The organism is Azotosporobacter soli, from assembly GCF_030542965.1.
Taxonomy (GTDB): Bacteria; Bacillota; Negativicutes; order SG130; family SG130; genus Azotosporobacter; species Azotosporobacter soli.
Genome location: NZ_JAUAOA010000004.1, coordinates 57,672 through 115,342, shown reverse-complemented (window position 1 = coordinate 115,342; position 57,671 = coordinate 57,672). Strand labels below are relative to the sequence as shown.

The window sequence follows — 57,671 nt, the reverse complement described above, 5'->3', positions numbered from 1 at the left end:
CCACTCGCCGGCATTGCCCGGCGATGTGCGCAGTTCGCCCATCCGCCGCGTCAGGTTGTTGTTTACGGCCCGCCAGAGCATCAGATTGCTGGTCGCGGTATGCAACCCGCTGTATACGGTCTGGCTCGCGCCTTCGCTGCCTGCGCTTGGCAGCGTAAAACCGGTTATGCTCCAGGTCGTCCCGCTTTGACTGAGCGTCGGCGTATAACGGTAGGCGCCGTAATCGGTTGGCAACGCCTGAAATGTCGCGCTGCCGGAGGCTACGGTTGCAAATACGGCCGAACCGGTTATGCTCCTGCCCGTCAGAAAAGACGGATCATAGTTGACCTTCAGTTTATTTTGCGCATTCACCGCGTTCGTGATCGCGATCCGGTCGGATCGGCCGTGCGCCAGGTCGGTATTGATGATAAACGTCGTCGTGCCTTGCAGCGTCCCGATGCTAAGGTTATTGCCGACATTCCGGTTGTTAAAGAGACTGACTGCGCCGTTGTTGGCCGCCAGGTTCGTGATGCTATAGGCAGCCGAGGCATCGCTTAGCTGGATCAAGCCCTGCTCCAGTTGCGTATTTCCTGACAAAGCCGCTCCGGCCTTCAATTGTATCGCACCGCCGCTGTTGACGTTCGTAGTTCCATCCACGCAAGCGCTGGCGTTGACGGTCAGCACACCGCCGTTGTTGACGTTCGTAATCCAATGCAAATTGTTCAGATAGCCGCCGGCGTTGATGTTCAGTTTGCCGCCGCTGTTGACGTTCGTAGTACCATACAAATAACCGTAGGCGTTGACGTTTACTGTGCCGCTGTTGACATTCGTAATCCCATTCACACCAGCGAGTGCGTTGACGTTTAACGTGCCGCCGTTGACGTTCGTAATCCCCGTTATATAGCCACTGTCGTTGACATTCAGCACGCCACCGCTGTTGACGTTCGTAGTGCCCATTATATCACTATGCGTGCTGTTCAGCGTGCCGCCGCTGTTTACATTCGTAATCCCACCCAGGCTAGCTCTGCCAAGGAGATTCAGAGTGCCGCCGCTGTTAACATTTGCACCATCTATATAGTTCCAGTAAACATCCATCGTACTGTTGTCGATCTCGATCACCGCCGCGTGCGCGACGGGCAGCAGATCGCTTGGCGCCGCCGGGGTCAGTCCCAGTCCGGCCAGACAGCCGATCATACGGATCAACAGCACTTTTTTTCGGTTAAGCCTTGCTTTCTTCCTCATTGCAGCGTACCTTCCTTGGTTCAAAAATCATACTTATTTATCTTCCGCACTCCTGTCCAGCGCAGCTCGAAATCCATCCGTCTCCTATTTTTTCTTGACGGACGCTCTCACGTTTTCATAACTATAACCGATTTCCGCTCATTATTGCAGGACAATCCTGCTGTGATACTATGACAATTCAGCTCTCTTCTTCGGCCTTAGTAACAAAAATTCAAAAACGAAGCGATAGGAACTTCACAGCTTCGTTCCTATCGCTTCGTTTTTCGCTATTCACTTATACGTCAGCGTTCATCGCTTAGCATAAAAATCAGGAGCTAATCTTACCGGAAATGCCGGCTTTGAATATATTGGAATTAAGACCTGCAACCGGCCCGATCATCCAGCCCAAAAAGGAGTCATCCGCCGAGCGCGTGAAAAACAGTTGTTCAATCCCCGCGACAAGTGCAAATCCATCTCCATATGTATTGACGTGTGTTCCTCCGTCATCAATAATCAGCCACTTCGGATCATGGTTGAAAAATCCCCACATAGGGCCTGTGGCAGCGCCTGCACTTAATCCTAGCGTAGTTGATGTCCAGGAGCCTCTCGTTTCCTTGCCCTCTTTTTCCAGAATCAGAGGTGTAAGCGTTTGGGCTCCCACTATAAAAGAGGCTGAGGTCATCCAGCCAAATGCATTCGTGCTAAATCCTTGCGATGCAGCCTCCTGATTGACCTTTACCATGCCAGGGTTTGTAGCGGAAATCTTGAAAAAACTATCGGGATTACTCAAACTTTCAATGCCGTGTTCATCAATCGCAGTTTTGAAGGCTTTGGCTTGTGCGGTAAGGAGATCTTGGTATTGGTTGAAAAAAGAATTTACATTAGACATTATCATCCCTCTTTTCTGTTTTTTTAATTACCTGTTATCAATTATAAATGTTGTATGTTTTTTTCTCATGGGCCAATCGCGCTATGGTACTATGACAATTCTGCTGTATTCGTTATTTTTACCGCCTTGCTCTTATAATATTCTCTAACACTTGACGACGCGGATTTTTCAAGAGCGCTTCTTTGCAAATTAAAGACCGGAAACTATCCGTATAGTTTCCGGTCTCTTAAAAGCCTTCTCTCTTTATCATTGTAAAAACGCTTTGCCGTTCATTTGATAAACCAATATTCGATTTCACCGCTTGCCTTGTTGCAAAAGTCCTCTAAGAAATTTTTCAATTGTTCTTTTGTATCTTCCGCATGCTCGTCTGCGCCGATTCGGATGACGGCATAGCTCGTCCCCGCTTGTTTTCCGGTTGCCGCCGCTTCGCTTTCGTTCAAACTTTTATTCTGGTTCAGGCAGTGCAGCAGATCGGTTTTGGAGCCGATGTTTTTCAGCGTGATCGGCGTCATGCACACTTTATATTCGTCATCGTCATCAGCCAGGTTGACTAACGCTTCGAGCTTCTGCTTGGCCTTATCGTGAGACACGGGCTTTACTTTCACTTCTTTTCCGATTTGGTTTTGATAGTTCCGGCGATACGCGGAGGGCTTGATCTGGAACCATTTTTTAAAGGTCTGATTTAAGTATTTTATATCGGAAAAACCGCAGCGTTCGGATATTGCAGCAAGCGGGTAATCGCTTTCCAGCAGCAGTCGCTCCGCTTTATAGACGCGGATATAACCCAGAATCTCCTGAAAACTGGCGGCGCCAACCTCTTTGAACAGGTGCGAGATATACGACTTTGAATAAAACGATTCGCGCGCGATGTCTTCGAGGATCGTTTTGGCTGTATAGTTCTCATAGATATATTGAACGATCTTGTAATAGATCGCCAGTTTCTCGTCACTGATGTCGCTCTGCCGGTTGTAATAGCGCTCCAGGGAATATTCTCTGACCAGCGTATCCATGATTCCGTCTGTGATCTCCTTTGTCGCCTCTTCTTCACCGCCTTTGATCGTATTATCGATCAGGCTGAGCAAACATTGGCGCAGTTTTGTCGTATGCCCTTTGTATTTTGCAAGATCAAAGGATTCACAGGCAAAGAGAACGTAATCAATGTGCGGAAAAGCGCTGCGGTATTGTAGCAGGCTGATCTGGAAAACGGCGACCATATTGTCCCGCTTGTCGTGCCGCCATATCTTATGCGAGTCTTCTTTGTTCACGACCACATAATCGCCTTCGCTCAACGTGAAGTATTCAAAACTCACCTTCACTTTCACCGTGCCTTTAAGCACGAAGATGATTTCGATCGCGTCTTCATGGCAATGCAACGGATATTCGTCGATCTTATAAAGTTGGATGCGCAGCGGATCGTTATCCTCAAAAGGAATTTTCTCTGTATACATTTTTATAACCTCGCAATCCTTTTCTAAGCCGTAAGCACTTCCTAGCGCGCTGCCGGAATCATTTCTTGCGCTTCCGCTAGCGCACTATTCCAACGTAAGATCCGGCGGCAATTTTCTAAAGAAATCGGTGCTGAGCGCCGTGTAGAGAATGCCCAATCCGAGCCACGCAAAGCCCAGCACTTTTGCCTGATAGGCAAGGCTTAAAAGAAAATACAAACAAAGTCCCGCGCCAGTCAGCGGAAAAAGCAGGTATTGGATGGTGTCGACCGGCGATCGCCGTTTCCCGCGCAGATAAAAATGAGAAATCACGGCGATATTGACCATTATGAAGCCTAGTAAAGCGCCAAAACTGATGAGCGACACCGCGTTCATGACGCTGTCGGAAAAAAAGACCGCACTCAGTGATATGGTCGATACGAGCGCGATATTATAAACCGGCGTCTTATAACGGGGACTGACGTAGGCAAAGAACCGTTTCGGCAAGGCGCCGTCCCGCCCCATGCCGAAAAGAATGCGCGCTATCGTAGCCTGCGCTGAGACGACGCAGGTCAGGCTGGCCAGGTTGCCGATCCAGAAATACAAGGACTGCATGTAATCCGCCTGCAGGTGCAGCGACACTTCCAGGAATCCCGTGTTGGGATCGACAATCTCTTTCCAGGCTGACGGCCAGGCGATTTGGCAAAAATAAGAGATCAGGAGAAAGAAGCTTCCGGCAATCAGGCAAACAAACAGCAACGCTCTTCCGACTGTTTTTTCGGGCTGATGCGTCTCTTCCGCCAGCGTGGTCACCGCATCAAAGCCGAGAAAAGCAATGGTCAAAACGCCCACTGACATTAAAAAATCATCCGTGTTGAATTCCGGCGCGTTATAGATAGCCGGCCAGGAGTAGAACGTTCCCGCTCCGCCCCCCTCCATGACGAGCTTGGCAACTACGAAGAGAAAAAGCAGCGAGAAAGCCGCCTGGGCGATTACCGTCCCCGTATTGACTCTTACCGTCGGCTCTATGCCCAAAACATTGATCACGCCAACGATAAGAACGCTGAGAATAATCCACGCCCATATCGGCACAAGCGGACAGTAATTATTCATGAACAAACCTAAAAACAGGATGCAGACCATAGGCAGCAGGATGTAGTCGAGCAACATCACCCAGCCGGTAATAAAGCCCAGGTGCGGGTTGACGGAACGTTGCACGTAGGTGTAGGCCGAACCGGCGACCGGATAAACGGATACCATTTTCGAATAACTGGCGACAGTGAACAAAATCGCCAGCGTGGCCACCAAATATGCCAGCGTCATCATGCCATGCGTCATGCCGGACATAAGACCGAATTGCGTAAACACCTCAATGGGGCTTAAATACGAAAGGCCAAACCAAACAAGGCTGCTTACGCCGAGAACCCGTTTGAACGCCGGTTCATAGCCCAGACTGCGCAGTTTGCTTTCCGCGACATTGTCGTTCGATTCCATGTTAGAAACCTCCGTCTTTCTTTATAAAAGGACATTGCCTGCTGCGCGTCAGCGTCGCCATTCGGGTGAGCGGTAGACCGTTTTCCCCCGGCAGATGGTTTCCAAGACAGCGGCTGCGTGAATCTCGTTTGCCGCAATCGTTAGGATATTTTCAGCCAAGACCACCATGTCGGCCCGCTTGCCTGCTTCCAAAGAGCCGGTGACGCCTTCAAGACCAAGTGCCCGCGCTCCATTGAGTGTACACATTGCAATGGCCTGCTGACGTGAGATCCGCTCTGCCGGATTGTGCTGCCGCTTGCGATCTTTTGCCCCAGGCTTATTCCGGGTAACGGCGATCTCAATTCCCCAGAGCGGCGTCGGCTTTTCGCTGACGGTACCATCGCTGGCCAGACAAGTCAAGACGCCTGCAGCGAAGAAACGTTTTGCAGGAAAAGCAGTTGCGGCTCGCTCAGGCCCCAAAATGGGCGCAAAGATCTCTTCATAATAGAGAGGTTCTTTATAATGCCAAAACGAGTTGAGCGACGCCGTCACTTTCAAGATTGCCATTCGCCGGACATCTTCGGGCCGGATCAAAAGCAAGTGCGTGATCGTATGGCCGAGTTCTTTCCTGCCGTATTTTTCCTGAGCTTCTTCGATTGCGTCGAGACACTCTTTGACCGCCCTGTCTCCCATGGCATGGATATGCAGCGGTATGTTTTCGCGGTGTAGGGTTTGGATGAACATTCTGATTTTTTCCCGGGAAATATTGTTATAGAAACCGCCTATATTCGCCGGATTCTCCACTTCATCCGCGTAAGGCTGCATCACATACATATTTTTTTGAATGCCGTCGGCAAATAATTTAACGGAAAAGAATTTGAAATCCTCCGTGCCGGAATAACGGCGCTGCGTTGTACGAAATTCACGCACCGTCCGTTCCGGATCATTCACATCGCCCAGCAAGGAGACACGCCACAGCATTTTTTCTTGTCCGCTCTTGATCGATTCGTACACAGCGTCCAGATGGGTATTATCCTGCAACGGCGCAAGCAATACATCCTGCAGCAGCGTCACTCCGTAGGAGTGCATCTCCCGCAGGAAGCCCTGCATCCCGGCTCCGGCCAGTTCTTTCTTCCTCCATATGGGCTGTTGCGGCAGATGCGCATCCAGACGTTGAATGGCGGCTTCTTTATAGACGCCCCAGGCTTGCCCCCGGTATGCGGAAAAATCCGTACCATGATACGTTCCGCTAAAGTCCTGCGGCACTTTGCTTTCATGCTCTTCCGCCTTCGCCTCAAAACCGTTCGCTTTGGCAACTTCAATAGCCACACTGTTATACCAGGCGCAATGAAGATCGCTCGAATACAGCTTGACCGGCACATTTTCCAGAAAGGTGCCGCGCAAGGCTTCATCCAACAAGAATCGGCTCGGGCCAAGATTACTCTCCGGTGAAAGACCATACATATTAAGGTTGTACGCCTGGAAGACCGCCTGTTCCCAATTGCTCCCGCTCACGAATTCCGCTTCACGCTGCGCGCTATCCGCAGCAAAAGCCCGAATGATTTTCAGATATTCCGGCACCGTTTTCGCCGCTCCCAGGTAGATCCCAGTAAATTTTTCCGCAAATAGGCCTGCGTGGGTATGATTATCGGAAAAACCCGGCAAGACAAATTTTCCTTCTAAATCTGTCACACGGGTATCGGCTGTGCAAAACGCTTCAGCCGCCGCATTGTCGCCGACAAAGAGGATATTTCCATCCTGGCCGACAGCAATCGCTTCGGCCACCGTCTGCTTGGAATCAACCGTATATATATAGCCGTTCTTGAATAACCGTTTCGCCGTCATCACTATAAACGCTCCGTCTTGCATCATTTCCCCTTCAAACCGATCCTTAGTCAGGCAACGATTTCGCATAGCCTTCATTATAGTGCACTTTCCCTATTTCGAGAAGCGGAGAATCGGTTTCTTTCTTCATTCATAAGCAAAGCTTCCTTGAAAAAAAATTCCGCCGCCTTCTCTCCATGAGAATAGCGGCGAAAAAAAGGCCAAACCGGATAAAAAGGAACGGATTATACTAAACTGACGAGCGTGCCTGCAACTAGACTCTACACCGTTTCCAACGGCAGTTCAATTAAAAAGCGAACGCCCTGTCCGAGCTGACTCTCGCACGTCACGCTGCCCTGCAATTGCTGCGTCACGATATTGTAGAGGATATGCATCCCAAGGCCGCTGCAGCCTTTACCGCGCCCCGTGGTAAAGAAGGGATCGAATATTCTCGACAGTACATCGGCTGGGATGCCTTTTCCGTCATCGGCATAGCAAAGCAGAAGACGGTCTTCACGGCGTTCCGCCGTGAAGCGCATTTGACCGCGCGTCTGCGGCTCATAGGCATGAATAAGCGAATTCATTAGCAGATTGCTTGCAATCTGCACGAAAGCGCCGGGATAGCTGTCGAGCGTCAAATCGTCCGGACACTCGATCATCACCGTATGTCCGCTTTTTTTCAAGACGGACTGCAAACTCTGCACCACGCCTTCGAGATACTCTTTCAACTGGAAGCATTGCTTTTCTTCCTGCGCCTGATCGACCGAGACCAGTTTAAAGCTGCGGATCAGATCCGCAGTCCGCCTTGCGTTTTGCAGGATCATCTGTCCCAATTCTTCGGCACTATCCATGAATTCGCTGAAGCTTGTACGCGTCGGTTTGTTTGTGACGCTGTATGCGCGGTAATCCTGAATCGTCTTCAGTAAATGCGATGCGGCGGTCACGCCGACGCCGACCGGCGTATTGACTTCATGCGCGATGCCTGTCACCAGACTGCTCAAGGCGGACATTTTCTCGGCCTCGATCAACTGCTGCTGCATTTCCTTTACTAAGTTCAAAGAATCTACCAATTCTTCATTCGCCTGTTGCAGTTCCAAATTGGCCGTGGTCAGTTCCTGTGTCCTGCGCTTGACCTCTGCCTCCAATCGTTCATTCGCTTTGCGCAGAACCTCTTCCGCCTGCTTTTGCTCGGTAATGTCGTGCCAGACGAACACACTATATTTCTTGCCTTCAATCTCAATTACTTCCGCCGAAAAAAGACCGCTACGCCTAGCGCCGTCGGCTGTCTTCCAAACCACTTCCTCATTCTGGCATGTCTGCCCGGCCCGCATCATTTCATAAACGCGGCTTCGCTGCTCCGGCGTATTCCATAAGTCAAATTCGCTGGAGACATGGCCGATGACCTGCGCACGTTCATAGCCCAAATTGTGAAAAAAGGCTTCGCTGACCTCAACAAAACGCTTATCCTCCAGCGAAACCAGGCCGACGGCATCTCCGGCATGGCGGAAGGCTTTGGTAAACTTTTCTTTGGAGAAAATAAGTGCGGCCTGAATTTGCCTTCGCTCTGCGATTTCCTGCGTCAAAATCCGGTTTTTCTCCGCCGACTCTTCGATCAGTCCGCGTAAGTCACGCCGCATGTTCACGAGCGCATCCGCTAATTGTCCCAACTCATCGCGCGATTGAAAACTACGCGGCGTTTCTTCCAACTTTCCGGCGGCGATTTTTTTGACGCTCGCCAGCATCTGCGAGAGCGGCAGGCAAATCGACCTTGCCAGCACGACGCCAAGCCCTGCGGAGAGCAAGAGCGCCAACAGCGTAACCACAACGATAATGACGCGGGTATTGGCGGCGACTGCGCTGCTTTCAATATATAAATTATGCGCTTGTCTGACATTGTATTCTGCAATAACGTTGCGCGGCGTCAAGACATCGGCAACGATAGCTTTACTGCTTCGATACAGCGCGAAGGCTTCCGCCGTCTTATTTTCCTGTACCAGTGCAATGATCTCTGTGCGAACCTGACGATATTCACCGAGTTTCTTTTGTAGTTCACTCCAGTTTTGCCGTTCCACATCATCGAGTTCGGTCGCTTCGTATTTGTCCTGCAGACGGTCAATCTCTTTCGTGTTTTTCTCGATGGCGTTAATCAGCGTCTGGCGGTTCTCGGGCTCCGGCGTTTCGATCAATTCCAGCAAGGCTGTTTGCGTATCTTTGCTGAGCAGACGAACTTCATCCAGTATTTGTATCGGCTGCAAGCGCTCGCCGTACATTTTTTCCGCCATTTGCGCAATATTGGTGGCGGCAAAAAAACCGACAATGCCGACCGTCAGCGTAAACACAAGCATAACGCTTAAGATCACGGTAATCTTGACCGCTACTTTTTGATTATGAAGGATAGTCATCGTAAATCCTCCCTCTGCACTGCATCCCCTAACGCAAATACCTTTCCTGTTTATTTATTAGCCTAGTAAGCAAAGAACTCCTGCAAGTTTTTTGCTTAAAACAGCAGCGAACATTTGTTCGTATTTTTATTGAAAATACTGCCAGTTTATTTTATACTGTATAGTAGTATGATCTTCTTTAGCGCATCGCCATTATAAAATTTTAAGGAATAGGTGTTGATCATTTTGTCCGAGATAAAAATCGTAAGCCGCCCGGAAGTAAAAGCGTTGGCAATCAGCAGCAACGTCTCTATGTGGAAGATGCCTACGACGATGAAAAACAATTTTTTAAACCTTGCCGCCTGCCTGAAAGCAAATAACGCAGACATTTGCGAGCCGCCGTTCGCACGCTATTCGGCCATCGAATGGCAATCATTGCTAAGCGAATCCAAACTGGTCATGTTTTTCAAATCCTTCACTAAAAAATGGCTCTTTCAAACCGGCTTTCCGGTACAATCCGCTTTGTCTCCGACAAACGCCAATATGGAAATGATAACATTGCCGGCCGGAAAATACGTTACCGCGCTGCACAAAGGTTCCTATATGAAAGTCGGCGACACTTATAAGAAAATGGTCTTATGGGCCAACGCGCAAAACATTGCACTGGCGCCCGAATCGATCGAAGTCTACACCAGCGATCCGCGCATAACGGCGAAGGAAAGCCTCGAAACGCAGCTCTTTATTCCGCTAGCTTAAAATTCTCCAAATGATCCAATATGAAAAACAGGCATTGCACCTTAACAAAGGAGCAATGCCTGTTTTTCATTTCACCCTGACTACAGTATTTTTATCGCATCAGCCTTTCTGCACTGAAATGCTGATGCCATCCTGTTGATAGCGCGCATAAATCCGCTTGATGAATTCGTGGCGAATCAGCTGCTGATCCGTCACGTTATTGACCCGCAAGATCACCTGGAACTGGATGCCCGCTTCTCCAAAACTACTGTAGCGTACAAATGGCGCAAAACTTTTAACGCCGCCTTCTATTTCCTGCAAAACCTCTTTGGCAATGGCGCTGGTGATTTCTTCCACCTGAGCCAGATCGCTGCCGTAAGCGACGCCAAGCGGGATCGCGATCGAGCATTCGGCAAACGGCTGCGCATAGTTGGTAACGATCGACGAGGCAATCTTCTGATTCGGTACGACCGCCATATTTTCGGTCGGCGTCTTTATCGTCGTATTGCGCCAGTTCATATCGACAATATGTCCTTCTTCGCCGCTCGATAACTTGACAAAGTCCCCCATCTTGACCTGTTTGGAGAGCAGGATATTGATGCCGGAGAACAAATTGGCCAACGTATCCTGCAGCGCCAGTGCGGTAGCCAAGCCGCCCACGCCTAGCGCCGTAATCAGCGGCGAGATCGATACGCCGAAAGATTCCAGCAGGATCAAAGCGCCAATCGCGTAGACGATCAGGTCGATGGCGGTAACCAAAATCGAGGTGGATGCTAGGTTTTCCGAGCGCTTTCCGAGCCGATGCTTAAGATAGCCGGAACCCAGATGCGCGACCAGCAGCGTGACCGATAAGATCAGAACCGCATGAAACAGGTTTTTCAAAAAAAGCAACGGACGCGGCGGAATGACTAATAGCTCCGTTACCGCATAAAGGCCGATCAAAATGCCGAGCAGCGTCGGGATGCCGCGAAACGTTTGTTGCAGCAGCGTATAGGGAATTTTTGTTTTTTCCGCAATGATTTTGAAGAGCTTGTCAAATGTCCAGCGCAGCAATACGATGCCAAGCGCCAAACTGGCAATGTACGCCGCCAAATGTATTTTGAAGCCGCCGTTTACGATTCGGCTTCCAAGCTCCATAAAAAAGTCCAACATGTTTTTTCCTCCGCAAACAAAATGAATCTCCATCACTGACACGTTCTATTTTATTCGCCCTGCCATTCTCTAAAGAAACATGCCAGAAAATATTTCATCGTCTCATGACGCGCCTGCGCTTTTCTCTTTCCGGTTTCCGTATTCATCCTGTCCTTTAAGAGCAGAAGTTTTTCATAAAAATGCGCGATCGTATCCTCGCCCTCAGTTTGCTCGGCCGCCTCTTTGGGATTATACATCAGCCGCTGCACATGCCCGCCATAAGTAAACGCCCTGCCGATTCCGATCGCGCCCATCGCATCCAAACGATCTGCATCCTGCACGATTTTACCTTCCGGAGTCTGCATGACATGCGTATTTTTGCCGCCTTTAAACGAAATGAAGTTCGCGATATACGTCACCTGATCAATAACCGTTTGCTCAACCGCCAGCGGCGCAAGAAATTCGCCGATGATCCTTTCTCTGTCCGCATCCGTATAGCCGAATTTATGATCCGCGATATCATGCAGCAATGCGCCTAATTCAACAATAAACCGATCCGCGTCTTTTTCATGCCGGGCAATCTCCAGCGCATTGTTATAGACGCGCACAATATGCCACCAATCATGTCCCGAACCTTCCCCGTCCATTTTGGCCTTAACAAATTTCTTCGTTTCTTCAACAATCGCTTCCTTATTCATCAGCAAACCTCCTTGCGCCAATTCGAACATTTCATTGGAAAACTCATCTTCTTCAGCGACTTCCGCAGTTTTCATCGCTATTTTTTCGTATATTATAATCACTGTATATACTATGTTTACTTTAATCACTCTTTTTTGTAACTTCATTATACTGAGCGCATCGTTCTTTATTCTATCACGTCCTCTTTCCCGCAGATATTTTTTATTTCTTACATTTTCACACCGCTATAAAAAAATAGACGCATGCTGTTTAGAGCATGCGTCTGCCAGAGTGTAGACAATTGAAAAAACAGAATGCGATAACAAGAACAAATAGAAGGCTTAAAGAAAACGCTAACACGAAGAAGCGAAGCGGGCCGATCGTATCGGCCCGTTGGGAAGAAAGAAAGAAAAATTTAAAATTCCTTCCGCTCTTCCCTTCTTCAACTCTTCGTGTAAAAACCGTCCCACTTGCTTTCGTTTTATCGATAGTCTCACAGGCGCATGCTACTTTTACAGGATGCGCCTGCAAAACTATTCTATACTATGCTAACTACACTACTTTTTTCTTTCGCCACTGTTCAATTTTCTGCGTCGCTTTTTCCACGACTACGAAGAGTACCGGTATCAGAAAAATACCGAGCGCGGTAGCCGCCAGCATGCCGCCGACAACCGCGGTCCCCATCGAGGTTCGCGCGCCAGCTCCCGCGCCGCTCGCGATCGCCAATGGAATACATCCGATGATGAACGCGAACGAAGTCATCAGGATCGGGCGCAGGCGAATTTTCGCCGCTTCAATCGCCGCCTGAACCGGCTCCATGCCGTTGTCGACTCTGACTTTGGCAAATTCGACGATCAGGATGGCATTTTTCGCCGCCAAGCCGATCAGCATGATCAAACCAATCTGCATGTAGACGCTGTTTTCCAGATTGCGCATGTATTGCAAGAGGAAAGCACCGAAAATCCCGAGCGGTACGCCGAGAAGTACCGCAAACGGCACGCTCCAGCTTTCATAGAGCGCTGCCAGACAGAGGAAGACGAAGACGATCGCCAGGCCGAACAGCAACGCTACGCGCCCGCCGGCTTCCTTTTCTTCGCGGCTCTGCCCCGACCACTCGTAGGCATAACCGGCAGGCAGCGTTTGTTTCGCAACCTCCGCCAGCGTGTCGAGCGCCTGACCCGAACTGTAGCCGCTCGCCGGATTGCCGTTAATCTGAACCGCTTTAACACCGTTGAAACGGCTGATAATCGTCGGCGCTTTCACCTTCTTTGCCTTCACCAGCGTATTGAGCGGCACCATCGTATCGCTTGCGCTTTTCACGTAGAGATAACGCAGCGCTTCCGCATCGCCGCGATACTGCGCTTCGGCCTGAAGGACGACTTTGTAAGTGCGACCGAATTTATTGATGTCATTGACCTGGTTCCCGCCGAGGAACACCTGCAGCGCAGAAAATACTTCGTTGACCGATACGCCCATCTTTTCCGCCTTTTCGCGGTCAACTTCAAACTCATAGCCCGGCGTACCCGACCTGAAATTAGCCGAGATCGAACCGATTTCCGGCCGTTGCCGCGCGGCGTCAACGAATGCTTGTCCCGTTTTATCAAGCAAATCGAGCGATCCGCCTCCGCGGTCTTCCAGCATCAGCGAAAAGCCGCCAACCATACCGAGTCCAGGCAATGAAGGCATCGCAAACGCAACTACCGTGCCTTCCTGCAATTGCGCGCCGCGCATAAACGTCTGCCCGATGATCGCATCAAGTTGTACGTTTGGCGCTTTGCGCGCCGACCAGGAATCCAGTCCGATGAACATCGTCCCCGCGTTCGGTTTCGCACCGCCGCCCATGATGTCGAGGCCCGCCAGCGCCAAGACATCGGTGACGCCAGGCTGCTGCCGCACCACATCGGAAAACTTATGCAGCGTCAGACTTGTCCGGTTAAGACTCGACGCCTCCGGCAGCGAAAGGGATGCGATGTAAAAACCTTCATCTTCATTCGGTACGAAGGTCGCCGGAACGAGGCGATATAAGCCGCCGATCATAATCATCACAACGGCGAGAAAGAGCAGGCAGCGACGCGATTTGCCGATCAGGCTGCCCAATGTGCCGCCGTAGCTTTCCGTCTTTCGCTCAAACCACTGATTGAACCATTCAAAGAAACGACCGATTCTGCCGCTGTGCGCGTCTGGATCGTGCGGCTTCAAAAGCAGCGTGCAAAGCGCTGGAGTAAGCGACAGCGCGACCACTGCCGAGAGCGCCATCGACACGGCAATCGTCAGTGCAAACTGCCGGTATAAAATTCCGACCATCCCGCCGGAAAATGCGACCGGAATAAATACGGAAGCCAGCACAAATGCAATCGCAACGACCGGTCCGGACACTTCGCTCATCGCCCGCCGTGTCGCGTCGAGCGGACTCATTGCCGCATAGCGCATATGATGCTCAACCGCTTCGATTACGACGATGGCGTCATCGACGACCAGCCCGATCGACAGCACCATCGCAAACAACGTCAGCGTATTGATCGAAAAGCCCATCAGGCTGAACGCCGCGAACGTCCCGATCAGCGATACCGGCACCGCCAAAAGCGGAATCAGCGTCGCGCGCCAACTTTGCAAAAAGATGAACACGACCAGCACCACCAGTAGTAACGCTTCGGCAAACGTCTTAACCACTTCCAGAATCGATTCCTGAATAAACTTCGTCGTATCGACGACAAATTGATAATGCATCCCTTCCGGAAAATCCTTGCCGTCTTCTTCGATAACCTTCTTCACATTGCCGATCGTCTCCAGCGCATTCGCATCGCTGGTCAGTTTCACCGCCATCATCGTCGCTTGCCGTCCATTGGCAAAACTCTCATAGGTGTAGTCCTTGCTGCCGAATTCTACGCGAGCCAGATCTTTTAGGCGGATAAACGAACCGTCGGTCTTAGCCGCGACAATAACCTGTTCAAACTCTTTCGCATCGCTTAAACGCCCCTTGACGCGCGCCGTATATTGAAACTCCTGTTCCGCGACCGCAGGCATCTTACCGATTCCGCCGGCCGGAGCCTGCAGATTCTGCTTTTCGATTGCCGCGGTCACATCCGTAACCGCAACGCCGAGCTGCGCCATTTTTTCCGGCTGCAGCCAAATCCGCATGCTGTAGTCTGAACCAAATTCCATGACCTCGCCGACGCCTTTCACTCGTTTGATATCGTCAACCAGATAAATCGTACCATAGTTTTTCAAAAAGTTCCGGCTGTAAGTGTCCTGATCCGACCAAAGACAAAGGATCAGCGACATATCCTGCGACGACTTGCGCGTCGACACGCCGGACGTCTGAACCGAGGTCGGCAGGGATGAAGTCGCCTCCGCTGCGCGGTTTTGCGTCTGCACCGCGGCAATATCCGCATCGCGTCCGGCTTCAAACTGCACCGTCAGCGAATAGGAACCCGAGTCTGTACTGGTGGAGGACATCGAAACCATCCCGTCCACGCCGTTGACCTGCTGCTCGATCTGTTGCGCGACCGACTGCTCCACGACTTCGGCATTAGCGCCTTGATAATTTGTACTGATCGAGACCGTCGGCGGAGAAATCTGCGGATATTGCGCAATCGGCAGCTGAAATGCCGCAATCGCGCCAAGCAGCGTGATAATAATCGACAGTACAATCGCAAATATCGGCCGGTTAATGAAAAAATTAGCCATAGCTCAATCCCCTTATTTCATTAAGTCTTCCAGCGCCATCAACGTAATTTTCAGCGGCGTCCCCTGCTTCACTTTGTCGATGCCTTCGACGACCACGCTTTCATTCGGCGTCAGACCGCTTTCGACGATCCAGAGATTGCCGACCCGGTCGCCCATCTTCACTTTTCTGCTCTCAGCTTTGCCTTCCGACGTAACAACCATGACAAACGTTTCATCAAGCAATTCCTTGACCGCCCGCTGCGGAATCAAAATCGCGCCGCTTCGTATGCCGCCCTGCGCTGTGATCTTCGCGAACATACCGGGCACCAGGAAACGCTGCGGATTGTCAAAAGATGCCTTGACCGTCATCGTCCCGGTGGCGTCGCCGATTCCGTTGTCAATCTGTTCGATTTTTCCCGGCACCGGATATTGCGAACCATCGCTGAGCATCAATTTCACTCCGTCGCTAAAATAGCCGGACAACGTGCCCTGTCCCAAACGAGCCAGCTTAATATATTCGTTTTCACTGATGCTGAACTGCACCCAGATCGGATCGAGCGCCGACACCGTTGCCAATGTCGTTGAACCGGCCGTCACAAACTGCCCGACGCCCAAGTCTTTGATATCGATGCGTCCGTCAACCGGCGAAACAATCAGCGTGTCCTGCTCATCTTCGATTGCCCGCTGCAGACTAGCCCGATTTTCTTCCACCGTTGCCGCCTGCTCTTCGGCCTGCGCCACATACGAATCCAATGTTTGCCGCGCTACGCCATCCACAGCGGCCAAAGCCCGATAGCGCTCCACATCGCGCTCTGTGTTGCGCAGCGTAGCCTGCGATTTAACGAGTGTGGAACGAGCCGCATTGATGGAAGACAGGTATTGCTTGTTGTCAATCCTAAAGAGCGGCTGTCCCTTGCTTACCGCATCGCCGCCGTTAACCATCTTAGCCACGATATTACCAGCGACCTTCGACATGATCTTCACTTCATTCTTCGACGTCACCTTGCCGGTAAATTCATAAAGCAACGGCGTATCGCGCTGCACCACCTGCATCACCTTTACTTCGACCCCCATGCCCGATCCGGGGCCAACCGGCGTTTTCCCAACGCCAAAGCGCATAAATGCCCACGCGCCCAGTAAAAACAAGACAATAAGACCAAGCATCACTTTTGGCGAAACTTTCATGCTCATCTTCTCCCCCCACCCCATTCAACGACAAATTTTCTTATAAGTAAAATAAAGTCAATCGCTTTCCCCTTCCTCATTACTTTCGTTACCGCATTGCCACTTCCTCCCATATTATTCAAGTTATTTCCTTTTTATAATGCTGCGGATTTTCTCACTTTTGCAGCTGCTCTCGCTTACCCTTTCTTCTTTGCAAAATTGAGCCTTGCATTTTTCTTCTTCTCCCTCTACAATACGATTACTATTATGATCTTTCTCAATAGTTCATGCGTCCCAACTGACAAAAATATTAAAGAATGACGAAGGAGATACGAAATGAAACGAGTCGCTTTTATTTGCGTCCACAATTCCTGCCGCTCCCAAATGGCTGAAGCTTTTGGAAAAATCATTGGCCTCAACGTATTCGAAAGTTTCTCTGCCGGCACGGAAACCAAAGACCAGATCAACCAGGATGCCGTGCGAATCATGAAAGAAGTCGGCATCGACATGGAACTGCTACAGAAACCAAAATTGTTAGGTACTATACCTACGGTAGATATAGTCATTACAATGGGTTGCAATGTCAGCTGTCCTTTTCTGCCTTGCACGCATCGTGAAGATTGGGGCCTCGACGATCCCAGCGGAAAAGACGATGCCGAATTTCGCCTGGTACGCAACACGATCAAAGCCAAGATTGAGGAGCTTGCAGAGCGGATTAAATCCGGCGCGCTTTAATTCAACACAAAGAAAAAGAAGCAGGATGTTCTACCGCTCGGGTAGAACATCCTGCTTCTTTTTCCTTCATTTCTTTTTCGTACCCTATCCAGATAATTTTCACTTGCCGATAATTCCCCTAAAGCTCCGCCCGTCAATTTTCGCTTTGAAGGGTTCTTCGCGCCGTATCAGTCTGACATATTTCGTTTGCTGCAGGACAGGCTGACTTAGCAGCCAATCCCAATCGAGCATTCCAGCCGACGGATTTTCATATTGGATATGGAAATAGCCCATATGCGTGGCGGTCAGATTATGAAAGAAGTGACTGCCAAGCGACGGTTCGGGACGGAGGTTCTTGCGGTCGACTTCCACGATGATTCGCGCCTGCGACATTTGTTCCCACGCGAGCGGGATGCCAAGCCAGCGGTCGGATGTTCCCATGCGCCCGAAACCAATCAGAATGCAGCGACGTCCTTCCTGGTAGAGGCGCTGATTTAACTCGGCGATCTCACTGGCAATCTGAACGCTCTCCTGCAGGTTGAACGTGTCGGGATCGACGACGATGATGTCCTGCATGTCGCGATAGACGCCGTTGCCGATCGTGCGTTCGCTGAAGCACCAGGACGTTTCCGGTTCATCCATCTTGATTTCGAACGCTTCTCTGCCTACCACCATCGGCCTAATTTGCAGGAAATTGAATTCTTTCGGCTTGCTTTTATCCTTCGGGATATTGACCGCGAATTCGATTTCCACATCGGTGCCGAACGATTCTTTGCCGAGCCGCAGCAAATCCTTAACGATTGGGCCAAGCGGCAGACGGTTGTATTTGAGGATCGGCGCAAACGTCACCAGCTTCGGCCCCGCTTGGTGCACGTTGTCGTAGATGCAGTCGTTCTCCGCCGAATAGGTGCTGCCGATATACTCGAGCGCGTCTTCTTTATGCGCCTGCGCAATCGGCAGTTTTTTGTAGATATGATCTTCGTCGGCGCGCATCGTGACATCGGCGCAGGATTGAACATCGATTGCATAAAACGCATGCTGCGACTTTTTCAGGTATTCCTCCGGACTCGAAACGAGTGGATTCAACTTAGGATGCGTCGGAGAAAAGCGGTGTACCTGTTCCCCTTCGGCGATCGCTTTGCCCAGCCCCAGCGCCAGGCTTACCGTTCCGTCTTCCGGTTTGAGCGGATCGTACGGATAGAAGTTATACGACTGCGCCACGCCGGAAATCGCCGGGTAATAATGCTCGCCGTAGCATTCGCCGACCAGTTCCTGAATCAGCACCGCCATTTTTTCTTCTTCAATGCGGATGTCCGCGTTCCGCGCATATTGCACCGGTGCGGCATAAAATACCGACGCATAGACCAGCTTCACGGCGTCTTCCAATTGTTTCAGCCGGATTTCAAGATCCGCGTGGCAGTTCGGTGCGACATAGGTGTGGTAGATGCCGGCGAACGGCAAAATGCGCGAGTCTTCCAGAATGCTGGACGAACGCACCGCAATCGGACATTTTATATATTGCGTCAGGACGCGCAGATTTTCGGTAATTTCAGTCGGCAGCGGCGTTTCGGTGAATTTTTGCGCAATCGCCGCTTCGCTTGGATTTTCGGCAAGAAAGGCATAGAGTTTGTTTTCTTCGATGAATTTTTCAAAGACATCGCTGCCGACAACGAACGAACGCGGCACCTTAACCTTCATATCCTCATACTTATCGGCCAGCTGCGCCTTGCTGATCATCACGTTCATAAATGCGACGCCCCGTCCCTTACCGCCCAAAGAACCGGTTCCCAACTTGATGAAGGCATTCTCCCGGTCTTTTTTTGAAAAGCCCTCAAAGTCGAGTACCAGGCCGAACTGGTACTTTTGAAAATAATCGTTCAACACTTTCAGGATATAGGCGCGAATATCGGAGGCCGCGCGAATCTGTTCCGTGTCGACAAAACGCAGCCGGTCGGCCACCTCGATTTCCGCCCGTGCGCGCAGCCAACGGGAAAAATCATTGCGCGTCGCATGGTAATAAAGACTCTCTTCCGGCAAATCGCGGATGATCCGCTCCAGATTGGTGATATCGCTCGCCTCGTCAATGACGCGACCGTCCGGATACTTAAAGATGAACGAGCCGAAACCGTAGTTTTGAAAGATATACGCGCGTAAATGATGCAGCAGATTGGACGAGTTCTTATTGAGGAACGCCAGATCGAGCGCCTTGGCCTTTTCGCCATTCTCCCTTTCTTCGGACTGCAATAAAAAGAGCAGGTCGGGAATCATTTCCTTGGCGATCTTGCTCAGCTCAAAACCAGCCTGGGGGTCTAATGTGCCGTTCTTCGGGAAACGGACGTCGGAAATCACGCCCAGCAGATTGTAGCGGTATTTGACGATGATCGCCATTGCTTCCTCATACGTCTCGGCGATCAGGATCTTCGGGCGAAGACGGACGCGCAGCAGGCCATGCTTGATGTTCATCGCGTGCAGCACCAGGCAGCGCGTCTGCGTCAGGATTTCCGTATAGATGGCAGGCAGAATCTGCGAATAATACGCCGGAGAATCTTCCACCAGCAAGATCGCCTGCACGCCGAGCTTGCTGTCCGCTTCGACGTTCTTCTTGTCTTCCACATATTTGATAATCGCGACCAAGACCTTGTTGTCGCCCGACCACTGAAAGACGCGATCGATGCAGGAAACGCTTCGAACCCTGGCGATCATGTCCGGCGTCATCCGTTCATAGGAGAGCATCACGATTGGAATCTCCGGATACTCTTCATGTATTTTCGTTTCAAAATCGAACGAACTCATGTCGCTGGCACGCGACATGGTGATAATCAAATGGATGTTGCGCATTTGCAAGATCTCGCAGGCTTCTTCTTCATCGGCGACCCAATGGATTCTTGGTATGAACGGAATATTCAAGTCGTTGAAATGATGGTAGATCTGCTCTTCCAATCGGCCGTCTTCTTCGAGCACATAGGCGTCGTAGGCCGTGGAGATCAGAAGTATTTCTGTGACTCTGAATTTCATCAGATCATGAATGCCTGAGAAACGCGCTTTCATATTCCCTAGATTTTTCATAACCGTCTCCTCTTGCCTGAAATTATCTCAATATCAGTATATCCTAAATTGTTTTCAGAAACGATGATAATCAAAATCCATTATAAAAACATTAAACCACAGGCAACTAGCGCCGCCACAGAAGCCGCGCTGCGGCTTAACAGTTCTTGAAAACCGTTATTTCCGTGGCGACAAAGTCGCCTGTGGTTCCAATTCTTGCCTTACGTTTCAACCGGTCGCGTAGCGCCTAGACCAAGCCTTGTGCTTTCATCGCTTCGGCTACTTTAATGAAGCCCGCGATGTTCGCTCCGATGACCAGATTGTCCTTATAGCCGTATTCTTCGGCCGCTTTGCTGGCATTGCTGTAAATGTTGAGCATGATCGTCTTGAGTTTGGCATCGACTTCTTCGAACGACCAGGCGATTCGCATGCTGTTTTGCGACATTTCGAGGCCCGACACCGCCACGCCGCCGGCGTTGGCCGCTTTCGACGGCCCGAAATAGACGCCGTGTTTGATCATGTAGTCGATCGCTTCATTGGTCGACGGCATGTTCGCGCCTTCGCAGACGAATTTCACGCCGTTTTCGACGATCTTCTTCGCGTCGTCGATCAGGATTTCGTTTTGCGTCGCGCACGGGATTACGACATCCACTTTGACGCCCCACGGTTTTTCGCCTGGATAGAACGGCACGCCGAATTTGTCAGCATAGTCTTTGACCATGTCGCGACAGGAGGCGCGCATTTCCAGCAGGTACTCGATCTTTTCGCCGCTGATGCCGTCCTTATCGTAGATGTAGCCGTCCGGCCCGGAAAGCGTCACGACCTTGCCGCCCAGTTCGACCACCTTCTTGATCGTGCCCCAGGTGACGTTGCCGAAACCGGAAACAGCGACCGTTTTGCCGCTGAACGAAGTTCCTTTGGCCTTTAACATCTCCTGGCAGAAATAGACGATGCCGAAACCGGTCGCTTCCGGACGCGCCAGGCTGCCGCCGTAGCTAAGCCCTTTTCCGGTCAGAACGCCGTTTTCATAGTTGCCTTGGATTCTCTTATATTGTCCGAACAGATAGCCGATTTCACGTCCGCCGACACCGATATCGCCGGCCGGTACGTCGGTATTCGGTCCGATATGACGATACAGCTCCGTCATGAAGCTTTGGCAAAAGCGCATCACTTCCGCATCCGACTTGCCTTTCGGATTAAAGTCCGAGCCGCCTTTGCCGCCGCCCATAGGCAGGCTGGTCAATGAATTCTTAAACGTTTGTTCAAAGCCGAGGAATTTAATGATGCCGATATTGACCGATGGATGAAAGCGCAAACCGCCTTTGTATGGTCCGATCGCGCTGTTGAACTGGATTCTAAAGCCGCGGTTGACGCGTACCCGTCCCGCATCGTCCATCCAAGGCACACGGAAGATGAATTGCCGTTCCGGCTCTACGATCCGTTCCATGATGCCAAGCTCGATATATTCTGGACGCTTCTCGAGAACAGGCACCAGCGAGCCCAGTACTTCCTGTACGGTCTGGTGGAATTCCGGTTCGTTCGCATTCCGTTCAACCACGCGGCGGTAGAGTTCATCACAATACTTTTCAGCATTTGTAGTCATGTCTTACTCCCCCTCAATGTTTTTTCGTCCAAGAATCATAATTCGACTGTAAACATTACACTTTTTTGCAGCAAGACCTCCTTTGTAAAGAAAAAAGAAGCTTAAATTGTATATATCACCATAATATCAGAAAAAAACAAACAATACAAATTTTATAGACAAATTGATGCTTTCTTTACAAAAATAAAAAATCGCCTGCCACTTTCGCTGCTTTTGCCGACTTTTTTTCGCACTTGCATTTTTTATTTTTTCTCCCAGAGGAACCCGGCCTCGCGCGTAATGCACTCTAAAACAGAAATATCTTTCATATTGCCGACACAAAGCCGCAGTCCTTCCGTCTGTCTCGCTCCGTTCATATAGGAAGACGCTAACGTGCTGACAAGTATCCCCTGCAGCGCAAGTTTCTTTTCCAGCATCGCCGCAGAAATTCCGTTTAGTTCGGCATATAAAAAAATTCCGCTTTCAGGCACATGCCAGTGCATCCGCTCACTGGACAGCGCCGCACACGCGCTTCGCATTTCATCCATTTTCGTTTTATAATATTTTTTGGTTTTTTGCACATGAAATTTATACATGCTGCTCTTCAGATAAATTTCCAACGCTCCTTGCGTGAGAATCGACGTGCCGAGATCGATCGCATTCTTCTGCGTCAAAAAAGCGGCGTGTAATGCAGGCGGCACGATGCACATTCCGAGTCGAAGCCCCGGCAACAACGTCTTGGAAAAACTCTTGATATAAATGACCGGCGCCTGCGCATCCATCGCGTAAAGCGAGCTCGCCTTTGCGTCCAGTTCCAGATCTGCTAGGTAATCGTCTTCGACGATATAGACATCATATTTTTTCGCCAAACGGAGGATTTCTTGTTTTTGCTCCTTAGCATAGGAAAAACCGGTCGGATTCTGATAGCGGGGCATCGTATAAAAAAACTTGACGTCTCCCTCTTTGAAGTGTGCCTCCAACTCTCTCAAGTCCAGCCCGGCAGCCGAACGCCGCACCCCTGCGATCGGCGTCTTGGTACACTGCAGAATCTGCAACATCATGGCATAGGTCGGCTGCTCCGTCAGCACCTTCGTTTTTCCCTTTCCGAACGGCATACCCGCCAGGATGTATAACGCCTGTTGCGCGCCGCTCGTAATGAAAATATTCTCCTGTCTGGTGAAAATCTGAAAGTGCGTCAAATGCTTGACCAGACAGCGCGTCAATTCCGCAAGCCCTTTCGGCTGCGCATAGTCAAACAGCTTTTTTTCATACAAGCCGATCGCTTTCTCCATGCAATGATAATAATCCTTATAGGGATTGATATCATCAGGCAGGCGCAGCGAAGCCAGATTGAGAACGCTTTTCTCCGTCTCGTCAGCCGCTCCCTGTTTCATGACGTAGTAGCCGCTTTTGGGCACCGCGTAAATCAGATGCTGCGCTTCAAGCTGCTTATACGCCGCGATGATGGTATCGGCATTGTAACGAAGTTGCCTCGACATCGCTTTGATCGAAGGCAGCTTTGCGCCCGCCTTATATGCGCCGGAGGCGATTTCCCTTCGGATTGAATCGGCAACAACCTCATACTTATAATCCATATACATCTTCCTTTTTGTACCGGTATACCTTCTCTTTTCTCTACTGTTTCTTTCTCTTCCTCCTGATTAAAATAAAGATAAGAAAACAAACAGGAGCTGATTCGTATGAAAACCTTGCCTCTCGCATCCGAGACGCTGCTGCGCATTGCCAAAAAATATCCGACGCCCTTTTATCTTTATGACGAAAACGCCATCCGGCAAAATGCGCGTCGCTTACAAGCCGCCTTTGCCTGGAATCGCGGCTACCGTGAATTTTTTTCGGTAAAATGCAATCCGAACCCCGCTTTGCTTTCCATTTTTAAAGAAGAAGGCTGCGGCGTGGATTGCGCCTCCGAAACGGAATTGCTGCTCGCTCGCGCTTGCGGTTTTTCCGGCGACGATATCATGTTCACCTCAAACAATACCACGGCGGCCGAATTCAGACTGGCGCGCGAACTTGACGCCATCATCAATCTTGACGACACCGGCCATCTTGATTTCTTGCAGCGCGTCGCAAGTCTGCCGGAGCGCATTTCCTGCCGCTACAACCCAGGCATTGAAATCCGCTACCAAAATCAGTGCATCATTGACTTTGCCGGCAGCAAATTTGGCGCAACAAAAGAACAGATCAGCGCCGCTTTTCGCAGCTTGCCCTCACAAGGCATAAAAACTTTCGGCATTCATGCTCAATTTGGCTGCCACCGAAGAGAAGCCGACTATTTCGGCTCCGCGATCCGCTGCCTGTTCTCCTTCGCAATAGAACTTTTTCAGTCAAGTGGGATCAAGGTTTCTTTCATCAATTTCGCAGGCGGCTTGGGAATTCCCTATCGCCCCGGCGAAGACGCCGCTGATATTGCCGCCGTCAGTGCGGCCATCCAAGCCGCCTATGACGAAATCATCGTCCCTTCCGCTTTGCATCCGTTAGCGCTCTTTAGCGAACTCGGTCTTTACATGACCGGCCCCTACGGTTATTTCGTCTCTTCCGTTCTTCATATAAAAGAAACCGATAAGCAATTTGCCGGCCTCGATGCTTCCACCAATGCCTTCCTGAGCCCGCTGCGCTACAATGACTATCATCATATTTCTGTTCCCGGCAAAGAAGCGCAGCCTTTTAATCAGCGTTACGACATCACCGGCGCATTATGCGAAAACCGGGATCGTTTTGCCGTTGACCGGGAACTTCCCACGCTTGTCACCGGCGACATCCTCGTCTTTCACGACGCCGGCGCTTACGGTTACAGTCACAGCACCACCTTCAACGGAAAGCTTCGTCCGGCGGAATTGTTGCTGACGGCAGAAGGAAGCGTCAAAACGATACGCCGGGCGGAAACGCCGCAAGACTATTTTGCCACGCTTTCTTTTGACGGCAGATGATGCTTCTTCACGCCGTATTGTTGTCAGCTCCGTGTTCGTACCATACAAGAAACGGCTTGGTAAAACAAGTCTAAAATGAAGGGACAGGCAACATGTTCGCAAAACACGTCGCCTGCCCCTTATTGCTTTACAATTAAAACTTCGTCTGCATGCCAAGCATTGTCGTGCCGCCCAAATCCCCGGCAAGATACGCTACGTTAAGTTGGACGTTCTTATCGACATTGACGCCTGCGCCATACGTCATCGAGCCGTGATAATTGCCGACGCGCAGCGCTAGGTTGTCGTTGAGTTTATGCTCGACGCCAATGGAATATTCCCGTTTCGAACTAAACTCTTCGGTTGCATTATAGACATCGAAAGCCAGAATCGTTTTCTTATCCGGCCGATAAGCGACCGCAGGACGCCAATTCGCACTTTTATCTTTGCCGGAGGAATCTTGTATCAACAAGCCAAAGGACAGCTTCTCGCTTTCTTTATACAAAAAACCCAAATCAGTCGAGTATGCCGTGTCGCTGCTTGCGCCCGCCTGCATCACACCGCCTTCAACGCGTCCATCCGCGCTTTGCTTTTCCTGGCGTACATTGATGCCGACCGCCAACTTTTCACTGATTTTCTGTCCGTAAGAAAGCGTCCACCACGACGATTTGTAATTAACCGCGTAATCCGTACTGCTCGCGCCAAAGACGGGCGTTTCCCGGTTATTCGTATAATGAAGGCCAATGCCCGATTTATCTTGTGCAAGCGGCATCGCAAACTCAAAGACATCAATATAATTCATCGACTCCCGATTATTCGTCGCGCGCTGCCAACCGAACTGTTTCTCTTTGATATTGGCCATTCCCGCCGGATTCCAGTAGACCGCCTGCACATCATCGGCAACCGCGATAAAAGCCCCGCCCATCCCCATCGCTCTTACTCCATAGCAGGCAAAAGCCGTCGGTGTTGCAACGCCCGCAAACAAAACCGCAGCAAGCATTGCCGAAACCGCCTTTTTCTTCATTGCATGGCCTCCCTTTTTCGCTTCTTTTTTTCTTCATTCTATTCACACCCTGCCAATCCCTTTAACGACTTCAGCGCTTCTTCCAACCGCTGCTTTTGCGCAACAAAAAACTCCGGCCTTTTTTGACCGAAGTTTTTCAGGCTCTTTTATTTATAAAGCAGCAAGACCATCGTGACTGCACAGGCCAAGATCATTCCCGGTGCATTGCGCTTCGCGGTTTCCATCGGCGAGACGCCGGCAATCGTAGAGCAGACGATCAGTCCGCCCGCCACCGGCGACATCGTGCGTCCCAATGCGCCGGCAATGGCCGCCATGCTTCCCATGTCCACCGGCGACATGCCGAACTGCGCCGCATGGACCGTGACCGCTTTGTTGAAGGCGACCGCCGCCGCATCGCCGGAACCGCTGACCACGCCGAGTATGAACGGGCCGACCGTCGCGCTGATCTTGGCAATGGAAGGATTGCTGGTCATCGCGTCCATCAGCGCCTTGATCAGGCCGATTGCATTCATGCCGCCGACAAATACCAGCGCACAAATGATGATACCAAAGACATGTCCGAACGAATCGCCCGCGCCATGCCAGAATTCTTTCGAGATGGTGGCCGGATTCATCCGCGTGACGGCAAAGGCACAGAACACGCCGATGATCATCGCATGCGAGATCGCAAGCGGAGCAAAGGCCGGCACGATCTTCATGCTGCCTAAGACGAGGATCGCTATCGGTATGAGCGGTACCATCGCTTTTGGCAGGCTGACTTTGAAGTCTTCCGCCGGAATCTCCATATCCGCAGGCAATACATAGTCCTTATGCTCGTTGCGCAATCGGGCGATCGCCCAGAGACTCACGGCTCCGATCACCCCCGATGCAAGGAGCGGCCAGAAGTGGTTCGCGACGACCTCGACCGGAGTCGAGTTCGATACGTTGACGATCAAAGCGACCTGCGGATAACCGGGATTGAACATCGCGCCATAGGTTCCCGCATAGATGCAGGCAGCCGCAATCGCCGGGTGGATACCGGCCGCCATCATCAGCGGGATCAGGATCGGTCCGACGGCCGCCGAACAGCCCGCCGAACTGGTGACCGAGGTATTGATGAACAGCGTCACCAGCGTTGCCGCCGGTATCAACAGCGGACCTGCCTTGCGTAGCGGTTTGATCAAAAGACTGATCAAATGCTTATCGCACTGCGTTATCTTCATGACCATCGCAAACCCCATCACGGCGATGATGGCTTCGAATAATTTGCTCTCCAGCATCGCATGCGAAAAAGCTTTGAACGGCGCCAACAAGTCCCCTGCCAGCAGCGACATGACAAGACCGGAACAGAATAAGACCAGCCTGGTTTCATACCGCTTGGCCAACAGGTAAATCGTTACTAAGACCACGAGACTTCCCAGTACAATCATCATACAGACAACCTCCTCGATTTTCCGCTTCCCTGCCGCTTGGGACAGGCGAAACACAGCCTACGCAAGAACCTGCTATTTTGCATAATAGTTGATCAGGCAACCGCTTAAAAGGATCTTCCGTTCCGCCTCCGACAGGTTTTCCAGTTTCAACGTGAGCGGTTCTTGGACGTTTTCTTTCCATATATAAGCCTGCACCGTTTGCGCGCCGTTTTCTACCGCCGCACGGACGCCCGGGATGTAGAGGAAGTCGGCGGACGTGAATTTGTCGCTGTCGGCGGCGGCGATCGTGAACGGCACCAGCCCCCAATTGATCAGGTTGCTGCGATAGCGCTTGGTGGCATATTCAACGGCGACATTGGCATCGCCGCCCAGCACTTTCTGGCAGGAGGCCGCTTGCTCACGCGCAGAGCCGTCGCCCGGCTTAAGCGCGAAAATGACGCTGCCCAGACCAGTTGTCGCAATCCGCTCGTCAAGTTTTGTTCCCGCTAGCGCCAGCGGCGCAAATACCGCTTTTATTTCGGCAGATATTTCGCCCTGCTGGCGTTTCATTTCCAAAGCCTGCACCGCTTTTGCCCTGCCGACGTAAGCCGGATCTTTACGCGACAGCGTGAACTCGGCCAAGCGCATCGGGTTCGAACGGAAAGAGGAGGTATCTCCGGACGGTATCAATTCGTCGGTCGTCGTGACCGCATCATGAATGACCGCAGCCACTTTCAGCAGCAGATTCTCCGGCAGTGCCCGCATTGTCGGCCACGGTTTGATATTGGGCCCGAAGACCAACTCTTCTTGCGCATCGGCTTTGCCGAAACCCTGATAGACACGATTCTCATACACTTCTTTGGCAAAATGATAGACAGGGGGCGATTCGACGAACTCCACTTCCGTAGCCGCCGTCAGCCGTCCGCCGTTAAGCGAGGTCGCGGCGATCGACCGCGCATCCATCAATGCGACCGATGCGATCTGACCTTCCGCCGGTTTTGAGCCTTCACGGTTCGGAAAATTCCGCGTCGTGTGCCGAATGCTGAGCACGCCATTGGCAGGCACGTCACCCGCGCCAAAGCACGGACCGCAGAAAGCCGAACGGATGCTGCTGCCGGCAAGCGTCAGTTTTTCGATCGAACGATTCTTCATCAGTTCTACGAACACCGCTTGGCTGGAAGGGTACACGCTTAACGAGAAAGCGCCCAGCGCCTTTTGTCCGAGGATATCGGCCATGGCTGCCACATTTTCAAAAGTACCGCCCGCACAGCCGGCGACCACCGCCTGTTCGACCTGAAGGCGACCATTTACAATCTTATCGGTCAGGGAAAATTCGAGTTTTGGATTGTCCAGCTGCTTTTTCCCTTCCAGTTCCACCTGGCGCAAAATGTCCGCCGCGTTTTCGTTCAATTCCGCGATGCTCCAAACGTTGCTGGGATGGAACGGCAGCGCGATCATCGGCTCAATGCGGCTCAGATCGACCTTGACGATTCCGTCATAATAACTGACTTCGCCCGAATTCAACGCCTGATAAGCATCCGACCGGCCATGAATGCGGTAGTGTTCGGCTACCTGCCCATCCGTGCGCCAGATCGACGTGAGACAGGTCGTCTCCGTCGTCATCACATCGATGCCGTTGCGAAAATCGACCGTCAGATTGTCGATGCCCGGTCCGACGAATTCCATCACTTTATTTTTTACAAAGCCGTTCTTGAACACGGCCTTGATGATCGACAGCGCCACATCCTGCGGGCCTACGCCGTTTTTCGGCTTGCCGCTCAGATACACGCCAACCACATCCGGATAGGAAATATCATAGCTGCGCTGCAGCAGTTGCTTGGCGATCTCGCCGCCGCCTTCACCGATCGCCAGCGTGCCCAATGCGCCGTAGCGTGTATGACTGTCGGAACCGAGAATCATCTTGCCGCAGCCGGTCATCATTTCGCGCATATATTGATGGATGACAGCCTGGTGCGGCGGCACGAAGATCCCGCCGAACTTCTTCGCAGCTGCGAAGCCGAAGACATGATCGTCTTCATTAATGGTGCCGCCCACCGCGCACAGACTGTTATGACAGTTCGTCAGCACGTAGGGAACGGGAAACTCCTTCAAGCCGCTGGCAACAGCGGTCTGGATGATGCCCACATAGGTGATGTCATGCGAGGCCAATGCGTCGAAGCGCAGTTTTAGGTTTTCATTGTCGCCGCTATTATGGCTGCTCATAATCTGATAGGCCATCGTGCTGCGCCGTGCTTTCTCCCGCTCGATCGTGCTTTCACACAGCGGTTCCAGGCCTGCTTCCGCCAGTTTTCGATTGCAGGCTTCCACGCCGAGTCGGTCGGCATCTTCCAGCAAAACCTGCCCTTTTAAGAGATACATCCCCTGCTTTTGCAGTTCAACCATTCCTATCACGCTCTTTTCCTCAAAATAAATAAACACACTTTTCGTGCGTCGATTTTCATTTACAATATTCTGAACTTTTCTTTCCGCTCACATTGTACTATACTATTAGCCATAAACATAATATCGGTATCTTATCTCATCCTATAACTTTTTCTTATACAAGGATGTGTTTGCACGTGGACGACAAAGACTGGATCATTTTAAAGACCATTTCAGAAGAGAAAACCATTTCGAAAGCGGCCGATCGTTTGTACCTTTCGCAGCCGGCCCTGAGCAACCGTTTGAAGAACATGGAACGGGAAGTCGGAGCCAGCATTGTGCTGCGCACTTCAAACGGCGTCGTCTTCACGCCGGAAGGCGACCACTTGCTGGCCTATGCGTTGGACTCTTTACGCCGCCAGACTTTCGTGAAAGAGCGCATTCAAAACATGGGCGGCGCAGTATACGGCACGCTCCAGCTCGGCACGTCGGCGGTCTTCGCGCATTGCGAACTGCCTGCGATCCTGCAGGGATTCACCGCGCTTTATCCGGCGGTTGAGATCTCCGTCAAGACCGGGCTCAGTTCCAAAGTCACCAAAATGCTGCAAAAAGAAGAAATCTCGGTCGCAGTGATCCGCGGCGACCACTTCTGGCCGGAGAAAAAACATATGCTCAAGAGCGAGCATCTTTGCCTGGCTTCGTTTTCGCCCATCGCATTTGACGACCTGCCCCAGCGCCCCCGCATCCACTACGGCACAGACCCTTCACTGCGCAATATGCTGCATGATTGGTGGCACGAGACCTTTGCCTGCCCGCCGCGAATCAGCATGGAGGTCGACAGCATGGACACCTGCCGCCAGATGGTCCTTCACAACCTCGGTTGGGCCATCTTGCCGGAAGCAGGGCTAAAAGAGCCGCACAATCTTCATACGCAGAACCTGTATTGGCGTGATCAGACTCCGGTACTGCGCCCTACCTGGCTGCTCTATCGCAACTGGTCTGCAGAACTTCCGGCGGTCAACGCCTTCATCCGTTATCTGCAGGACTATTACGCGCCATGAAATTATAAAAAGCACCCTGGAAAGTAGTGACCGAAAATCGTCTCTACCTTCCAGGGTGCTTTTAAAGTATTCGCTGTCTTTTATTTCTTAACGCACTACGCCTTAATGGCCCAGCGCAATTTTGCCGAACGCGCGCGACTGTTGATGTGGCACTCTTGCGCCGACGCACGGATCGGATCGGGTGCGATTTCGCTATAAACGCCTTCGCGCAAGAATTGCTTGAACGATTTTTTAACGCGACGGTCTTCGCCCGAATGAAAGGTAAGAATCGCAACGCGTCCATCTTTGGCAAGAACGTCCGGCAGCTTCGCCAAGAATTCATCCAGCACTTCGAACTCATTGTTGATATCGATACGCAACGCCTGAAACGAACGCTGACAGGATTTTTTTATTTCATCCTCGCTGATCTTCGGCACGACCTTTAACGCTTCTTTGATGATGTCGCGCAGCTGCGCGGTCGTCGCGATCTTAATGCCTTTTTTTATATTGGAAACGATCGCGCGGGCAATCGCCTCGGCATGCGGTTCGTCCGCATTTTCGATCAGCATGTATTGCAATTCAGCCACCGTCATTTTTTGTAACCGGTTGGCCGCTGAGAAACCACTCTCCGGATTCAGTCTCAAATCGAGCGGGCCTTCCGTCTTAAAAGAAAAGCCCCGCTCCGGATTGTCGATCTGCATCGAGGAAACGCCAAGATCGGCCAGGACAAAATCAAAAAGTCCCGCTTCGGGAACGATTTGGTCGATTTGCGAAAAATTCATTTGCCGGATCGCAACCTTTTCCTCGCCATAGCCCAAACGTTCCAAACGTTCTTTGGTGCGCGGCAATTCGATTGGATCGACATCCGTTGCATAAAGCCAACCTTGCCCTGCCAGTCGTTTGGCCATTTCCAGCGTATGTCCGCCATAGCCGAGCGTCGCATCGAGTCCGGTCTGACCCGGCTTGATTTGCAGGATTTCCAGGATCTCGTTGACGCAGATCGAAATATGCATCCCGGCGGGCGTGTTGCCCTTTTGTATGATCTTTGCCACATCATCCGCATATTGTTCCGGTTGCAGTTCTTTGTATTTTTCCTTGAAATTCTTCGGGTGCGTGCCTTTATAGCGAGGACGCCTCTGATGTTTCGTCTCATTACCGTCCAATGTCTGCTCTTTTTCCATGCTCTTCCCTCATTCTTATCCTATATTCTACAAACTACATCATAGCAGAAATGGCTCTGCTTTGGCAGAAGGAAAAAGAAAAAAGCCCGCACAAAACATTGTCTTGTATAGGGCTTTTAGGCAACAAGCTCTCGTTGCTATTTAAAAGATGTTTTAAAACTCATTTTGTTGGCTTCTTACTCAGGGCTTTACCATATTTCCCTGGCGTGATGCCAACCATTTTTTTAAATACATTTCCAAAGTGACTTTGATCGGAAAAACCAGTCGCCAACGCAACCTCGCTCCCTGTCATTCCGGATGCCAGCATCTCCTTCGCACGACGCATGCGCACCTGCTGTTGGTAGAGATGCGGCGGTATGCCAACCTCTTGGCTAAAAATCCGTATCAAATGATACGGACTCGTATAAGCAAGTGTTGCTAACTCTTCCAAAAACAAAGGTTCTGCATAATGCGTCTCAATAAAGACTTTTACCCGACTGACTCCGTAATTTTTCATGCCGCTGCACTTAGAACTGGAGATCCCAAGACGCTCCATTACCTCGCCGCTCAAAGAAAAAAGTTCACTTTGTTTAGAAAATTCATCTCCTTCCGTCGCTAGTAATATATGCAGTTTGCGTAACTCACTAAAAATTTTCCGGTCATCCAGCAACAATGAAGTGCATTCATATTTTTCTTCAAACCCCATCTGCTGCAGCATTTCAGGACCTAACAGCAACAACCGATAACTGTGTCCCTCTTTATTTTCTCCGCAAACATGCGGTTCGGCGGGCGGTATGATAAAGACCTGTCCTGGCAAAATTTCATAGCACTGACCGCGGCAATGCAAGATGCGCCGCCCATGTTCGACAATCCCAATACAAAAGCTGCTATGCGTATGCCGCGAAAAAGTATGTTGCATTTGCTTGCCCCATACCAGTTCAACTCCAAGGGACTGCCTCAAGTCAAAAAAGCGCAATTCTCCCGGCGTTTGCTTCATTACCATCACCGCCCGCACAATCTCCGTCGTCCTTTAGTCTTTATAACAACGCTGGAACAAATTTCGCCAACAGATACAAATCTTCCTCCCCAGCCTGTACGCAATGCACAAGCTTTGCCGGAATAACCGCGCTTACGCCCGGCTTGTAAATGATATTGCGTTTTTCCATCCGACACTGCCCTTCCCCTTTGATCACTTCATGCAATTCCCATTCTGCCGCATGATTATGCCAGCCGATTTCACAGCCTTTTTTCACCCTAACCAAGTGACTGCTGAATTTCCCTTCCGTTTTTTTACCGGTAACCAGATGTTTCAGTGCGACGCCTACAAAGCTTGGGTGTTCATGCCACTTCAAACCGGCTGTCTTTTCCATTTCAACCTGATCAAACACCGCTTCCGTTTCTATTGCCTTTACTAAGTCTTTATTCATTTTGTCATTGCCCCTTCGCTGCTTTTTCTATTTAGCATACGCCTTCCATAGGGCAACGTCTTGCAAATTATTGCGGTTTTTTCAAACACAGCAAACACAATAAGAGAACTCGATCCAGTTCACCGCCACGCCTTTCTTTTTTCCTCTCAGCACAAAGGCGAAGTCACTTGTTTCCATATCTTATAACCGACTTTTCTTTTTAAAATCGATTCCCCTGCCGAATTTTCCGCATTGTCCTTTCATTTCAAAGCATGCTCTTCTCGCTAAAGTTTAAACTTTGTTTAAAATATCGCCGCACCTTTTTTGATAGACTATAGTCAAATAAGATAAAGGATGGTGCATAGACTTGTTGCAAGCAAAAAAACTGACTTATACCCTCATGGCCTCGTTTTTTTTATTCTGCTTCTTGCTCGCCGGTTGCGGCTCAGTGGACAAAAAGGCGGAAATGGGCAAAGCCCTGCTCGCTCTCGAAGCGCCGATCACAAAGATGTCCGACACGACCGACAAATGGGGCGAGGCGATGGACGGCGTGATGGACAACAAAATGAGCAACGCCGTCGCCAATCAGGCCTTTCTTAAAGTAAGCACGCAATATGCCGAAAGCGCCGAGGCCGTCAAAAAAGTGGCGACGCCCGACTGGCTCAGCGATGCCAACAAGAAAAAATTCGATTTGATGAAAAAGCTCTATGCCGACAGCGCGACCTTGATGGCCGATGCGAGCAAAAATTCGGCTGACATTCTGGCCAAACGCAAGATGACGCCGCAGGAAGTAAAACAAATGTCCGACAACGCACTCGTCTTCTCTTCCTCGCTGCAAAAAGCAACTGTCATTTACCAGGATTGCGCCGACGGCAAATTGAACGAATAAAAAAAGACATCCGCCGCAAGTTGACGTTTGCAGCGGATGTCTTTTCTTATCGGCCCCGTTATAAAGTTGCAAACACCTGCACGCCGTAAAGCGAGCCGTCCGGTGCAGTGCATATGCCAATGCCGACATGCGTATACTTCGCATGCAGGATATTGTCGCGATGTTTCGGGCTGTTCATCCACGCCTTTTCCAAAGCGGGAACGCTGGCATTGCTGGCAATGTTCTCGCCCGCATAGCTGTAACGGATTTTCTTCGCATCGAGACGATCAAACGGCGACTGACCGTTGAGATTCGTATGGTCAAAATATCCGTTCTCCACCATATCGACCGCATGCGCTCGTGCAACCTGACTTAACCTAGCATCCACTTTCAGCGCGGCCAAGCCTTTCTTCTTCCGATCCTGATTCAACAGCTCCACCGCCTGCGACTCCTGCTGCGCAACAGATGCATCACTCGCCGCAGCGTCCGAACCGCCGCCTTGCGCTTCCTCACCCCAGATCAGCTTTGCGCCGTTCACGCACATGTTGAATTTACCGAACAGAACCGTCCGCGCATCCGTTCCCGCCGGGCATTTTTCGCCGTCATAATAAGAAAAACCTTCTTTGATCACCGTACGTTTGATCGCGTCGCTTTGCCCCTCGCCGTTGTCAACGGAGCTATAGAGATAGGCGTATTTGAGCTTCGTCGAGTCCGGAAACACATACTCCTTTTCCGTATGCGCCGGAACATTATACCAGCCTTTGCAAAGCCACTTGCCGACATTATCGTCGCGATACAAGATCGCAAACGATTTTTTCGCATCATAATTATTAACCACCGTAAGGTTGAACGCCTGTGCGGTCGGCACCGCCGTCCAAATGTAAAAGGCCGCCACGACAGCGCTTAGCACCAAGCGCCACTTCGAGAAACAAAAACTTTTTTCTTTCACGCTAACACCTCTCGTATTTCTTTCTTGCCATTCATCATACCATTTCATCGCCTCAGCGTGCGATTAAAAAAGATTTTTAACTTGGCGAAGCTTTTTTGTCTTGGGATAAGTAAGCCAATGAATTTTTGCTCGCAACTAATTTCTTAATAAAACAACCGGACAATATAAAGGATGGCAGCCAACCAAATCAGAATAAAAATTCCTCCGACCAGCCAGTTCTTCGGTTTATTTCCCGGGGAATGATTCCGGGCGTATTCTCTGCAGTCTGTGATAATCGCTTGCGGTATCAACTTTAACGCTAACCAAACGCCAAGCGGTATCACGATGAAGTCATCCAAATAGCCGATGACCGGGATAAAATCCGGTATTAAGTCTATCGGGCTTAAAGCATACCCCACTACCACCGCAGTAACCAACTTCGCCAACAATGGCGTCCGTGGATCGCGCAGCGCCAAATATAGAATATACACTTCGCCCTTTAAATTTTTAAGCTGTTGTTTAAAAGAGTTCCAGACGCTATTAGGCGTTTGGTGGTGGTTCGAATTTTCCATTTCGCTCCTCCTAAGTCCGGTTCTCTTACTCTAAACTGCAAAGGCATTTTACAATGTAACCACTTTCTCCTTCCACAATCTATCTTCCTTCCATAAAGTATACCATCCCCCCCTATTCCGCAGTATAGTCCCAATGTCCGTTCCATTTTTTCATTAGATCAACTATCATGTTTCCTCCGCCTCCAGTGCAAAAAGCAGAGGAAATCGCAGCATTACTTCTTAATAGGAAAAGAATTACCTTGCTTCCATTTTTTCCCTGTGTTATGATGACAGGCAGATACAGACAAGCCTTTTTGATTGAATCCCTCACCGGAATCAAATCATTCCCTTCCATAAATGCAGCAAACATCACTACATGATCATCACAATAAAACGAAATACAGGAGGGTTACAGATGCAACAATTCAGCATACGCATTTTATTTGTTTTAAGTCTACTCATCGGATTAGGCACCGGCGCTACGGTTTCGGCAGAAGACACCGCTAAAACCGCTCCGGTCAATCTTACAATCGAACAATGGGTCGGGCACACTTTCACATTTCGTGAACTGCCTGCAGATAAACAAGCAGCCGGTTATGGAATCTTTAAAATTGATCAAGCCACACAAGGTTTTGACGGCGATCAATCCGTCCGCCTTCCCTATTCCGCTTACGTAAAAAAACAAGTCACCGTTACTGAAATCGCAAATTTTCCAGCGGGCAATACCGTGAATGAAGCGATGGTATATATGACGGTAAATGAGACCGGCGAAAAATTAGTCGGCCGCAGCATGCGTCAGCAATTAGACTCTTTGCTGCTAACCTCTGACTTGTCGGATGCCCGTAACCAGTTTTTAAACAAGACCGTCTATCCTAAATTTAGAGAGCTATCCGGTTGGTCCAGCACCGGCGAAACGCCAGTAGCGCCGGTAGCGATTAAAATCGGTTCGCCAGTCACTGTAATTGATGTCTATCCAGGCATCCAATCGCAAGAACCGATTTGGTTGATCGTTTCCGTAAATAATGAAAAAGCGATCTTACCGATAAACTACAGTTGGACCAATACGCCGGTTGCCTCTTGGAGCAAAAATCCGGCATGGAAAAGTTACCTATTTACCGAAGATCCTCGCATCAGCCTCGGTTGGTCGCGTGAATTATGGACCAAAATCGAAAATGCGAGCGTCGTCGAAGGCATGAACAAAGGACAAATTATGCTCAGCTGGGGCAAGCCTGTTTCCATGGAAGAAAATAATTCCGTCTGGATTTACGGTTCGAAGAAGCTCAGTTTTGACGGCGATGTTTTGCGCTCTATTTCCATCATTGACGCAAGCAAGTAGAACGTCCATCACCGCAAGTCTGGCTTAATGAATATGGATGGGACAAATTAAACGCCAAACCAGAACGACATAAGGTGAGCATTTTATTGAAAAGCCATTTGGCCTGTATATTTTAGTAATGAACCCAAGAAGGTGCAAACTTTCTTGGGTTCATTTTTAAAGAGGAGGTGTGTATCATGCTTTGGCCCATACTAATAGGCATTCTCTCCGGCTGGTTAGCCGGCAACATCATGCGCGGCAGCGGTTTTGGCTTAATCGGTGATTTGCTCGTAGGCATAGCCGGCTCTTTCATCGGCAGTTACCTTTTTACCTTTTTCGGTTTAACTGCTTATGGCGCCATTGGCGAAGTAATCATGGCAACCCTCGGCGCGATTGCAATGTTGGCGGTCATACGTTTTCTCTAACTTCAGGCAATATTGCCTTCTTATGAAAAGCGGTCATATCCGAATTATGACCGCTTTTCGTCGTTCATTGCTATGCCTTTCTTTTCTGCGTTGCAACATTTCCATTCCTGACTTCCTTTTCGTTTCAACGTTCGTTCTCTTTTATGCAAATGGACAGCCCGCTTTTTTCCGGCTATACTGACAGCAGAGAATAGCGTAAAGGAGATTTGCTTATGTTGATGACGGCCATTATCTTTATCAGTCTGGCCGGACTGTTTTATACCATCGCCGTAATGGCGGAAAAGGCGCAACGAATATTAAGGCACTGGCATGTCGCGTTGTTTTGGCTCGGCTTTGTCTGTGACACAATCGGCACGACAACGATGGGCAAGATCGCCGGCGGCATCCAGGCAAACTTTCACGGCATCACCGGTATAATCGCACTGCTCTTGATGATCGTTCACACGATCTGGGCCACCTGGGTGCTGACCTCAAAGAACCATAGGCTGCAACTCAGCTTTCACAAATTCAGCGTCATCGTCTGGGCCATCTGGCTGATTCCGATGGCTTCCGGCCTCTTGTTCGGTATGGCGCAAGTTGACTAAGCCGTTGCATCTTAATCGCCCCTATCACATTGACGACAAGGGTATCCTAAATATATAGAGGTGTTCTTATGATCCGAAAAGCCGTTTCTGCAGATATAATGAATGTCATGAAAATCATCGAAGAGACCATTGTTGAAATGCATTCGTACGGCAACACGCAGTGGGATGAACATTATCCCCAAGAGAAAGACTTCTTGCATGATATGCAACGCGGTGATCTTTATCTAAGCGAACGCGAAGAAAAGATAGTCGGCTTTGCCTGCATTAATACAATCGAGTCAGCCGAATATAACAGCTTACCTTGGTCGCTGCAGGAGACGGCTATGATTCTCCACCGTATGGCGGTGGCCCCGGCTCGCCGTAGAAGTGGAGTGGGTCTGGAGCTAATGAACTTTGCCGAGGAACGTGCACTTGAAAATAATATGCGCTATTTAAAAACCGATACCTATTCCATCAATATAAAGATGAATGCCCTCTTCGTAAAATGCGGCTATCAACGGATTGGCGAAATGAAATTCCCAAGTAAAGAGAAGCCTTTCTACTGCTATGAAAAAGTATTGCGTAGAGTCAGGTAACTAATGATCTCCGAAAAAAAGCGGTTATAGTCCTGATTTTCCAGGGACTATAACCGCTTTTTCATCACAGGCATCTTATCAAGCCACCGCTTTACCGCCTTTAAACAAAAGCCAAAATGCAAAGGACAATTCTCCGAGCGCCATCGGCAGGCTAAGCAGCAATTCAAGCGTTGCTTTGTAATGTTCATAGTCAGACCAAAGTAGATTCGCAAAATTAGTTGTTACATAACAGAAAGCGCCTATTATCAATAAGCCGCCTAAAATTTTAGGAATGTAGCCCGCTTTAAGAACTAAATAACCGAGTAAAAAAAGATGCACGCCGAAAATAAGTAAGCCGGCAGACCATTCCATCATAAACGCTTTAAGAAATAAAAAAACCTGCGCCTGCAGCGCTTTGCTGGTAAATAGCGTCAAGTAGTCGGCATCGCTTACAATCAGCAGCACTTTAAGCAAATTGAACATAGCAATTCCTAACATCGCTGCATACATCAATCGAAGCCAGGCCATCAGCAACGCCAAATTCTCATTGACCGGCCTGAGAAAAAGATAAAGCGCCCACGCCACTACGACATCACAAAGAAGCACGATCAGAAAACTGCAAACCGTTAAACGAAGGAGCATTGGCGAAGCCATGATTTGATTGACTGTCGCTGTTGCATCGCCCGGCGCAATAAGATGGCCGAGCGCAAATCCGTATGCAAAGAGGGCCGCTATCGTCATCAGAAAAAATGCAATCCCTGCCGTTATTGCAACTGTACGCTGCGATAATTCTTTCATTCTCAATCCTCCGCATACTTTCATTAGGCAAGCACTCGAAAACTCTCACTGCCGCCCCTTCAGCACCGCCCGCAGCACATTCTTGCCGTCTTCATACTGATATTGCAGCGTTTCGCAGAGTTTTTCCAACAGCGTCAGCGCGAGGTCATCCGAACGTATTCCTTTTTGCAAAAGCGCGAACGGCGCGCCTTTGCTTTCGATTCGGCATTCCAGGCTGCCGCTTTTTTCCGAATAGGCAAGACTGAGCAGGATGTCCGCGAAATCCTGCTGCAGGCTTAACGCTTCTTCAACGACCAAGAGCGCATTGCGGCAAACCTCTTTGCCCAGCAGATGTTTTTCGCAGAAGCTTTCGATCTCAGCATTCATCGCATACAGATCGTACTGCGCGCTGCTGATAGAATACTGAAAGCTGCGTATCCGGTTGATAAATGATTTTGTTTTTTCCTTTTCCGGCGCGTCAAAAATTTGCTGCGCCGTTCCCTGCTCATAAATGACGCCTTCATCCATATAAAGAACGCGGCTTGAAATATTGCGGGCAAATTCCATCTCGTGCGTGACGATCAGCATCGTCATGCCCTCTTTCGCCAGACGCCGGATGACCGCCAGAACCTCGCTCACCATCGTCGGGTCGAGTGCGGACGTCGGCTCGTCAAAGAGCAGCACTTCCGGCTCCATCGCCAGACAGCGTGCGATCGCCACGCGCTGCTTCTGTCCGCCGGAAAGCTCATCGGGAAAACTGTCCGCTTTTTCGCCAAGTCCCACCAGCTCTAAAAGCTGCAGCGCTCTTTCTTGCGCTGCAGCTTTGCTTTTTTTCAGCAGCTTGATCGGCCCGAGCGTGAGGTTATCCAGCACCGAAAGATGCGCGTACAGGTTGAACGACTGGAACACCATGCCCATTTTTTGCCGCACGCGCGCGACGTCGGTCGTTTTGGCGAGCAGCGGCGTCCCGTCAATAAAGATCGCGCCGCCATCCGGGACTTCCAGCAGATTCAGGCAGCGCAGCAGCGTGCTCTTGCCAGTGCCGGACGGCCCGATGATGGAGATGATCTCCCCCTTCTCGATGACTGCGTTCACGTCTTTCAGCACGGTCTGTCCATCGAAGCGTTTGCAAAGATGTTCGATTCTGATCATAATGCGTCCCGCCTTGTCTTGCGTTGTTGTTTCGGGTCAAGCTTCGCTCCGGCATAATCGAGCGCCAGCGCCAGCGACCAGGAGACGATAAAGTAGAGCACCGCCACCATGACGATCGGGAAGAATGCGTCGAACGTGCGGCTGCGGATGATATCGCTCGCTTTCGTCAGATCCTGCAGCGCGATATAACCGACGACCGAAGTCATCTTCACAAGCGAGATGAACTCGCCCTTATAGACCGGCATCACCTGGCGCAGCGCCTGCGGCATGACGATGTAGACGAACGTCTGCAGTCTTGAAAAGCCGCCCGCCAGCCCCGCTTCCGTCTGGCCTTTGTCCACGCTTTCGATCGACGTGCGGAACATCTCCGAGACATAGGCGGCGAAATTCAACGCGAACGCCAGCACCGCCGCGATAAGCGGATTGACATCAACGCTTGCAAACGCGACGTAAAAGATCAGCATCAGAAGCACCAGCACCGGTGTTCCGCGCATCAGCGCGATATAGACTTTGGCACTGCTGCAGACAAGTCTGTTTTTCCGCATGCGCATAAAGCAGATCAGCGCACCGAGCACCGTGCCGAAAAAAGAAGAGCTAACCGACAGCACAAGCGTCGTCTGCAGGCCGTCGAGCAGCAGCAGATATCGTTTTTCACGGATGATATTGTTGTGAAAACTGTCGGCAAGAGACTGCCAGCCGCTTACTGCGACTGCCGCATTCGTTTCGCCTTGCGCCTGCGCAAGATTTTTCTTCAACGCAAAGGCGCTTGCGCCCAGTTCGTAGTACGGTTCGGAAAAATCGATCTGCTTTTTGCGCTCTTGCGTGATCATCAGCGTGCTGGTGATCTGGTCGATCTTATTGCCGGAGACCGCAGGAATCAGCGCGCCGAACTCCATATCGGAAAGTTTGAGTTCTTTGCCGAGATAGGCGGCAAAACGCTGCGCCATCTCCACGTCAAAACCGATCATCCGGTTGTCTTTGACGATCGTAAAAGGCATGCCCTTGTCGCTTACGATGCCGACCGTCAAGACGCCGTTCGTCTTCGGATTCTCAATGTCCGGCATCTGCGTCGTTCCATCCAGTATCCAGCGCCTGACCATATCGTCAAAGACGCCGCTTTCTTTCAGTTGCCGCAAGAAGAGATCGAACTGGCCGCGCAATTCGTCATTGCCCTTCTTAAAGCCCATGCCGATCGGCACCGAAAAGATCCGTTCCGCCAGGAAGCCGATCTCGTCATCGCCGCGCAATATTTCGAGCAGCGTCTCATGCGTATAAAAGGCGGCGTCCACCTTGCCGGTCTTTACCGCCAGCACCAGATCGGACGGACTCTTATATTGAAGCACCGTCGCGTCGGGAAACGTCTTGGCAACGTATGCATCATGAACGGAACCGAGCAAGATGCCGATGCGCTTGTCCTTCAAGTCTTCCAGCGTCGCCAGTTTCGCGCCGCTTCGCTGCGTCGCCTCGTCCTTTGGCGCGCCGCAGCCCACTAGCGTCAATAAAAACATTAGCAGCAACAACAGCAACCCTGTCTTTTTCTTCATCGTTTTACTCCTTGGTTATGTCACTTTTGAAACCATGAGCCGGATGCTAACACGGCGTCATGCACGTACCGACACTTTCTCTTTTTGAGCCAGGACTTCCTTCTTATCAAGTCAATTATATTTCTAGCAAGAAGTGTTCATAATCTCGTCACGCGTGGGTGACATTTCTTTCCGTATTAGGACGGTTTTGATTCATCCAAATACTTCAGTTCAAAAAACATCACTTCGTTTTCCAAGTACGAAGCTCCTCATACAAAATGGAAATGCCCCTGTCAATTTCTTCCGCTGTTGTCCGTGCCACGCTGAGACGAATGCCGCTTTGCTGTCGGCAATTTTCGATAAAGCATTCGTTCCCAGGCGTCACTATGACGTCTCGCTTCTTCAAGATTTCGACAAACTGCTTTTCATTCACGTTCTCCGGCAGTTCTAAATACGAATAAAAGCCGCTTTCTCCGCCAATCCACGCTGCGCCATATTGCTTAGCTTCCGCAAAACGAAGTCTAAGACAGTTTAACCTGGGCGCCAGTTCTTTTTTCATTGCGGCAATATGCTTTTTCAACACGTTGCTGCGGATATAGATTTCCAAGGTCGCTTGTGAGACCAACGACGGTGAAAAGTACGAGTGAAAATAGGACTGCTTCACCTGTTCCGAAAATATGGACAGCAGTTGCGTCGGAATAACCGTAATCCCGATTCGCAACCAGGGTATTATTTTAATAAAGCTCTTCAGATAAATATGGTGCTGCTGGTCGCCATACGAATATAGGGCGTCGCCGTGATTGCCAAAGCGGATATCACCAAAATAATCGTCTTCTACAATATATACGTCATATTTTTCCGCCAGACGTGCGATTGCCTTGCGCTGCTCCCTTGAGTAGCAAGTCCCCAGCGGATTATGACTGTTGGGAACCGTATAAAAAAACTTGATCTTTTCATTTTTGAACAGTCGCTCCAACGTAGCGATGTCAATGCCGCTTGCGTCACGCTGTATGCCGATTACTTTGACGCCGCTGCTTTTTAAAAACCAGTTGTAATAACGAAAAGTAGGCTGCTCAATCAATATAGTATCCTTTTGATTTGGAAACGACATATGCGTTAAAAGAGTCAGCGCTTGCTGCACGCCAAGATTAACAAAGATGTTTTCCGGCGACGCAAAGACTTGAAAATCAGCAAGATATTTGGGCAGCAATTTGCGCAGCGACGGTGCGCCGTACATTTCATGCCACTCCGCACTATTTTCATTGCAAATATCAATCGCCCGGTCAAGACAGTGCTTTATGTCGGGCGTATGTATTTTCCCCAGCATCGGATTGCCTCTGGCAAAATCAATTACACTGCGCTCCGTTTGTTCCAGCTTGCGCCTATTTTCGAGAACATAGCAACCGCTTTGCGGAACGGAATAGACCAAGTGCTTGCTTTTCAAAACCTCATACGCTTTTACTGCGGTATTTTGACTCACCCGGTAGGAAGCGCACAATTCACGTACCGAAGGTAGTCGTTCGCGCGGCTTAAATCGCCCCTCCTGTATTCTTTTCTCGATATCCGCAGCGATTTCTTCATATGCTCGCTTCATTCCTACGCCCTCCAACTGTATCGATACAGTTAGAGTATACCACAATTGTTGCCGCCATCTTGCGACGATATAATGAATGCAGCTTACACTTATACACCGGGAGGAATCGCTATGTCATACCCTCGCATTTTGCTCAACGTCTCGCACATCCTCATCGACGGCCTGTTCGACAGCGTTCCTTTGCTGCTTTCTTTCATCGCTCTCTCCTTCGCCGCCAGCGAAAAAGAAGTGGGCTTTGCCGTATCGCTTGCCATTTTATTCACTACACTCTGCGGACTGTTCAGCAAGTTTTTCTCGCGTCATTTTAGTTTGTTCCGCGCGATAAGCCTCATCGTTTTACTCGACGGCATCGGTTTTTTTCTGGCCGCTTTTTCCGCATCAATTCAGCTCGCCGGTTTTTGTTTTATCATCGCAATTGCCGGTTATTGCGCCTTTCACAACATTGCCTTTTCTCATCTTAGCGCAACGACGCCCCGCCGCACTTTAGGTCAAACAATCGGAAATTTCACCGCGCTCGGAGATCTTGGACGCATCCCCCTTGCTTCATTAGCCGCCTTCATAGCCGCCATTCCGGTCTTCGGCTTTGCTGGCTGGCGCTTCATTTGCCTGGTCTATGGAATAGTCGCGCTGCTGTTCGCGGTTTTTCTTTTCTTGCTCGGCGCAAACCAGGAAAAACCGCCCGTCCTTTTAGCAACGGACAGAGATCAGCATCTCCCTGCTTTTTCGCTCTTACGCAACCGTCAACATGCACTGCCCATAAGCGCCAGCATCTGCGACGCATTTGCCAGTGATCATCTCTTTACCTTTCTGCCCTATCTTCTCTTCGCCAAGGGAATTGCCCCGACAGTCATCGGCACCTTTGCCATGGCTTTCACCTGCGGCTGTTTACTCGGCAAAATCGCTTGCGGACGTTTAGTTGATCGCTTTGGTACGCGAAAAGTATTTGTCCTATCCGAATTGTTGATGCTATTTTTGCTGACGCTGCTGCTTGTCAGCACGCAACTGTTTATCATTATTGGCGCATCGCTGCTGTTGGGGGTCGTAACCAAAGGAACTGTTCCTGTAATCCAGTCTATCCTAGGCGAGTCCATTCGCGAAAAACATCTTTATGATGACATTTTTCCGCTCAACACTTTTTTCCGTGGCAGCACAAATATGCTTACGCCGTTACTCTTCGGCTGCATCGCAGCAAGCTTCGGCATAAACTGGATTTACGCATTGATGGGCCTTGCCGCCTTCTGCGCCGCACTCCCCATTCTGTTCCTGCCTTCGTCACACCCCAACGAAATTGAAAGTCTGCAAAGAAAAAACAGTCCTCCTGCATTATAAAGCTAAAACCGCTTTTCCAAGCGCCGACAGGCGCAGCCGTAAATAATCACGCCAACGTCGCTTCCGCTAGAGGATTTTGGCAAAAAAGTCTAAGCTCTTATACAAGAATAACGGGAGGTGCTTTTATTGAAACATAACAAGATTGTCTCCTTACTCTGTCTGGCTGCCATTCTCATGACGCTGATCTGCCCGCTTGGCGGCATCGTCGAGGCCGCATCATTCCGACCGGAAAAACGGACGGATGGCATGGTGTTAAGCACGCAAAAAATTGCCAACGAAATCGGCATGAAGGTCCTGCAAGACGGCGGCAATGCGATTGATGCCGCGGTGGCTGTCGGCTACGCGTTGGCGGTCGTTCACCCTGTCGCCGGAAATCTCGGCGGCGGCGGCTTTGCCGTGATTCATCTAAAATCCGGTGAGGATGCCGTTTTGGATTTTCGTGAAATGGCTCCCGGCAAAGCAAGCCGCGACATGTACCTCGATGCCAGCGGCAACCCGGTTCCGAAAGCCAGCACCGACGGATACCTGGCCGCCGGCGTTCCCGGCACCGTCGCCGGCATGAGCGCTCTCCTGCAGCGCTACGGCACCAAGTCGTTAAAAGAACTGATCGAACCGTCAATCCCCTACGCGGAAAACGGCTTCGCAATCAGTGCCCGGCAAGCGGAAACCTTTGTCGAGCATGCATCCCGTCTGAAACAGTACGCTTCCAGCCGCAGCTATTTCCTTAAAGCGGACGGTTCCACCTACAAAGAAGGCGAACTCCTGATTCAAAAGGACCTGGCCCGCACGCTGCGCGCGATTGCCGCAGGCGGTCCTGACGCCTTTTACAAAGGCGAAATCGCCGACCGGATCGCCGCGGACATGGCCGCCAACGGCGGCATCATCAGCAAAGATGACCTCGCCAAATACAAGGCCATCTGGCGCGAACCGGTACGAGGCGATTATCGCGGCTATCAGATCATCTCGATGTCTCCGCCCAGCTCCGGCGGCACGCACATCATCCAAATGCTCAATACCCTCGAGGGTTACGACCTGAAAGCCATGGGTCATAATTCCTCCGCCGCCGTCAACGTCATCGCCGAAGCGATGCGCCGCGCCTATGCGGACCGCTCCGAATTCATGGGCGACCCGGACTTCGTCAACGTTCCCGTCAAAGGACTGACCTCCAAAGGCTATGCGGCAGAAATCCGCGCTAAAATCGAACAGGGCAAAGCAACGCCTTCCAGCGAAGTCCGCCCCGGCAATCCCCAGATTCATGAAGGCACAAATACCACGCACTATTCGGTCGTCGACAAACAGGGCAACGCCGTTTCGGTCACCTATACGATCAATGACTATTACGGCAGCGCCGCAGCGATCGCCGGTGCGGGATTTTTGCTAAACAACGAGATGGATGACTTCTCGATTAAGGCTGGCGTCCCTAACTTATACGGTCTGGTCGGCGGCGATGCCAACGCAATCGCGCCGTACAAACGTCCGCTCAGTTCGATGTCGCCGACCATCGTCACCAAAGACGGCCAGCTGGTTTTGGTCGTCGGCAGCCCCGGCGGCTCCCGGATCATCACCACCGTACTGCAGGTCATCCTCAATGTGATCGATTTTGACATGAACATCCGCGAAGCGGTCGATGCGCCGCGCATCCACATGCAGTGGCTGCCGGATGAAATCCGCATCGAAAAGAACGGTCTGAACCAGGACGTCATCAACAAACTGACTGAGATGGGTTACAAGATCGCTCCTAAAGCGCCGATGGGCGACGTCAATGCGATCATGATCGATCAGCAAAAACATATTATGTACGGCGCCAGCGATCCGCGCAATGAATTTTAATAAAGAAAAAGGATGATGGCGATGGCTTTAGCCAGCTTTAAGGCAGCCGCGTTGACCAATGAAATCGGCTTAAATAAATTAGCAGCCCATTTCGGCATTGACCGACGTTTCACCTGGGAAGATTCGCTGTTGCTGACGGCGAGCTCACTCCGCGGCATCCTGCGCGAACCGGCGGATAAATCCGTTCATGTTTATCCGTTCGGCGCGATTGTCTTCGTAAATTGCCAGCACCATGAGATCATGGATTTGATCCGCTATTTCTCTCAGGTGGAAAAATCCCTGGCGCATGTGCAGCAGTTGGATCACAGCGACGAATATGAAATCCAGGTCAGTAACCAAGAGCCGCCAGGCATCAGCAATGATTATCTGATTACCGAGGCGGAACAGCCCTATCACCGCGACATTGTCGCCACGGTATTGGCAAAATCGGTGGCGGTGGAGCGAATCGAAGCGGAAGTCGATATTCTGGTCGATGAAATCGAAGAAATCGTCGCGAACTTGCGCCAGGGTCGGCTTAGCGTGTCCGATGACCAGTTGGCCAAAGTATCGGCCCGCATCTTAGGCTTTAAACTGGCCGCCGTATCCTATATCATGCTGTTGGACAAGCCGAAAATCACCTGGAACAATGAAGCAGCCAACGCCCTGTTTGACGAGCTGTGCACGCTATTCGAACTGACCGGCCGTTATGAAATCATGCGCCATAAGACCGAAATGCTGATGGACATCACGCAGGTCTTTGCCGACTTGGCGCACGCAAAACGCGGCAACCGGCTGGAATGGGCGATCATCGTACTGATCGCGATCGAAATCGTTCTGGCGCTGATTGAAATGTTTGTAAAACGCTAAAATATAAGAAAGGCAAGGCTTCTCTACTCGGAAGCCTTGCCTTTTTTCGCTCTTAACGTCAAGCTATTACGCCCCGCCATTTCCTGTTTTCATCAGCTTCTTCTTAGCGTTTATCTTTTTTCGGTAGCAACGCTTCGTTTTATCGTCTCCAACATATTCAGTACTTCTGCAGACAGTTCTTCAATTCCCCTCACAGACAGTCTGGCTCCGTTCAAATCGCGTTGCTGATAGAGGCGAATCGCGGCCGCACAACTCTGATGAAACTGTGCGTGAACCCGGTCTAATTCCTTGAACGCCTCCAGATGACCGCAGCTTTGCTGACCGCTGCCGAAATACCATTTTCCCAGACGGCAAATATGGTGGTCTTTTACCTTTTCTTCTTCCAACGTCACAAGGCCACGCAACATATATTTGACATTGGCCTTCCAGAGCATATGATCCGTTTTGGCCAACTCGATGATTTCCGTCGACGTAAATCGGATGCCGGACGCACTTATGTCGCTACGCAATTTATTTAAGCTGTTCAATACGCCGCGCAAGTCCTGGTTGCAAACTTGGGTGGCCTCATTGATCTGCGTGGATCGCGCCGACGCTTCTTCCACCGTGGCCGTTATTTCTTCAAACGTAGACGTCTGCTCTTCTATTACCGGCGCCAGGTTATGCACTGCGACTCCGATTTGCGAAAAAGCATGTTGAAGGTTTTTCACACTTTGGTTGGCCGTATTCACCGCCGCAAAGTTTTGGACAAACGAGCTGTCCATTTCGTGGAAATTATTGTTGATGTTTTCGACTTCTTTACGAATCGAAGTAAGATGATGGGTGATTTCCGCTACGGACTGGCTCGATTGTTCCGCCAGCTTGCGCACCTCATCGGCCACCACGGCAAAACCGCGCCCCTGCTCACCCGCTCGCGCCGCTTCAATCGCCGCATTAAGAGCCAATAAATTGGTTTGTCCCGAAACGTTGCTGACGACGGCGACAAGATTATCGATATGCGCCGTGGCCGCCAACAATTCGTTGACGCGTTGCGTCATCACGCCCAGCTGCCCTTGCGCTTTCTCGGTTTCCGTAAACAGTGTTTCCACCCGCGAACTTACTTGTTGCATCGAGTCTTCGCCCGTCTTTGTTTGTTCCGAAGTTTGCGCGGCAGAATCGGCCAAATCACAAACCGACTGCGTAAGATGCGTTACGACGCCGGCGATTTGTTGAATGCTTTCCGCCTGCTGTTCAAACTGCTCCGCAACCTCATTCAGTTTATCGCCGCTTGCCAAAGCAAGAAACACACTCTGGTTGAGATCCATCGACAGTTTGGCGTTCATGCTTTCTTGTTCTTCGGCTTGTTTCGTTGCATTTGCCGACAGTTGCTTTACCAAACAGGCGATCGGAAAAAGCGGATCTGCTTCCGACAGGCCAAACTCCACGCCTTTTTCTCCGGCGCAAAGTTTTTCCAGGCCTTCGCTAAGCATACGCAAACTGTCGCTCTGACCTCGCTGTTTTGCACCTCTGACGTAATCAAACATATTCCTGACCCGCCTCCTTTTCTGCCTAGCAAATTGCGATGGCTGTCTGTTCTTCGTCCTAAAAACAAGATATCTTATACACACTTTCTCTTTTCAAATGTAATTTCCTTCCATATAATAATCATTTTACTACAAAAAAGGCGGTCATAATCCCCATTCCTGACGGATTATGACCGCTATTTCATTTCGTTCTTTAATCAATCCACTTTTTACGCAAGCCGTCGAACTCTTTCTTTAACACCATTTCTTCCATCCACATGTCCACGAAATTAGCGAAGTCCTGTTCGCCGTGCTTCATCAGATAGCCGAACTGGTTGGAAGTAAAAGGCTGCTCCGTGCAGGCGGCAAACAAACTCGCATCCTCTTTCGCATAACGCAGCGCCTCGATGCTGTCCGTGATCATCACGTCCACCTGCGCGTTTGCTACCATTTTCGGGATCGCCAGATTATTCGTCACAACGATGATTTCCGCGTTCTTGATGTTGGCGCGGACAAATTTCTCATTCGTACCGCCCGGATTGACGCCGATCTTTACGCCGGACTGATCAATGCTGGCAAGGCTGACGTACTTTTCCTGATCTACGCCGCGAATCAACGCCGCTTTGCCGAAAGGAATATAGCCATGCGACAGGTGCGCTTTCTTTTCCCGTTCAAACGTCCGGGTAATCCCGCCCATCGCAATATCGAACTGATCCGCCAGCAGATCGCGCAGCAAGGTCGGCCAAGTCGTTTTGACAAATCTCGCTTCCACGCCCAGATCGCGCGCCAACAGCAACGCGGCATCAATATCATAGCCTGTATACGTGTTCGCCTCAGCGTCATAGTAGGAAAACGGTTTGTAGTCTCCGGTTGTGCCGATCAAAATATAGCCCCGTTTTTGAATCAATTCCAGACGCGACTGCGAAACCGCAGGCGTTTCGCCGGCAAAAGTCGTTTGCCCGAGCGAAAAAACAGCCAAAAGCGTAAAAAGCATCGATACCATCCATTTTTTCATCTTTATCATCCTTTCTTACATAGAAGCCAGCCAAGCCTTGCCCTGGCGGCTTTCCGTTTTCAAGGCGCAAAAAGCCGATCCAAGTGTCCTTGAATCGGCTCCGTTGCCTGCTTATCCCATATCATAGTTTATCCGTCTTACCTTGTCAATCCAGGCGACAACGCCGCCATTTTATGGCTTCGCCTTTATTATTCTTTGATCCGCATCGATAAACTGCCCCGTCTTATGGTTGTACGTCTTTACCACCACCTGCTCCGGATAAAGATATAGCGAATTCGTCCAAATGGTTTTTCGATCCAGATCGGCATTGTGTATGTTCCAGACCCTATTCTGATAGAGATTCAGCGGCGCAGCAAAACTGGGATTGCTCGCTGGCGTGTGGGTATGACCGGAAACCCAGGCCACAATCTGCGGATTGCTTTCTATGATCGCATCGAGCTTTGCCTTGGGCTGCGCAATAAAATTGACCGTATTGACTTCCTTGTTATAGTCCGCCAGTGTACCGGCTAAGGGCGCATGGAAAAAAATCAGCGTCGGCAGCGCAGCATTTTCCGCCAGCGTTTTTTTCAGCCATGCCAACTGCTCTTCCGAAATCTCGCACAGATATTTGCTGTCTGCCCTATCCGGCGCGAGAAAGAGAAGCAGGTAATCGCCCACTTTTTTGCTGTAATATACCTCTTCCAAGCCATACGCGGTTTTGAAGCGTTCCACTTTCATTTCCCGCTCTTTTGCCGCTGCACGCTGCAGCTTTCCTTTCACATTCGGCTCGTCCCGATAAATGAGATCATGATTGCCCGGAATCACGGCAACCGGTTTCTTGATTCTTTCAATAAATCCCCTGGCCTCGGCATATTCCTCTTCCGTCCCCTGCGCCGCGACGATATCGCCGACCACGACCACCAGCGCCACATCGTCCCAGGAATTGATCTCGTCCACTGCGTTTTGCTTCGCTTCGACAAGTTCCAAGCTTAGCGCCGCGTCCGTATTTTGCGGCCGCGTCGGATAATGCGGATCGCCCAGCACGACGATGCGCTGATAATCCTGCACGCTTGGCAACGCCGCCACGCATGGCGAGGAAACCAGCGCCAGCAGTCCCCATACGAAGAGAAATAAAATCGCGCCTTTTTTCAGCAACGCATCCACCTCCTTATTTTTATTCTATTTTCTACAAGTGCGAAAAACCCTTCCCTGAAAACATTTGAGCGCAACGGAAAAGAGCATGGCACGCTTCAGTACGCGCCACGCTCTTTTTACCGTTTCTCTTTTATTTACTTACTTTTTGTACCTTAACTGTCCATTCCGGACCCGAATATACTTTATGAACAGCAGAGAAGCTATCCATGTTCAGCGCAAAGGAAAGCTGCATCAGACTGTTGGCATATGCCAGCGGCTTTCCGTCCGGTACGTCTCCGAAGCTGTTCACGTAAGGAATCGTGCCCTGGTAGACCCGGTTTCCTTTGTTGTAGATTTCCACCTTCAGCAGATCATTCTTTTTAATGTTCAGTGCGTCGATCAATTTCTTGTCAATATTCGTCCAGACATTGCCGTACTGGATATCCAGGATCGGAATATTGCCCAAGACGGCATCGCCTTGCATTACAGCTTTTTGATACCCAATCTTAACAATCTCGCGGTTCACAACAGGTCCGATCTGCTCAAACGTGATCGCTTTTGCCGCTAAACGCGCACCGGTATAGGCATAAACATCGCGGCCATGAAACGTGTACGAATCGCTGGAACCCGGCAGGCGATTGATGTTTTCATCAATTTCCCGCACTTCACTGATGCCCATCGACTCTTCGATCAACGTCAGCGTTCCATTGTCCGGCGTTACGAAATAATGCCCTGTCTTCGTTTTTACAACAACAGACTTGCGATCCGTTCCTACGCCAGGATCGACAACCGAAACAAAAACCGTACCCGCAGGCCAGTACGATGCCGTCTGCATCAGGCGATATGACGCTTCCCAAATATTATACGCCGGAATTTCATGCGTCAGATCGAAGATCCTCAAATCCGCGTCAACGCCGATTGCCACACCCTTCATTGCGCTTACCGCGCCGTCTTTCAAGCCGAAGTCCGTTTGCAGCACCAGTGCGTTACCCTTCGCTTCCTGCGCCAACACACCTGTCGAAAATACCGCCAATAGGATAAGAACGATTGCAGCTACCCGATTCAACTTCATCATAAAAGCCCTCCTCGATTTATTCTTTTTATTACGTTATGAAAAAAACTGGATTTTACGTCTGCGCCAGCGCCTACGCTCCCCCTCCTTTTCCGCGCTTTATTACAGGCGTCTATCAAAAGGCATGCTCCGAATCAGAAACCTAACTGGTAAAGCTGCAAGCTTTAGCACCTTTCCAGGACGGCAACCATCTTTGCATACTGCTCCTTTGTAATATAAATCTTTCCTTTTTTCACCGACAGCATCTCGCTTTCTTTTAACGCTTCGATATTCCGATTGACCGTTTTAACGCTTGTGCCGATTTCGTCGGCAATTTGCTGTCGTTTCTTATTGATTAAAAACTGTTCATCCTCTTTGATCGTCCTACAGTATTTCACAATGTATGCCTGCAATTTTCGAATACCCGAAAAAAACTTGATCTCTCCTGCTTCAAAGGATGAAATATACATCTTCTTCGCAAGAACGCCAACAACCGTAAGCAAAAACTCCGCATCCAGCTTCAACCATTTCTCAAAATCTTCCCGGACTACGATCATCACTTCACAGTCCGTCTCGGCTTCCACATTGCAGGCATACGCCTCTTCCTCCGCAAAAACTTCTAATTCGCCGATAAAACTAATCGGCGTCAAATGTGCGAAACTATACCGTTCCCCATTCGGAAATTCGTTGATAACCCGTGTATCGCCATGAATCAAGATATAAACGCAATTTACCGGTTCGCCTTTTTGCGTAATCGCTTCTCCGGCCGCGATCGTTTTTACCAGACACCGTTCTTTTATTTCCTTAGGAACCCGGCTCAAGAATTCAGCTAATTTCTCTTGCGGTTTAAAGAGGTCAAGCAATTTTCTCAACACCTCAATCTCTCTTCTTTTATCTGATTCTATCTATTTCTCCCTTTAATAAAAAGGTCATATGTCCTTTTTATTAAATATTTTGAGATTCATTCTCCAAGCAAGCCCACATCACCTGCCGTCAAGATACGAAAAACGCCCCTGCTTTATCTCGCGCAGGAGCGTCTTTGCCATTGAAAAGGCTATTTTTCTTATTTTCCCCTGCTCTTACCTACCGCTTAGCGATAGTTGCGAATTGCTGCATTGACTTCATCGAACGTTTTATACCCCTGTGAAAGTAAGTGCGCCTTCCCATCCACGACTGCCACCACACTGGGATAGGTCGACACGCCTAATTGCTGCGCGAAAGCAAAACTCTCCTGCACGCTCTTTCCCTGCGCAGCCGAAAAATATTCTTTTTCAAAAACATCCTTCGCAATGCCAAAAGAAAGTGCAAGCTCCGCATAAACCTGCCAATCATTCGCGTCTTGGCCCAGCACATAAAAGGCATGATATATTTTTTTCATGTATTCGAACAGACTCTCTTTTTGCAGCGTTTGCATGACGAGCATCGCCTTAGCGCCAGGCAGGCTGTCTAAAACGAAATTCTCTTTTTCTAGGATGTTTTTTTCAAACGCACTGCCAAACGTTTTCCCGGACAGTTGGGCAATGGTCACATTATGCGTTTTCATAAACGCAGCCAGAGCGCTGTTCATTTTCTGCACATGCCCGCCAACCCACATCCCGGAAGGCACAACCGTGAAATCAAATTTATCCTTATGCGCCGCATGAATTTGGCTTATTACGTCACTAAAGCCATAACACCAGCCGCACATCGTGTCCATAACATAATAGATCTTGGTTTTCATGCCAGTAAGCTCCTTTTTCATAACGCTGTTTCTATGCTACTAGCATTCTTCAAAGATTAGAAATGACCTGCTGATTAAAATAAATACGCACTCCCTTGTCTTGCAAATCAAACAGACTGTCCTTAACTGAATTTTTGCAGCCGTCTTTCCAGTATGCTCTGCATTTTTTCAACACAAATCACCAGCAGCAGATAGATCAGCGTGACGCATAAATAAGCCTCGAAGAAGCGAAGATCGAGCGCCGCTGCGATTTTTGCCTGGGCCATGATATCGGCGAGTCCAACGGTGAAGCCGAGCGCGGTGCCTTTGATGATGCCGATAAACTGGTTGCCAAGCGAGGGCAGCGCGACGACGAAAGCCTGCGGCAGCACCACGCGCACCATCGTCTGGTAGCGCGTCATGCCCATCGAGTAACAGGCTTCGATCTGCCCCTCATCCACCGATTCGATCGCCGCTCTGAGCGTTTCGGACATAAACGCCGAAGTGTTTAACGTCAACGCCAGCACGGTTGTCTGAAAGGCGCTCATCGACTTCATCGCCGGAATCAGCGAAGGAAGACCAAAATACAGGATAAAGAGCTGCGCCACGAGCGGCGTTGCGCGAAAAAGAGTGATATACGCGCCGAAGAACGGCGACAGTCCAGGCAGACGAAAGTGCCGGATAATCGAAATGAAAACCGACAGCAAGACGGTAAGCAGCAGCGACAGCAGCGACATGCTAATCGTCAATTCGAGCGCGGGCAGGACAATGGGAAACAGGCTAACAAACCATACAACATCAAAATTCATCGCTTCATCCTCATATCATCTTCTTATTTAATTGGCACTGACCGTATTGATAAATTTTTTGATTCTCTCATTTGCGCCGTTTTCAAAGATTTCCTGCGGCGTTCCCATCGCCGTAATCGCACCGTCTTCTAAAAAGAGAATCCGATCGGCCACTTCGCGGGCAAAATTCATTTCATGCGTCACGATCAGCATCGTCTTATTATGCTCTGCCACCACTTGCTTGATGACGCCCAGGACTTCGCCGACCAACTCCGGATCGAGCGAGGAGGTCGGTTCGTCAAACAAAATCACATTGGCATTGACCGCCAACGCGCGCGCGATTCCGATTCGCTGCTGTTGCCCGCCCGACATTTCTTTGGGGTAGGCATCTTTTTTCTGCAAAAGCCCCACCTTTTCCAGCAGGCCCAACGCCACTTTTTCGGCTTCTTTTTTGCTTATTTTTTGCACCGTCACCATCGGTTCCATGATGTTCTGCAGCGCGGTCATATTCTTAAGCAGATTATAATTTTGAAAGACCATCGCCGTTTTCTGCCTGATGTGGTCAATCTCCCGTTTCGAGACCGTTTTGGCATCCAGCGTAACTCCATCCACGCTGATCCGGCCCTCCACTGGCCTGACCAGGAAATTCAAACAGCGCAGAAAGGTTGATTTTCCGCTGCCTGACGGACCGATCAAGACAACGACTTCGCCATTTTCTATTTGAACATCGACGTTTTTCAAGACTACGTTTTCGCCGAACTGCACTTTTAACTGCTCTACTTTAATCATTTGCCCTCTCACTTGACTGTGCGGTTGCCAAAATGGTTCGGCAATCGGCACGGTATTTTTTTCTACGCTATGAGAAAACAAGTTGCCTGCCCTCGCCATAACAGCAGCATCAGGCCGGCAACTTGTTTCGCATACTTACTCCGCTATTTTACCGCTCTCCGGTTTTTTGCTGAAATCCATTCCATACCACTTCATATATATTTTTTCCAGCGTACCATCCTGTTGCATTTCCTTAATCGCTTTTGTCACGATCTTATTCAACGCTTCCGACTTGGCATTGCCTTTTACAAACGGATACGCTTTCGCGCCAACCGCAATATTTTCTTCCACCATTCTGGCATCCAGCACTTTGTTGTTGATCTTATATGCGACCTCGGCTCCGGCAAAGATCATGACATCCACTTTGCCTTGGCGAAAGGCTTCATCCAGCAACTCCGAGCTGTCATACGCGACCATGTTGATCTTGATGCCCTGCTCTTTCGCAATCTGCTGGAACAGATTGCCGCCATTCGAGCCTGCCGAAAAACCGCAGTTCATCCCATTGATGTCTTTGAGTTTTTTAATGTCGGTTCGATCCGAATGCACCACCAATTTTTCGGGGATGTACGCATACGGCTCCGAAAAATCATACTTTTCTTTGCGCTTCGCATTCAGCGTGATCGTATTGCCCACGGTATCAGCCTTGCCCGAATCCAGATAGCCGAAGAGCGTGTTGAACTCGCCGGTCACAAACGTGACTTTCAAGCCGGTCTTCGCCGCGATGGCATTCCAGATATCGACCTCGTGCCCCTTATGCACGCCTTTTTCAATATAACTGTTCGGAATCGACGACGAACCGGATGCCACGATGATTTCGGTCGGCGCGGCTCCTTTTTCCTGCGTCGCTGCAGGCTTTTCCGTGTTGCCGCAGGCGGCCGTGACTACCATGATACAAAGAGCGGCTACTGCCAAGATAATTTTTTTCATGTTCTTCTCCTTTGATGTTTCAAATACATCCACGTAGCTAAAGCGAATTCATGAACATATCCAAAATCTTTTAATTCTATAAATATTTTCTATAGTTAATGGTAGATATCTTCTGCATTTTTGTCAACCCCATTCAAAACGACGCTGCGCCATGCGCCTGCTTCTTTTTCTGTGCAGGAACGCCTGCGGCGCAAAACAATGCGCATTCATTTACGAGCAGCTGTAAATTTTTTGTTAATTCATAGTCTTAAACGGCAGGAAACCGTCTCTGCATCGTCGAAGCGGAATCAGCAAATCGTATTAAAGGAGTTGACGAAACGATGCGTAAACGGTACCTTCCCCTTTTGCTCACCCTTTTCTTCGTGCTTTCCATCATCAGCTCGGTTCTGGCGTCCGCCCCCGCGTCCTTTGTCCCGGCCGAAACCGCAGAAAAAATGCTGGCGGACGGCAACACGCGTTTCCTCTCCGAAAAATATGCCGACCGGAAGATCGGCAAGAACGAACGGAGCGAGCTAAGCAAAGGACAACATCCCTTTGCCGTGATCGTCACCTGTTCGGATTCGCGCGTCGCTCCGGAACTCCTCTTTGACCAAGGCCTGGGCGATCTCTTCGTCGTACGCGTCGCAGGCAACGTCCTCGACGCGATCGAACTCGGCAGCGTCGAATACGCCGTAGAACATCTTGGCGCCAAGCTGGTCGTCGTCCTGGGCCACGAAAAATGCGGCGCGGTGAAGGCTGCGCTTGACGGCGGCGACCTTCCGCCTAATATTAAGGCAATCGCCGACAAAATCCAACCCGCAGTCGCAGTCGCCAAAGAGCAGAAAGCTGCGAACCTATACGAAGCCGCGGCCGATGCCAACGTCATCAACATGATCGCCTCGCTGCGCAGCGATCCCGTGATCGCACATCTGGAAGGCGTTCAATTGGTAGGCGCTAAATACCACCTCGAATCAGGTCAGGTTACCTTCTTCAAATAAAGCAAAAGCGGTCAACCTCCTTCTTTGCTAAGGAGTGTTGACCGCTTTTCACGCTCAGTCGGTTATCTTCCCACATGCGGGGCAAACGGCAAAACGCATGCATTGCAGCGGCCCGCGTAAGAAACAAATTTATTTCAGTTCGCTAACGAAACGTTTCGCTTCCTTGGCAAAAAGAGAGTAAGCGCTCGTGATCAGCATCGATACCCCCGCATCCAGATAGTCCTGCACGCTTTCGCCGGGTCGCACCACTGCGCCGATCGCTTTG

Annotated in this window: 48 protein-coding genes (2 of these 48 cut by a window edge); 13 read left to right on the top strand and 35 right to left on the bottom strand. The window is 50.3% G+C overall.

Features of this window, described 5'->3' with window-relative positions; genetic code table 11:
- From QTL79_RS06065 to QTL79_RS06040, 6 genes are all read right to left on the bottom strand, one after another.
- A protein-coding gene (locus tag QTL79_RS06065; RefSeq protein WP_346354070.1) for an autotransporter outer membrane beta-barrel domain-containing protein crosses the window boundary here: on the bottom strand, nucleotides 1-1,221 show its 5' portion. Its footprint begins 777 nt before the window's first position; only the first 1,221 of its 1,998 coding nucleotides appear in the window; its start codon is at nucleotides 1,219-1,221; its stop codon lies off the left edge, out of view.
- A 307-nt stretch (nucleotides 1,222-1,528) separates the two neighbouring features.
- Nucleotides 1,529-2,089 (bottom strand): hypothetical protein, encoded by a 561-nt coding sequence (locus QTL79_RS06060; RefSeq protein WP_346354069.1) that lies wholly within the window; start codon nucleotides 2,087-2,089, stop codon nucleotides 1,529-1,531.
- A 269-nt stretch (nucleotides 2,090-2,358) separates the two neighbouring features.
- The gene (locus QTL79_RS06055; RefSeq protein WP_346354068.1) at nucleotides 2,359-3,537 is read right to left on the bottom strand and encodes an AraC family transcriptional regulator; all 1,179 of its coding nucleotides are present in this window, start codon (nucleotides 3,535-3,537) and stop codon (nucleotides 2,359-2,361) included.
- An 84-nt stretch (nucleotides 3,538-3,621) separates the two neighbouring features.
- Nucleotides 3,622-5,007: an APC family permease gene (locus tag QTL79_RS06050; RefSeq protein WP_346354067.1), complete on the bottom strand. Its 1,386-nt coding sequence runs from the start codon at nucleotides 5,005-5,007 to the stop codon at nucleotides 3,622-3,624.
- 48 nt (nucleotides 5,008-5,055) lie between these two features.
- Complete coding sequence (locus tag QTL79_RS06045; protein ID WP_346354066.1) at nucleotides 5,056-6,909, bottom strand: amidohydrolase; 1,854 nt, start codon at nucleotides 6,907-6,909, stop codon at nucleotides 5,056-5,058.
- Nucleotides 6,910-7,091: 182 nt separating this feature from the next.
- Nucleotides 7,092-9,212, bottom strand: a complete 2,121-nt coding sequence (locus QTL79_RS06040) for an MCP four helix bundle domain-containing protein (RefSeq protein ID WP_346354065.1) — start codon at nucleotides 9,210-9,212, stop codon at nucleotides 7,092-7,094.
- Nucleotides 9,213-9,437: 225 nt separating this feature from the next.
- Between QTL79_RS06040 and QTL79_RS06035 the strand changes: the two genes are divergently transcribed.
- Nucleotides 9,438-9,947 carry a GyrI-like domain-containing protein gene (locus QTL79_RS06035; RefSeq protein ID WP_346354064.1) on the top strand — a complete coding sequence of 170 codons (510 nt, stop codon included), beginning with the start codon at nucleotides 9,438-9,440 and terminating at the stop codon, nucleotides 9,945-9,947.
- Between the two features lie 99 nt (nucleotides 9,948-10,046).
- On the opposite strand, the gene QTL79_RS06030 is transcribed toward QTL79_RS06035, so the two are convergent.
- The 4 genes from QTL79_RS06030 to QTL79_RS06015 form a co-directional block, all read right to left on the bottom strand.
- Nucleotides 10,047-11,078, bottom strand: coding sequence for a mechanosensitive ion channel family protein (locus tag QTL79_RS06030; RefSeq protein ID WP_346354063.1), 1,032 nt, complete (start codon nucleotides 11,076-11,078; stop codon nucleotides 10,047-10,049).
- Between the two features lie 50 nt (nucleotides 11,079-11,128).
- Complete coding sequence (locus QTL79_RS06025) at nucleotides 11,129-11,830, bottom strand: HD domain-containing protein (protein WP_346354062.1); 702 nt, start codon at nucleotides 11,828-11,830, stop codon at nucleotides 11,129-11,131.
- Between the two features lie 457 nt (nucleotides 11,831-12,287).
- Complete coding sequence (locus QTL79_RS06020; protein WP_346354061.1) at nucleotides 12,288-15,422, bottom strand: efflux RND transporter permease subunit; 3,135 nt, start codon at nucleotides 15,420-15,422, stop codon at nucleotides 12,288-12,290.
- 12 nt (nucleotides 15,423-15,434) lie between these two features.
- Nucleotides 15,435-16,592, bottom strand: coding sequence for an efflux RND transporter periplasmic adaptor subunit (locus QTL79_RS06015; RefSeq protein WP_346354060.1), 1,158 nt, complete (start codon nucleotides 16,590-16,592; stop codon nucleotides 15,435-15,437).
- Between the two features lie 309 nt (nucleotides 16,593-16,901).
- Between QTL79_RS06015 and QTL79_RS06010 the strand changes: the two genes are divergently transcribed.
- Nucleotides 16,902-17,300 carry an arsenate reductase ArsC gene (locus tag QTL79_RS06010; RefSeq protein ID WP_346354059.1) on the top strand — a complete coding sequence of 133 codons (399 nt, stop codon included), beginning with the start codon at nucleotides 16,902-16,904 and terminating at the stop codon, nucleotides 17,298-17,300.
- 99 nt (nucleotides 17,301-17,399) lie between these two features.
- Here QTL79_RS06010 and QTL79_RS06005 read toward each other — a convergent pair whose 3' ends face one another.
- The 3 genes from QTL79_RS06005 to QTL79_RS05995 all read right to left on the bottom strand — a co-directional run bounded on the left by QTL79_RS06005 (nucleotide 17,400) and on the right by QTL79_RS05995 (nucleotide 23,501).
- On the bottom strand, nucleotides 17,400-20,345 hold the full coding sequence (locus tag QTL79_RS06005) for a DUF5752 family protein (RefSeq protein WP_346354058.1): 2,946 nt from the start codon (nucleotides 20,343-20,345) through the stop codon (nucleotides 17,400-17,402).
- A 226-nt stretch (nucleotides 20,346-20,571) separates the two neighbouring features.
- Nucleotides 20,572-21,927, bottom strand: a complete 1,356-nt coding sequence (gene gdhA / locus QTL79_RS06000) for an NADP-specific glutamate dehydrogenase (RefSeq protein WP_346354057.1) — start codon at nucleotides 21,925-21,927, stop codon at nucleotides 20,572-20,574.
- A gap of 242 nt (nucleotides 21,928-22,169) precedes the next feature.
- Nucleotides 22,170-23,501, bottom strand: coding sequence for an aminotransferase-like domain-containing protein (locus tag QTL79_RS05995; RefSeq protein ID WP_346354056.1), 1,332 nt, complete (start codon nucleotides 23,499-23,501; stop codon nucleotides 22,170-22,172).
- Nucleotides 23,502-23,606: 105 nt separating this feature from the next.
- On the opposite strand from QTL79_RS05995, the gene QTL79_RS05990 reads away from it, so the two are divergent.
- On the top strand, nucleotides 23,607-24,854 hold the full coding sequence (locus QTL79_RS05990) for a diaminopimelate decarboxylase family protein (protein WP_346354055.1): 1,248 nt from the start codon (nucleotides 23,607-23,609) through the stop codon (nucleotides 24,852-24,854).
- A 133-nt stretch (nucleotides 24,855-24,987) separates the two neighbouring features.
- Here QTL79_RS05990 and QTL79_RS05985 read toward each other — a convergent pair whose 3' ends face one another.
- From QTL79_RS05985 to QTL79_RS05975, 3 genes are all read right to left on the bottom strand, one after another.
- Complete coding sequence (locus QTL79_RS05985) at nucleotides 24,988-25,854, bottom strand: PorV/PorQ family protein (protein WP_346354054.1); 867 nt, start codon at nucleotides 25,852-25,854, stop codon at nucleotides 24,988-24,990.
- A 146-nt stretch (nucleotides 25,855-26,000) separates the two neighbouring features.
- Entirely contained in the window at nucleotides 26,001-27,266 is a 1,266-nt protein-coding gene (gene dcuC, locus QTL79_RS05980; RefSeq protein ID WP_346354053.1) for a C4-dicarboxylate transporter DcuC, read from the bottom strand.
- A 72-nt stretch (nucleotides 27,267-27,338) separates the two neighbouring features.
- Nucleotides 27,339-29,648 carry a hydratase gene (locus QTL79_RS05975; RefSeq protein WP_346354052.1) on the bottom strand — a complete coding sequence of 770 codons (2,310 nt, stop codon included), beginning with the start codon at nucleotides 29,646-29,648 and terminating at the stop codon, nucleotides 27,339-27,341.
- Between the two features lie 176 nt (nucleotides 29,649-29,824).
- Between QTL79_RS05975 and QTL79_RS05970 the strand changes: the two genes are divergently transcribed.
- Nucleotides 29,825-30,688 (top strand): LysR family transcriptional regulator, encoded by an 864-nt coding sequence (locus QTL79_RS05970; protein ID WP_346354051.1) that lies wholly within the window; start codon nucleotides 29,825-29,827, stop codon nucleotides 30,686-30,688.
- Nucleotides 30,689-30,783: 95 nt separating this feature from the next.
- On the opposite strand, the gene rsmH is transcribed toward QTL79_RS05970, so the two are convergent.
- The 3 genes from rsmH to QTL79_RS05955 all read right to left on the bottom strand — a co-directional run bounded on the left by rsmH (nucleotide 30,784) and on the right by QTL79_RS05955 (nucleotide 33,254).
- A complete protein-coding gene (gene rsmH / locus QTL79_RS05965) occupies nucleotides 30,784-31,848 on the bottom strand; it encodes a 16S rRNA (cytosine(1402)-N(4))-methyltransferase RsmH (RefSeq protein WP_346354050.1) in 1,065 nt (354 codons plus the stop codon).
- Nucleotides 31,849-32,008: 160 nt separating this feature from the next.
- The gene (locus QTL79_RS05960; protein WP_346354049.1) at nucleotides 32,009-32,824 is read right to left on the bottom strand and encodes an AraC family transcriptional regulator; all 816 of its coding nucleotides are present in this window, start codon (nucleotides 32,822-32,824) and stop codon (nucleotides 32,009-32,011) included.
- Nucleotides 32,825-32,864: 40 nt separating this feature from the next.
- On the bottom strand, nucleotides 32,865-33,254 hold the full coding sequence (locus QTL79_RS05955) for a cupin domain-containing protein (RefSeq protein ID WP_346354048.1): 390 nt from the start codon (nucleotides 33,252-33,254) through the stop codon (nucleotides 32,865-32,867).
- 346 nt (nucleotides 33,255-33,600) lie between these two features.
- On the opposite strand from QTL79_RS05955, the gene QTL79_RS05950 reads away from it, so the two are divergent.
- Nucleotides 33,601-34,122: a hypothetical protein gene (locus tag QTL79_RS05950; RefSeq protein ID WP_346354047.1), complete on the top strand. Its 522-nt coding sequence runs from the start codon at nucleotides 33,601-33,603 to the stop codon at nucleotides 34,120-34,122.
- Nucleotides 34,123-34,180: 58 nt separating this feature from the next.
- On the opposite strand, the gene QTL79_RS05945 is transcribed toward QTL79_RS05950, so the two are convergent.
- Complete coding sequence (locus QTL79_RS05945; RefSeq protein ID WP_346354046.1) at nucleotides 34,181-35,050, bottom strand: CAP domain-containing protein; 870 nt, start codon at nucleotides 35,048-35,050, stop codon at nucleotides 34,181-34,183.
- 143 nt (nucleotides 35,051-35,193) lie between these two features.
- Nucleotides 35,194-35,601: a YkvA family protein gene (locus tag QTL79_RS05940; RefSeq protein ID WP_346354045.1), complete on the bottom strand. Its 408-nt coding sequence runs from the start codon at nucleotides 35,599-35,601 to the stop codon at nucleotides 35,194-35,196.
- Nucleotides 35,602-35,995: 394 nt separating this feature from the next.
- On the opposite strand from QTL79_RS05940, the gene QTL79_RS05935 reads away from it, so the two are divergent.
- The 4 genes from QTL79_RS05935 (at nucleotide 35,996) to QTL79_RS05920 (ending at nucleotide 38,479) form a co-directional block, all read left to right on the top strand.
- Nucleotides 35,996-36,916, top strand: a complete 921-nt coding sequence (locus tag QTL79_RS05935) for a hypothetical protein (RefSeq protein ID WP_346354044.1) — start codon at nucleotides 35,996-35,998, stop codon at nucleotides 36,914-36,916.
- A 176-nt stretch (nucleotides 36,917-37,092) separates the two neighbouring features.
- Nucleotides 37,093-37,320 (top strand): GlsB/YeaQ/YmgE family stress response membrane protein, encoded by a 228-nt coding sequence (locus QTL79_RS05930; RefSeq protein ID WP_346354043.1) that lies wholly within the window; start codon nucleotides 37,093-37,095, stop codon nucleotides 37,318-37,320.
- A 212-nt stretch (nucleotides 37,321-37,532) separates the two neighbouring features.
- Nucleotides 37,533-37,904 (top strand): HsmA family protein, encoded by a 372-nt coding sequence (locus QTL79_RS05925; RefSeq protein ID WP_346354042.1) that lies wholly within the window; start codon nucleotides 37,533-37,535, stop codon nucleotides 37,902-37,904.
- 68 nt (nucleotides 37,905-37,972) lie between these two features.
- Complete coding sequence (locus QTL79_RS05920) at nucleotides 37,973-38,479, top strand: GNAT family N-acetyltransferase (RefSeq protein WP_346354041.1); 507 nt, start codon at nucleotides 37,973-37,975, stop codon at nucleotides 38,477-38,479.
- 78 nt (nucleotides 38,480-38,557) lie between these two features.
- On the opposite strand, the gene QTL79_RS05915 is transcribed toward QTL79_RS05920, so the two are convergent.
- From QTL79_RS05915 to QTL79_RS05900, 4 genes are all read right to left on the bottom strand, one after another.
- Entirely contained in the window at nucleotides 38,558-39,256 is a 699-nt protein-coding gene (locus QTL79_RS05915) for a DUF4386 domain-containing protein (protein ID WP_346354040.1), read from the bottom strand.
- 45 nt (nucleotides 39,257-39,301) lie between these two features.
- Nucleotides 39,302-40,387, bottom strand: a complete 1,086-nt coding sequence (locus tag QTL79_RS05910) for an ATP-binding cassette domain-containing protein (RefSeq protein ID WP_346354039.1) — start codon at nucleotides 40,385-40,387, stop codon at nucleotides 39,302-39,304.
- Complete coding sequence (locus QTL79_RS05905; protein WP_346354038.1) at nucleotides 40,384-41,931, bottom strand: ABC transporter substrate-binding protein/permease; 1,548 nt, start codon at nucleotides 41,929-41,931, stop codon at nucleotides 40,384-40,386. The genes QTL79_RS05910 and QTL79_RS05905 overlap by 4 nt, the downstream gene beginning before the upstream one ends.
- 220 nt (nucleotides 41,932-42,151) lie before the next feature.
- Nucleotides 42,152-43,504 (bottom strand): aminotransferase-like domain-containing protein, encoded by a 1,353-nt coding sequence (locus tag QTL79_RS05900; RefSeq protein ID WP_346354037.1) that lies wholly within the window; start codon nucleotides 43,502-43,504, stop codon nucleotides 42,152-42,154.
- A 72-nt stretch (nucleotides 43,505-43,576) separates the two neighbouring features.
- Here QTL79_RS05900 and QTL79_RS05895 point away from each other — a divergent pair, with 72 nt between their 5' ends.
- From QTL79_RS05895 to QTL79_RS05885, 3 genes are all read left to right on the top strand, one after another.
- Complete coding sequence (locus QTL79_RS05895; protein ID WP_346354036.1) at nucleotides 43,577-44,833, top strand: MFS transporter; 1,257 nt, start codon at nucleotides 43,577-43,579, stop codon at nucleotides 44,831-44,833.
- A 126-nt stretch (nucleotides 44,834-44,959) separates the two neighbouring features.
- Nucleotides 44,960-46,663, top strand: a complete 1,704-nt coding sequence (ggt, locus tag QTL79_RS05890; protein WP_346354035.1) for a gamma-glutamyltransferase — start codon at nucleotides 44,960-44,962, stop codon at nucleotides 46,661-46,663.
- A gap of 21 nt (nucleotides 46,664-46,684) precedes the next feature.
- Entirely contained in the window at nucleotides 46,685-47,509 is an 825-nt protein-coding gene (locus QTL79_RS05885) for an RMD1 family protein (protein WP_346354034.1), read from the top strand.
- Nucleotides 47,510-47,619: 110 nt separating this feature from the next.
- Here QTL79_RS05885 and QTL79_RS05880 read toward each other — a convergent pair whose 3' ends face one another.
- The 9 genes from QTL79_RS05880 to QTL79_RS05840 all read right to left on the bottom strand — a co-directional run bounded on the left by QTL79_RS05880 (nucleotide 47,620) and on the right by QTL79_RS05840 (nucleotide 56,429).
- On the bottom strand, nucleotides 47,620-49,029 hold the full coding sequence (locus QTL79_RS05880; protein WP_346354033.1) for a methyl-accepting chemotaxis protein: 1,410 nt from the start codon (nucleotides 49,027-49,029) through the stop codon (nucleotides 47,620-47,622).
- Between the two features lie 193 nt (nucleotides 49,030-49,222).
- The gene (locus tag QTL79_RS05875; RefSeq protein WP_346354032.1) at nucleotides 49,223-50,023 is read right to left on the bottom strand and encodes a transporter substrate-binding domain-containing protein; all 801 of its coding nucleotides are present in this window, start codon (nucleotides 50,021-50,023) and stop codon (nucleotides 49,223-49,225) included.
- A 171-nt stretch (nucleotides 50,024-50,194) separates the two neighbouring features.
- Nucleotides 50,195-51,157: a metallophosphoesterase family protein gene (locus QTL79_RS05870; RefSeq protein ID WP_346354031.1), complete on the bottom strand. Its 963-nt coding sequence runs from the start codon at nucleotides 51,155-51,157 to the stop codon at nucleotides 50,195-50,197.
- Nucleotides 51,158-51,287: 130 nt separating this feature from the next.
- A complete protein-coding gene (locus QTL79_RS05865) occupies nucleotides 51,288-52,211 on the bottom strand; it encodes an SAM hydrolase/SAM-dependent halogenase family protein (RefSeq protein WP_346354030.1) in 924 nt (307 codons plus the stop codon).
- A gap of 161 nt (nucleotides 52,212-52,372) precedes the next feature.
- Nucleotides 52,373-53,062, bottom strand: coding sequence for a Crp/Fnr family transcriptional regulator (locus QTL79_RS05860; protein ID WP_346354029.1), 690 nt, complete (start codon nucleotides 53,060-53,062; stop codon nucleotides 52,373-52,375).
- A gap of 215 nt (nucleotides 53,063-53,277) precedes the next feature.
- Nucleotides 53,278-53,907 (bottom strand): DsbA family protein, encoded by a 630-nt coding sequence (locus QTL79_RS05855; protein WP_346354028.1) that lies wholly within the window; start codon nucleotides 53,905-53,907, stop codon nucleotides 53,278-53,280.
- A 122-nt stretch (nucleotides 53,908-54,029) separates the two neighbouring features.
- Entirely contained in the window at nucleotides 54,030-54,695 is a 666-nt protein-coding gene (locus QTL79_RS05850; RefSeq protein WP_346354027.1) for an amino acid ABC transporter permease, read from the bottom strand.
- Between the two features lie 27 nt (nucleotides 54,696-54,722).
- A complete protein-coding gene (locus tag QTL79_RS05845) occupies nucleotides 54,723-55,463 on the bottom strand; it encodes an amino acid ABC transporter ATP-binding protein (protein WP_346354026.1) in 741 nt (246 codons plus the stop codon).
- A 135-nt stretch (nucleotides 55,464-55,598) separates the two neighbouring features.
- Entirely contained in the window at nucleotides 55,599-56,429 is an 831-nt protein-coding gene (locus QTL79_RS05840; protein ID WP_346354025.1) for a transporter substrate-binding domain-containing protein, read from the bottom strand.
- A gap of 320 nt (nucleotides 56,430-56,749) precedes the next feature.
- Between QTL79_RS05840 and QTL79_RS05835 the strand changes: the two genes are divergently transcribed.
- The gene (locus QTL79_RS05835; protein WP_346354024.1) at nucleotides 56,750-57,406 is read left to right on the top strand and encodes a carbonic anhydrase; all 657 of its coding nucleotides are present in this window, start codon (nucleotides 56,750-56,752) and stop codon (nucleotides 57,404-57,406) included.
- A gap of 129 nt (nucleotides 57,407-57,535) precedes the next feature.
- On the opposite strand, the gene QTL79_RS05830 is transcribed toward QTL79_RS05835, so the two are convergent.
- Nucleotides 57,536-57,671 carry the 3' portion of an HpcH/HpaI aldolase family protein gene (locus QTL79_RS05830; protein WP_346354023.1) on the bottom strand. It continues 623 nt past the right edge of the window, so only the last 136 of its 759 coding nucleotides appear in the window; the start codon falls outside the window, past its right edge; its stop codon occupies nucleotides 57,536-57,538.

Excerpts from the sequence above, each read along its gene's own strand:
- QTL79_RS05885 (WP_346354034.1), top strand. The coding sequence starts at position 46,685 with ATGGCTTTAGCCAGCTTTAAGGCAGCCGCGTTGACCAATGAAATCGGC.
- QTL79_RS05915 (WP_346354040.1), bottom strand. The coding sequence starts at position 39,256 with ATGAAAGAATTATCGCAGCGTACAGTTGCAATAACGGCAGGGATTGCA.
- QTL79_RS05975 (WP_346354052.1), bottom strand. The coding sequence starts at position 29,648 with ATGGTTGAACTGCAAAAGCAGGGGATGTATCTCTTAAAAGGGCAGGTT.
- QTL79_RS06010 (WP_346354059.1), top strand. The coding sequence starts at position 16,902 with ATGAAACGAGTCGCTTTTATTTGCGTCCACAATTCCTGCCGCTCCCAA.
- QTL79_RS05850 (WP_346354027.1), bottom strand. The coding sequence starts at position 54,695 with ATGAATTTTGATGTTGTATGGTTTGTTAGCCTGTTTCCCATTGTCCTG.
- QTL79_RS05895 (WP_346354036.1), top strand. The coding sequence starts at position 43,577 with ATGAATGCAGCTTACACTTATACACCGGGAGGAATCGCTATGTCATAC.
- QTL79_RS05930 (WP_346354043.1), top strand. The coding sequence starts at position 37,093 with ATGCTTTGGCCCATACTAATAGGCATTCTCTCCGGCTGGTTAGCCGGC.
- QTL79_RS05880 (WP_346354033.1), bottom strand. The coding sequence starts at position 49,029 with ATGTTTGATTACGTCAGAGGTGCAAAACAGCGAGGTCAGAGCGACAGT.
- QTL79_RS05900 (WP_346354037.1), bottom strand. The coding sequence starts at position 43,504 with ATGAAGCGAGCATATGAAGAAATCGCTGCGGATATCGAGAAAAGAATA.
- QTL79_RS06045 (WP_346354066.1), bottom strand. The coding sequence starts at position 6,909 with ATGAAGGCTATGCGAAATCGTTGCCTGACTAAGGATCGGTTTGAAGGG.
- QTL79_RS05875 (WP_346354032.1), bottom strand. The coding sequence starts at position 50,023 with ATGAAAAAATGGATGGTATCGATGCTTTTTACGCTTTTGGCTGTTTTT.
- QTL79_RS05865 (WP_346354030.1), bottom strand. The coding sequence starts at position 52,211 with ATGATGAAGTTGAATCGGGTAGCTGCAATCGTTCTTATCCTATTGGCG.
- QTL79_RS06020 (WP_346354061.1), bottom strand. The coding sequence starts at position 15,422 with ATGGCTAATTTTTTCATTAACCGGCCGATATTTGCGATTGTACTGTCG.
- rsmH (WP_346354050.1), bottom strand. The coding sequence starts at position 31,848 with ATGGAAAAAGAGCAGACATTGGACGGTAATGAGACGAAACATCAGAGG.
- QTL79_RS05990 (WP_346354055.1), top strand. The coding sequence starts at position 23,607 with ATGAAAACCTTGCCTCTCGCATCCGAGACGCTGCTGCGCATTGCCAAA.
- QTL79_RS06005 (WP_346354058.1), bottom strand. The coding sequence starts at position 20,345 with ATGAAAAATCTAGGGAATATGAAAGCGCGTTTCTCAGGCATTCATGAT.
- QTL79_RS05985 (WP_346354054.1), bottom strand. The coding sequence starts at position 25,854 with ATGAAGAAAAAGGCGGTTTCGGCAATGCTTGCTGCGGTTTTGTTTGCG.
- QTL79_RS06050 (WP_346354067.1), bottom strand. The coding sequence starts at position 5,007 with ATGGAATCGAACGACAATGTCGCGGAAAGCAAACTGCGCAGTCTGGGC.
- QTL79_RS05940 (WP_346354045.1), bottom strand. The coding sequence starts at position 35,601 with ATGGAAAATTCGAACCACCACCAAACGCCTAATAGCGTCTGGAACTCT.
- QTL79_RS05845 (WP_346354026.1), bottom strand. The coding sequence starts at position 55,463 with ATGATTAAAGTAGAGCAGTTAAAAGTGCAGTTCGGCGAAAACGTAGTC.
- QTL79_RS06015 (WP_346354060.1), bottom strand. The coding sequence starts at position 16,592 with ATGAGCATGAAAGTTTCGCCAAAAGTGATGCTTGGTCTTATTGTCTTG.
- QTL79_RS05905 (WP_346354038.1), bottom strand. The coding sequence starts at position 41,931 with ATGAAGAAAAAGACAGGGTTGCTGTTGTTGCTGCTAATGTTTTTATTG.
- QTL79_RS06040 (WP_346354065.1), bottom strand. The coding sequence starts at position 9,212 with ATGACTATCCTTCATAATCAAAAAGTAGCGGTCAAGATTACCGTGATC.
- QTL79_RS05840 (WP_346354025.1), bottom strand. The coding sequence starts at position 56,429 with ATGAAAAAAATTATCTTGGCAGTAGCCGCTCTTTGTATCATGGTAGTC.
- QTL79_RS06055 (WP_346354068.1), bottom strand. The coding sequence starts at position 3,537 with ATGTATACAGAGAAAATTCCTTTTGAGGATAACGATCCGCTGCGCATC.
- dcuC (WP_346354053.1), bottom strand. The coding sequence starts at position 27,266 with ATGATGATTGTACTGGGAAGTCTCGTGGTCTTAGTAACGATTTACCTG.
- QTL79_RS05835 (WP_346354024.1), top strand. The coding sequence starts at position 56,750 with ATGCGTAAACGGTACCTTCCCCTTTTGCTCACCCTTTTCTTCGTGCTT.
- QTL79_RS05925 (WP_346354042.1), top strand. The coding sequence starts at position 37,533 with ATGTTGATGACGGCCATTATCTTTATCAGTCTGGCCGGACTGTTTTAT.
- QTL79_RS06060 (WP_346354069.1), bottom strand. The coding sequence starts at position 2,089 with ATGTCTAATGTAAATTCTTTTTTCAACCAATACCAAGATCTCCTTACC.
- QTL79_RS05920 (WP_346354041.1), top strand. The coding sequence starts at position 37,973 with ATGATCCGAAAAGCCGTTTCTGCAGATATAATGAATGTCATGAAAATC.
- QTL79_RS05960 (WP_346354049.1), bottom strand. The coding sequence starts at position 32,824 with ATGAAGCAAACGCCGGGAGAATTGCGCTTTTTTGACTTGAGGCAGTCC.
- QTL79_RS05935 (WP_346354044.1), top strand. The coding sequence starts at position 35,996 with ATGCAACAATTCAGCATACGCATTTTATTTGTTTTAAGTCTACTCATC.
- QTL79_RS05995 (WP_346354056.1), bottom strand. The coding sequence starts at position 23,501 with ATGGATTATAAGTATGAGGTTGTTGCCGATTCAATCCGAAGGGAAATC.
- gdhA (WP_346354057.1), bottom strand. The coding sequence starts at position 21,927 with ATGACTACAAATGCTGAAAAGTATTGTGATGAACTCTACCGCCGCGTG.
- QTL79_RS06030 (WP_346354063.1), bottom strand. The coding sequence starts at position 11,078 with ATGTTGGACTTTTTTATGGAGCTTGGAAGCCGAATCGTAAACGGCGGC.
- QTL79_RS06025 (WP_346354062.1), bottom strand. The coding sequence starts at position 11,830 with ATGAAAACTGCGGAAGTCGCTGAAGAAGATGAGTTTTCCAATGAAATG.
- QTL79_RS05855 (WP_346354028.1), bottom strand. The coding sequence starts at position 53,907 with ATGAAAACCAAGATCTATTATGTTATGGACACGATGTGCGGCTGGTGT.
- QTL79_RS05910 (WP_346354039.1), bottom strand. The coding sequence starts at position 40,387 with ATGATCAGAATCGAACATCTTTGCAAACGCTTCGATGGACAGACCGTG.
- QTL79_RS05955 (WP_346354048.1), bottom strand. The coding sequence starts at position 33,254 with ATGAATAAAGACTTAGTAAAGGCAATAGAAACGGAAGCGGTGTTTGAT.